The organism is Mesorhizobium mediterraneum, assembly GCF_002284565.1.
GTDB classification, from domain to species: Bacteria; Pseudomonadota; Alphaproteobacteria; order Rhizobiales; family Rhizobiaceae; genus Mesorhizobium; species Mesorhizobium mediterraneum.
Window position 1 is genome coordinate 172,156 of the sequence record NZ_NPKI01000012.1, and the last position, 56,296, is coordinate 228,451.

Annotated in this window: 56 protein-coding genes and 1 tRNA gene (2 of these 57 running past the window's edge); 17 read left to right on the forward strand and 40 right to left on the reverse strand. The window is 62.3% G+C overall.

Annotated elements, in window-relative coordinates:
• The 3 genes from CIT25_RS08735 to CIT25_RS08745 all read right to left on the reverse strand — a co-directional run.
• Positions 1–576, reverse strand: the 5' portion of a protein-coding gene (locus CIT25_RS08735) for an ABC transporter substrate-binding protein (RefSeq protein ID WP_095484250.1). Its footprint begins 669 nt before the window's first position; only the first 576 of its 1,245 coding nucleotides appear in the window; it begins with the start codon at positions 574–576; its stop codon lies off the left edge, out of view.
• Between the two features lie 78 nt (positions 577–654).
• On the reverse strand, positions 655–1,446 hold the full coding sequence (locus CIT25_RS08740; protein ID WP_095484152.1) for an SDR family NAD(P)-dependent oxidoreductase: 792 nt from the start codon (positions 1,444–1,446) through the stop codon (positions 655–657).
• Positions 1,443–2,201, reverse strand: a complete 759-nt coding sequence (locus CIT25_RS08745; protein ID WP_095484153.1) for a FadR/GntR family transcriptional regulator — start codon at positions 2,199–2,201, stop codon at positions 1,443–1,445. Before CIT25_RS08745 ends, CIT25_RS08740 begins: the two co-directional genes overlap by 4 nt.
• Positions 2,202–2,343: 142 nt before the next feature.
• Between CIT25_RS08745 and CIT25_RS08750 the strand changes: the two genes are divergently transcribed.
• The 4 genes from CIT25_RS08750 (at position 2,344) to CIT25_RS08765 (ending at position 5,577) form a co-directional block, all read left to right on the forward strand.
• Positions 2,344–3,468 carry a mandelate racemase/muconate lactonizing enzyme family protein gene (locus CIT25_RS08750; protein WP_425351739.1) on the forward strand — a complete coding sequence of 375 codons (1,125 nt, stop codon included), beginning with the start codon at positions 2,344–2,346 and terminating at the stop codon, positions 3,466–3,468.
• A 58-nt stretch (positions 3,469–3,526) separates the two neighbouring features.
• Positions 3,527–4,393 carry a DUF6772 family protein gene (locus tag CIT25_RS08755; RefSeq protein ID WP_095484252.1) on the forward strand — a complete coding sequence of 289 codons (867 nt, stop codon included), beginning with the start codon at positions 3,527–3,529 and terminating at the stop codon, positions 4,391–4,393.
• Complete coding sequence (locus tag CIT25_RS08760; RefSeq protein ID WP_095484154.1) at positions 4,393–4,728, forward strand: hypothetical protein; 336 nt, start codon at positions 4,393–4,395, stop codon at positions 4,726–4,728. The genes CIT25_RS08755 and CIT25_RS08760 overlap by 1 nt, the downstream gene beginning before the upstream one ends.
• Positions 4,729–4,869: 141 nt before the next feature.
• Positions 4,870–5,577, forward strand: a complete 708-nt coding sequence (locus tag CIT25_RS08765; protein ID WP_245329803.1) for an SDR family NAD(P)-dependent oxidoreductase — start codon at positions 4,870–4,872, stop codon at positions 5,575–5,577.
• Between the two features lie 333 nt (positions 5,578–5,910).
• On the opposite strand, the gene CIT25_RS08770 is transcribed toward CIT25_RS08765, so the two are convergent.
• A tRNA-Met gene (locus CIT25_RS08770) sits at positions 5,911–5,987 on the reverse strand.
• 342 nt (positions 5,988–6,329) lie between these two features.
• Here CIT25_RS08770 and CIT25_RS08780 point away from each other — a divergent pair.
• Complete coding sequence (locus CIT25_RS08780; RefSeq protein ID WP_095484157.1) at positions 6,330–7,337, forward strand: Gfo/Idh/MocA family protein; 1,008 nt, start codon at positions 6,330–6,332, stop codon at positions 7,335–7,337.
• A 15-nt stretch (positions 7,338–7,352) separates the two neighbouring features.
• Here CIT25_RS08780 and mnmA read toward each other — a convergent pair whose 3' ends face one another.
• Positions 7,353–8,543 (reverse strand): tRNA 2-thiouridine(34) synthase MnmA, encoded by a 1,191-nt coding sequence (gene mnmA, locus CIT25_RS08785; protein WP_095484253.1) that lies wholly within the window; start codon positions 8,541–8,543, stop codon positions 7,353–7,355.
• Positions 8,544–8,579: 36 nt separating this feature from the next.
• Here mnmA and CIT25_RS36170 point away from each other — a divergent pair, with 36 nt between their 5' ends.
• Together CIT25_RS36170 and sciP are read left to right on the forward strand one after the other, a co-directional pair.
• Positions 8,580–8,729, forward strand: a complete 150-nt coding sequence (locus CIT25_RS36170; protein ID WP_158302530.1) for a hypothetical protein — start codon at positions 8,580–8,582, stop codon at positions 8,727–8,729.
• Between the two features lie 85 nt (positions 8,730–8,814).
• Entirely contained in the window at positions 8,815–9,090 is a 276-nt protein-coding gene (gene sciP / locus CIT25_RS08790) for a CtrA inhibitor SciP (RefSeq protein WP_006203587.1), read from the forward strand.
• A gap of 71 nt (positions 9,091–9,161) precedes the next feature.
• On the opposite strand, the gene CIT25_RS08795 is transcribed toward sciP, so the two are convergent.
• Complete coding sequence (locus CIT25_RS08795) at positions 9,162–10,088, reverse strand: NADP-dependent oxidoreductase (RefSeq protein WP_095484158.1); 927 nt, start codon at positions 10,086–10,088, stop codon at positions 9,162–9,164.
• A gap of 167 nt (positions 10,089–10,255) precedes the next feature.
• Between CIT25_RS08795 and CIT25_RS08800 the strand changes: the two genes are divergently transcribed.
• Positions 10,256–10,579, forward strand: coding sequence for a winged helix-turn-helix transcriptional regulator (locus CIT25_RS08800; protein ID WP_245329796.1), 324 nt, complete (start codon positions 10,256–10,258; stop codon positions 10,577–10,579).
• Positions 10,580–10,667: 88 nt separating this feature from the next.
• Here CIT25_RS08800 and CIT25_RS08805 read toward each other — a convergent pair whose 3' ends face one another.
• Positions 10,668–11,045 carry a flagellar export protein FliJ gene (locus CIT25_RS08805; protein ID WP_029349790.1) on the reverse strand — a complete coding sequence of 126 codons (378 nt, stop codon included), beginning with the start codon at positions 11,043–11,045 and terminating at the stop codon, positions 10,668–10,670.
• A gap of 451 nt (positions 11,046–11,496) precedes the next feature.
• On the opposite strand from CIT25_RS08805, the gene ctrA reads away from it, so the two are divergent.
• Positions 11,497–12,192 (forward strand): response regulator transcription factor CtrA, encoded by a 696-nt coding sequence (gene ctrA / locus CIT25_RS08810; protein WP_006203583.1) that lies wholly within the window; start codon positions 11,497–11,499, stop codon positions 12,190–12,192.
• 120 nt (positions 12,193–12,312) lie between these two features.
• Here ctrA and CIT25_RS08815 read toward each other — a convergent pair whose 3' ends face one another.
• Together CIT25_RS08815 and chpT are read right to left on the reverse strand one after the other, a co-directional pair.
• A complete protein-coding gene (locus CIT25_RS08815; protein ID WP_095484254.1) occupies positions 12,313–12,681 on the reverse strand; it encodes a response regulator in 369 nt (122 codons plus the stop codon).
• A 246-nt stretch (positions 12,682–12,927) separates the two neighbouring features.
• A complete protein-coding gene (gene chpT / locus CIT25_RS08820) occupies positions 12,928–13,557 on the reverse strand; it encodes a histidine phosphotransferase ChpT (protein ID WP_095484160.1) in 630 nt (209 codons plus the stop codon).
• Positions 13,558–13,913: 356 nt separating this feature from the next.
• Here chpT and CIT25_RS08825 point away from each other — a divergent pair, with 356 nt between their 5' ends.
• Complete coding sequence (locus CIT25_RS08825) at positions 13,914–14,495, forward strand: DUF1134 domain-containing protein (RefSeq protein WP_095484161.1); 582 nt, start codon at positions 13,914–13,916, stop codon at positions 14,493–14,495.
• Positions 14,496–14,643: 148 nt separating this feature from the next.
• On the forward strand, positions 14,644–15,813 hold the full coding sequence (locus tag CIT25_RS08830; RefSeq protein ID WP_095484162.1) for a coiled-coil domain-containing protein: 1,170 nt from the start codon (positions 14,644–14,646) through the stop codon (positions 15,811–15,813).
• Positions 15,814–15,842: 29 nt separating this feature from the next.
• On the opposite strand, the gene CIT25_RS08835 is transcribed toward CIT25_RS08830, so the two are convergent.
• From CIT25_RS08835 to CIT25_RS08860, 6 genes are all read right to left on the reverse strand, one after another.
• A complete protein-coding gene (locus tag CIT25_RS08835) occupies positions 15,843–16,646 on the reverse strand; it encodes a TrmH family RNA methyltransferase (RefSeq protein WP_095484163.1) in 804 nt (267 codons plus the stop codon).
• Between the two features lie 56 nt (positions 16,647–16,702).
• On the reverse strand, positions 16,703–17,041 hold the full coding sequence (locus CIT25_RS08840) for an ArsR/SmtB family transcription factor (protein ID WP_065011891.1): 339 nt from the start codon (positions 17,039–17,041) through the stop codon (positions 16,703–16,705).
• Positions 17,042–17,196: 155 nt separating this feature from the next.
• On the reverse strand, positions 17,197–17,976 hold the full coding sequence (locus CIT25_RS08845; RefSeq protein WP_095484164.1) for a HugZ family pyridoxamine 5'-phosphate oxidase: 780 nt from the start codon (positions 17,974–17,976) through the stop codon (positions 17,197–17,199).
• A 39-nt stretch (positions 17,977–18,015) separates the two neighbouring features.
• Entirely contained in the window at positions 18,016–19,188 is a 1,173-nt protein-coding gene (locus tag CIT25_RS08850; protein WP_095484165.1) for a CaiB/BaiF CoA transferase family protein, read from the reverse strand.
• 20 nt (positions 19,189–19,208) lie between these two features.
• Complete coding sequence (locus CIT25_RS08855) at positions 19,209–19,970, reverse strand: 3-hydroxyacyl-CoA dehydrogenase (protein WP_095484255.1); 762 nt, start codon at positions 19,968–19,970, stop codon at positions 19,209–19,211.
• A 69-nt stretch (positions 19,971–20,039) separates the two neighbouring features.
• Entirely contained in the window at positions 20,040–20,576 is a 537-nt protein-coding gene (locus tag CIT25_RS08860) for a GNAT family N-acetyltransferase (RefSeq protein WP_095484166.1), read from the reverse strand.
• Between the two features lie 274 nt (positions 20,577–20,850).
• Here CIT25_RS08860 and CIT25_RS08865 point away from each other — a divergent pair, with 274 nt between their 5' ends.
• A complete protein-coding gene (locus tag CIT25_RS08865; protein ID WP_095484167.1) occupies positions 20,851–21,840 on the forward strand; it encodes a glutathione S-transferase family protein in 990 nt (329 codons plus the stop codon).
• Between the two features lies 1 nt (position 21,841).
• Here CIT25_RS08865 and CIT25_RS08870 read toward each other — a convergent pair whose 3' ends face one another.
• Positions 21,842–22,342, reverse strand: a complete 501-nt coding sequence (locus tag CIT25_RS08870) for an NUDIX domain-containing protein (protein WP_095484168.1) — start codon at positions 22,340–22,342, stop codon at positions 21,842–21,844.
• Positions 22,343–22,395: 53 nt separating this feature from the next.
• On the opposite strand from CIT25_RS08870, the gene CIT25_RS08875 reads away from it, so the two are divergent.
• On the forward strand, positions 22,396–23,310 hold the full coding sequence (locus CIT25_RS08875; protein ID WP_095484169.1) for a metallophosphoesterase family protein: 915 nt from the start codon (positions 22,396–22,398) through the stop codon (positions 23,308–23,310).
• Here the strand turns inward: CIT25_RS08875 and CIT25_RS08880 are convergent.
• From CIT25_RS08880 to CIT25_RS08930, 9 genes are all read right to left on the reverse strand, one after another.
• Positions 23,300–23,923, reverse strand: a complete 624-nt coding sequence (locus CIT25_RS08880) for a hypothetical protein (protein WP_095484170.1) — start codon at positions 23,921–23,923, stop codon at positions 23,300–23,302. The genes CIT25_RS08875 and CIT25_RS08880 overlap by 11 nt on opposite strands.
• A 228-nt stretch (positions 23,924–24,151) precedes the next feature.
• Positions 24,152–24,955 carry an alpha/beta fold hydrolase gene (locus CIT25_RS08885; RefSeq protein ID WP_095484171.1) on the reverse strand — a complete coding sequence of 268 codons (804 nt, stop codon included), beginning with the start codon at positions 24,953–24,955 and terminating at the stop codon, positions 24,152–24,154.
• 99 nt (positions 24,956–25,054) lie between these two features.
• Complete coding sequence (locus CIT25_RS08890) at positions 25,055–26,833, reverse strand: tetratricopeptide repeat protein (RefSeq protein WP_095484172.1); 1,779 nt, start codon at positions 26,831–26,833, stop codon at positions 25,055–25,057.
• Between the two features lie 193 nt (positions 26,834–27,026).
• Positions 27,027–28,787 (reverse strand): 2-isopropylmalate synthase, encoded by a 1,761-nt coding sequence (gene leuA, locus CIT25_RS08895; protein ID WP_095484173.1) that lies wholly within the window; start codon positions 28,785–28,787, stop codon positions 27,027–27,029.
• A gap of 553 nt (positions 28,788–29,340) precedes the next feature.
• On the reverse strand, positions 29,341–31,452 hold the full coding sequence (locus CIT25_RS08910) for a TonB-dependent siderophore receptor (RefSeq protein ID WP_095484175.1): 2,112 nt from the start codon (positions 31,450–31,452) through the stop codon (positions 29,341–29,343).
• A 176-nt stretch (positions 31,453–31,628) separates the two neighbouring features.
• A complete protein-coding gene (locus CIT25_RS08915; protein ID WP_095484176.1) occupies positions 31,629–32,717 on the reverse strand; it encodes an AbrB family transcriptional regulator in 1,089 nt (362 codons plus the stop codon).
• Between the two features lie 71 nt (positions 32,718–32,788).
• Positions 32,789–33,097 (reverse strand): putative quinol monooxygenase, encoded by a 309-nt coding sequence (locus CIT25_RS08920; protein WP_095484177.1) that lies wholly within the window; start codon positions 33,095–33,097, stop codon positions 32,789–32,791.
• A gap of 45 nt (positions 33,098–33,142) precedes the next feature.
• Positions 33,143–33,943, reverse strand: a complete 801-nt coding sequence (locus CIT25_RS08925; protein WP_095484178.1) for an SDR family NAD(P)-dependent oxidoreductase — start codon at positions 33,941–33,943, stop codon at positions 33,143–33,145.
• Between the two features lie 70 nt (positions 33,944–34,013).
• Complete coding sequence (locus CIT25_RS08930; protein WP_095484179.1) at positions 34,014–34,451, reverse strand: DsrE family protein; 438 nt, start codon at positions 34,449–34,451, stop codon at positions 34,014–34,016.
• A gap of 96 nt (positions 34,452–34,547) precedes the next feature.
• On the opposite strand from CIT25_RS08930, the gene CIT25_RS08935 reads away from it, so the two are divergent.
• Positions 34,548–35,621, forward strand: a complete 1,074-nt coding sequence (locus CIT25_RS08935) for a hypothetical protein (protein ID WP_095484180.1) — start codon at positions 34,548–34,550, stop codon at positions 35,619–35,621.
• A gap of 158 nt (positions 35,622–35,779) precedes the next feature.
• On the forward strand, positions 35,780–36,787 hold the full coding sequence (locus CIT25_RS08940; protein WP_245329797.1) for a glycosyltransferase family 10 domain-containing protein: 1,008 nt from the start codon (positions 35,780–35,782) through the stop codon (positions 36,785–36,787).
• Positions 36,788–36,914: 127 nt separating this feature from the next.
• Here CIT25_RS08940 and CIT25_RS08945 read toward each other — a convergent pair whose 3' ends face one another.
• The 6 genes from CIT25_RS08945 to CIT25_RS08970 all read right to left on the reverse strand — a co-directional run bounded on the left by CIT25_RS08945 (position 36,915) and on the right by CIT25_RS08970 (position 44,638).
• On the reverse strand, positions 36,915–37,829 hold the full coding sequence (locus CIT25_RS08945) for a cation diffusion facilitator family transporter (RefSeq protein ID WP_206072931.1): 915 nt from the start codon (positions 37,827–37,829) through the stop codon (positions 36,915–36,917).
• Between the two features lie 47 nt (positions 37,830–37,876).
• On the reverse strand, positions 37,877–40,066 hold the full coding sequence (locus CIT25_RS08950) for an anthranilate synthase (RefSeq protein WP_095484257.1): 2,190 nt from the start codon (positions 40,064–40,066) through the stop codon (positions 37,877–37,879).
• Positions 40,067–40,324: 258 nt separating this feature from the next.
• Positions 40,325–41,398 carry a M14 family metallopeptidase gene (locus CIT25_RS08955; RefSeq protein WP_095484182.1) on the reverse strand — a complete coding sequence of 358 codons (1,074 nt, stop codon included), beginning with the start codon at positions 41,396–41,398 and terminating at the stop codon, positions 40,325–40,327.
• A gap of 73 nt (positions 41,399–41,471) precedes the next feature.
• A complete protein-coding gene (locus CIT25_RS08960) occupies positions 41,472–42,653 on the reverse strand; it encodes an MFS transporter (RefSeq protein WP_095484183.1) in 1,182 nt (393 codons plus the stop codon).
• 150 nt (positions 42,654–42,803) lie between these two features.
• Positions 42,804–44,180, reverse strand: a complete 1,377-nt coding sequence (locus CIT25_RS08965; protein WP_095484184.1) for an FAD-containing oxidoreductase — start codon at positions 44,178–44,180, stop codon at positions 42,804–42,806.
• A complete protein-coding gene (locus tag CIT25_RS08970; RefSeq protein ID WP_095484185.1) occupies positions 44,177–44,638 on the reverse strand; it encodes a DUF4126 domain-containing protein in 462 nt (153 codons plus the stop codon). The genes CIT25_RS08965 and CIT25_RS08970 overlap by 4 nt, the downstream gene beginning before the upstream one ends.
• 163 nt (positions 44,639–44,801) lie before the next feature.
• Between CIT25_RS08970 and CIT25_RS08975 the strand changes: the two genes are divergently transcribed.
• The gene (locus CIT25_RS08975) at positions 44,802–45,359 is read left to right on the forward strand and encodes a sugar O-acetyltransferase (RefSeq protein ID WP_095484258.1); all 558 of its coding nucleotides are present in this window, start codon (positions 44,802–44,804) and stop codon (positions 45,357–45,359) included.
• A 13-nt stretch (positions 45,360–45,372) separates the two neighbouring features.
• Here the strand turns inward: CIT25_RS08975 and CIT25_RS08980 are convergent, their stop codons facing one another.
• From CIT25_RS08980 to CIT25_RS08990, 3 genes are all read right to left on the reverse strand, one after another.
• Positions 45,373–45,888 (reverse strand): RES family NAD+ phosphorylase, encoded by a 516-nt coding sequence (locus CIT25_RS08980; protein WP_095484186.1) that lies wholly within the window; start codon positions 45,886–45,888, stop codon positions 45,373–45,375.
• Positions 45,885–46,364: a type II RES/Xre toxin-antitoxin system antitoxin gene (gene parS, locus CIT25_RS08985; protein WP_370453306.1), complete on the reverse strand. Its 480-nt coding sequence runs from the start codon at positions 46,362–46,364 to the stop codon at positions 45,885–45,887. The genes CIT25_RS08980 and parS overlap by 4 nt, the downstream gene beginning before the upstream one ends.
• A 119-nt stretch (positions 46,365–46,483) precedes the next feature.
• Positions 46,484–47,473: a helix-turn-helix domain-containing protein gene (locus tag CIT25_RS08990; protein ID WP_095484259.1), complete on the reverse strand. Its 990-nt coding sequence runs from the start codon at positions 47,471–47,473 to the stop codon at positions 46,484–46,486.
• A gap of 129 nt (positions 47,474–47,602) precedes the next feature.
• Here CIT25_RS08990 and CIT25_RS08995 point away from each other — a divergent pair, with 129 nt between their 5' ends.
• Positions 47,603–48,247, forward strand: a complete 645-nt coding sequence (locus CIT25_RS08995; RefSeq protein WP_095484188.1) for a cysteine hydrolase family protein — start codon at positions 47,603–47,605, stop codon at positions 48,245–48,247.
• Positions 48,248–48,318: 71 nt separating this feature from the next.
• On the opposite strand, the gene CIT25_RS09000 is transcribed toward CIT25_RS08995, so the two are convergent.
• From CIT25_RS09000 to CIT25_RS09030, 6 genes are all read right to left on the reverse strand, one after another.
• Complete coding sequence (locus tag CIT25_RS09000) at positions 48,319–49,998, reverse strand: formate--tetrahydrofolate ligase (protein WP_095484189.1); 1,680 nt, start codon at positions 49,996–49,998, stop codon at positions 48,319–48,321.
• Between the two features lie 317 nt (positions 49,999–50,315).
• On the reverse strand, positions 50,316–50,711 hold the full coding sequence (locus tag CIT25_RS09005) for an ester cyclase (protein WP_095484190.1): 396 nt from the start codon (positions 50,709–50,711) through the stop codon (positions 50,316–50,318).
• Positions 50,712–50,872: 161 nt separating this feature from the next.
• Positions 50,873–52,015, reverse strand: coding sequence for a DUF2333 family protein (locus CIT25_RS09010; protein ID WP_095484191.1), 1,143 nt, complete (start codon positions 52,013–52,015; stop codon positions 50,873–50,875).
• A gap of 51 nt (positions 52,016–52,066) precedes the next feature.
• Positions 52,067–53,371, reverse strand: a complete 1,305-nt coding sequence (locus tag CIT25_RS09015; protein WP_095484192.1) for a DUF6638 family protein — start codon at positions 53,369–53,371, stop codon at positions 52,067–52,069.
• A gap of 162 nt (positions 53,372–53,533) precedes the next feature.
• The gene (locus CIT25_RS09025; RefSeq protein ID WP_095484194.1) at positions 53,534–55,444 is read right to left on the reverse strand and encodes an AAA family ATPase; all 1,911 of its coding nucleotides are present in this window, start codon (positions 55,442–55,444) and stop codon (positions 53,534–53,536) included.
• Positions 55,445–55,468: 24 nt separating this feature from the next.
• Positions 55,469–56,296: the 3' portion of a hypothetical protein gene (locus CIT25_RS09030; protein ID WP_095484195.1), read on the reverse strand. 318 nt of this gene lie beyond the right edge of the window; only the last 828 of its 1,146 coding nucleotides appear in the window; its start codon lies off the right edge, out of view; the stop codon is at positions 55,469–55,471.

Here is a 56,296-nt window from a genome sequence, read left to right on the forward strand (position 1 = left end):
GAACTCAAAGCCCCATTTTCCGGGATTGGCCTCGGTGATCTTCTTGGCGACCTCCTGAAATTTCTGCATGTTCCACTCGCCCTTTGCAGCGAGCTGATTGGGATCTTCGAGACCCGCTTTGTCGAACATGTCCTTGTTGTAGTAGATCAGGAACGGCGAGGTCGAGAACGGCACGCCGTAGACCGTGCCGTCCTTCTGCCAAAGCGCCATCGCCGGCTGGGAGAAATCGTCGAAATTGTATCCCTCGGTCGCCTTGAGCGTCGGGCCGATGTCCATCAGCAGCCCAGCGTTCTCGAATGCCGGTGCCGCATCTTCCATCATCCAGGCGACGTCCGGGGCGTTGCCGCCGGCGACCTGGAAGGTAAGCTTCTGGGTATAGTCCGCGACCGGAACCGTCTCGAACTTCACCGTGACGCCCGGATGCTTGGCGATGAAGCCCGCGGCGATGCCGTTTAACATCTTGAGATGGGCCTCGCTGCCGGTCCATACGGTTACCCGGAGTTCCTGAGCCAGCGCCAGGGTCGACATGGCGCACAGGGCCAGGGTCGAAACTGCGAGCTTCATTGCGGTCTTCATGGTCTCCTCCAAAACGCTGATGGTCCAATCAACAACTGCGAATGCGATCTGAGTGGCCTGGCAAGCAGCGGCGTCTTGTCATGCCGTCACTCCGGGCGAGACGCCGGGTGCGTCGCCAATCGTCCAGCCGCCATCGACGGGGATGTCGGCTCCAGTGATGTAGCGGGCAGCATCGCTGCACAAGAAAACGAAAGCTCCGACGAGGTCGTCGGCCTGGCCGTGGCGGCCGGCGGGAATTTTTGCCGCAACCGCCTTGCGGAAAGCGGCGTCCCGGTAGCGCTCGGCCATAGCCTCGGTCTCGATGGCGCCAGGCGATACCACATTCATTGTGACGCCATGCTGCGCTACATCCCGTGCGATGGCGCGCACTGCCGTCAGTTGCGCCGCCTTCAGTGACGCGTAGACGACTGTTTCGGCGCGTGGGCGCGTGGCCATGACGCTGCCGGTAGCAACCACGCGTCCCCATCCGCGCTTCGCCATGGCTGGAACAAGCCGCGCAGCCAAGGTGAGCAGCGCTGTGAAGTTTGCCGCGACATGCGCCTGTATATGTGCCTCGTCGACCTCGCCCCATGCACGGCGTCGTTCGATAGCACCATTCGAGATCAAGATGTTGATGGGGTCGGCACTGGAGGCGACTTCGTCCGCAAAAGCCGACATCGCTTTGCCGTCTGTAAAATCGACCTCAAAGATGGCGGTGCCATCGCCGATGGCGGCCGCCGTGTCGCGCGCGCCAGCGGCGTCGCCGAAATGATGCAGCCCGACTGACGCTCCATGCTGGGCGAGGGCAATCGCAACCGCCCGACCGATACCGGAACTGGCGCCGGTTACCGGCGCCCGCCGGCCAGCGAGGGAGAAACGGTCGTGACTCAAGCCGACTGCCCTCCGAGTTTGCCGGCCACCTCGAGCGAGGCAATGTCGGCAGCGTCAAAGTGCTCGTGAATGCGCCGGTCGGCGAGGTTGGTGTCGCCCGCTGCGATCGCATCGTAGATTGCCTGGTGCCGTTCGACGGTGGCCAGCCAATCCGCGTTTGTGCGATTGGAGCGCCGCGAGAACAGCTCCGAAACCTCCCGCTGGACCGACCGCATACCTTCCATCTGGATGCGGATCATGGCGTTGCCCGTGGCCATGGCAAGGCCGAGGTGGAACTGTATGTCGGCTTCGGTGAAATCGCCGGGCTTACCAATGCCGGCGTGCATGTCGAGCACGGCCTGGCGCATTACTTCCAATCCTCTCGGATCGCGGCGCTCGGCGGCGAGCCGGGCGATGCCCACCTCGATGACGCGGCGCATTTCGTTGGCTTCCTGAAGCCGCGTCAGGCTGGAGCGGACCGCATAGGCGTAGATACGGTCCATCGGTTCGCCGCTGAGCGCCTTGGCGCGGGCGACCTTCCCCTGCTGCGTCGATACCAGACCTGCGCTGGTTAACTGGCGCAGCGCCTCACGCGCGATCGGCTTGGAGACGCCGAATTCCCTGGCGATCTCGCCCTCCGGCGGCAGCGCCTCGCCCGGGGCAATGCGTCCGTCGAACAGGGCCGCGGCGATGGCATCCGAGACGCCGTCCGCCAGGCGGGAAGGGCTCGCGAGTTTTGCGGCGAAAATCGACTTGCGTTCGGCGTCTGCGGGCATTCGGCATCCTCTCAACGGCTGCCTAGCACAATTGCAGCCAACATAGCAACTAAGTTTGCCAGTTGCTATGTTGCGACGTTGGCGCTATGAGAAATCGTCCGAAGGAGGAAGTCTGGAGTCGATGCGCGGGAGCGATCCAATCGTGGCGGAGTCGTTGAAGATTGCCGAGGTGATTGCTCATCCCCTCAGCCAGACGCTGCCCAAGCCTACGGTCACGTCCTGGGGCGTTTATGAAAAGGTTTCGCTGGTTCTTGTTGAGGTGCGTACGACCGAGGGTATCGTCGGCGTCGGCGAAACCCTGGCGCGGTTCTCACCCAAGGCCTATGTCGAATTGATCGAAGGCTCGCTGACGCCGCGCCTTCTCGGCCAGGACGCGCGCAACATCGGCGCTCTGTGGCAGTCAATGCGCCGCGCGCTGTCGGGCAGGGCGGGGGGCATGCTGATTGAGGCCATCGCCGGCGTGGACATTGCGCTTTGGGATATCCTTGGCAAGGCGGCCGGGCAGCCGGTCGCGAAGCTTCTTGGGGGCGTTGGACGCGATCGCATTGACGTTTACGCCGCCGCTGTCAATTGGGTCGACGACAAGGCCGCCGACGCTGAACTCGATCGCTATGTTGACGAGGGCTTTACGCGCATCAAGGTGAAGATAGCGCGGCCTGTGCGTGACGCCTGCAAACGTATCGAGCGCATCCGCAAGCGGGCCGGCGACGTGATCGGGCTCTGTGTCGACGCAAACTGGGCCTACAATCTGGATGAGGCTGTCGAGGTCGGCAGTGCGCTTTCGGCATACGGCTATTTCTGGTTCGAGGAGCCGCTGCAGCCGGAGAACGAGCAGGGTTACGAAGAACTGCGCCGGCGCTGTGACGTGCCGCTGGCTGCAGGCGAAAGCAATTTCACCCTCGACCAGGCGCAACGCCTGATCGCCAATCGGACGCTGTCCGTGCTGCAACCAGACGTAGCGCGCGCGGGCGGCATCACGGAGACACGTCGCATGGCGGATTACGCCGCCGCCCATGACATCCGCTATGCGCCGCACATCGGCATGTCGGGCATCGTCTGCGAGACCGCGAGCGTCCATCTGGCTGCAGCGATGCCGAACTTCGCCGTCATGGAATGCGAATGTGACGCCAGTCCGTTCAAGACGAGTTTGGCCGATCTCGCTCCCGGGTGCCGCCGGCAGAAGAGCGGAACGCTCGACGTCCCGGATCGGCCGGGACTCGGCATCGAAATCGACTGGGATGCCGTCAAGAAACTAAAAGCCGAATGAGGCCGACGACCAGATGAAAATCCAGGCTCCGAACCCACCCGATACCTTGACAGAGGCGATGCGGCTGGCGCTGCTGCGCGCCGATCCGGCGCTCAGCCGCTTCGACCCGCTGCCGCGGATTCTGTCGTTCGACGATTTCTCGCGTGGCCACTGCGGTTGGTCGCAGCTTGTCGGCAACTACGAGGACGATCTTGACACCATGCTGCCCGGTTACGCGCAGCATACAAGCGCAATGCTGTCGACGCTCGGACACTGGGATGCCGGCTCGCACGGGGGAATGGGCTCTTCCTACGCCTTGAAGGTCGCAACACGTCCGGTGCCTGGCGCACGCAACGTCGCCATCAAACGCCACACGTTCAGGAAACGCGGGCCGATCCGTTTCGAAATGTATTTTACCTTCAAGCCTGAGGCCAGCGAGCTGAAACTGTCCGAGACCGATGTGCGCTCCGTCGGCTTCCTGTTCGACCTGCAGGGTGGAGACAAAGACAGCCATGACGACCGCGTCATGCCGCATCTGCGCTTCCTGAATGCGCTCGACGGCCAACATCTGCAAAAATGGCAATACAAGCGTGAGACCGAGAGAATCATCCCGATCGGCACCGACAACAAGACGATCAGCCACTACCATCTGGCGTCGGAGAACTGGCTCGATCTTCCCGGTGGATCGCAGCGCCTCTGCTACAACGAGGTCCCCACCAAGGTGAACTGGACCTATCTGTGCTTCGACTTCGACCTGGAATCGATGACGGCGCTCGGGCTGCGCTGCAACGATCGCAGCTTCGATCTCTCGGGGTTCGATTCGATCCGCATTCCGGCGATGAAGAACCTTTGGTGCATGCTCAACTTCGCCCTGTTCGCGGAAACCGACGTTGCCAAACGCGCCTTCCTCTACGTCGACTCCATTTGCATTTCAGGAGACTTCTGATGCTGCCCGAGAACTTCACCGCGGTCGTCTCGCGCAATGAATGCTGGCGTGGTGAAGCCGCCAGCGAGCCCTATGAGGCAGGGTGGGCGCGCGAGGCGATTTTCTTCGTGCGCGCGCTTAAAGAACCTGTCGGACCCACTACGACGGCGTGGATTGAGGTTTCGCCGGACGGAATGCGTTGGCTGCGCGAAGGCACCGAATTTCCAATGCCGGACAAACGCGACGGCGTGGCAATGGCGCGGCTCGCCCATTTCGGCAACTGGCTGCGTGTCGCGGCGCATTTCGATGATGGTGCGGAATGTACAGTGCTGGTGACGCTGCATCTGAAGGCCTGAATCCAGCGCCTCGCCAGAGGCTCTGCCTGTGGCCGGCTAATCCCGCTTGTTCTCGGAGAAACCATGACTGACGCATACGCCACATTCGCCCAAGACAGCTTTGCCGGCAGAACCGTGCTGGTGACCGGCGCCGCGAGCGGCATGGGTTTCGAGACCGCCCGTGCATTCCTTTCCAAGGGGGCCGAGGTCGTGCTCTGCGACCGCGATGCGGAGGGCCTCAGCAAGCGTCACGACGAACTGAAAGGAATAGGCGCATCGTCGCATGAGGTGGTGGCCGACATGGGCGATCCCAACAGCATTAGGCGTATGTTCGACTATTGCGACGCCAATCTGGCGCGGCTCGACAATGTCGTCACCTGCGCCGCGATCATTACCGCCAAGAGAATCCCGGAACAGGATTGGGCGCACTGGCAGCGTGTGCTCGGCGTCAATCTGCTGGGCACCTTCTTCACCGTTCAGGGGGCCGTGCAGCGCATGCAAGGCAGTCCCAACGGTGGAAACATTGTCTGCGTGGCTTCTGACGCTGGCGTGCACGGTGGCGGTGGCCTCATCGCCGACACGGCCTATGCAGCTTCAAAGGCCGGCACGCTGTCGCTGGTGAAGTCCGTTGCGCGCGAGCTGGCGGGAAAGAAAGTGCGCATCAACGCCCTCAATCCAGGGCCGACCGATTCGCCGATGCACTCGCATGTCGATCAGGCCCTCAAGGATCGCATCGCAGCCAACCTGCCGATTCGCCGCATGGGCCAGCCCGATGACATGGCTGCCGCGATCCTGTTCCTCTGTTCCGATGCCGCAAGTTTTATCTACGGCGCGGCGCTCGACGTGGATGGTGGCTCGATGTTCCGCTGAGCAGCGTGCAACGGCCAAGGCCTTCAGACGCCCTACGCGGCTCTCAGTCGCTTTGGCCAGAAGTCCGCCCAACGAGACGCAAGCTGCCGCCAAGATCGATACGGACCTTGAGGTCAGGCATCCCGGAGCGTTCCGGCCGGTCGCTTAAGTTGGGCGTGTTCACGCGGCAAGAGCAGTTCTCCGGCTCCGCCACCACTCGATGCGTGTTGCGACGGCTGCCCTTAAGGCTACTTCCGAGTCGAGTGCTCCTTTGATCTCATTATGAAATTCCGTCCGATGGCGCTACCATCGAGGGGGAGATTTATTATAGATTTCAGTGGGTTAACCAGATTTTGGTAGCGGGAGAGGGACTTGAACCCCCGACCCCAGGATTATGATTCCCGTGCTCTAACCAACTGAGCTACCCCGCCAGGGCGGCGAAAGGCCCGAAATCCGCCTTAAATCAGAAGGCATGTCGAAGCGTTCGCCAAGGTCGGGCGGATATAAGGTTGGGAGGCCAAGCCTGTCAAGCATCGATGCAGCCGGCATATTGGCATATTCTATCGCTTCGGGCCGGATATCGGAATCGATTTCGGAAAGCACGGTGCGAAGGGTCAAAGTCATGAGGTGAGAACTTTGTGCGTCCAAGCGGACGTGCGTCGCTCCAATGGGCGAAAAGCTCTACCGGGCAGGAATTTGAGCTGAAATGCCGGGGTTGAGTTCGGCGGAGTGCGCCGCTATGTCTCGGCCACGAAATTCTAGAGTTGGAATTGATGAAACCGCGCATTGCAGTCCTCGGTTGCGGATACTGGGGCAGCAACCACATCCGCACCCTCAAGGCGCTCGGCGCGCTTCACGCGGTCTCGGACGTCAACCCAGCCCGCGCTGAAGGCTTCGCCAGTGAACAGGATTGCCTGGCGATCGAGCCGGAGGCGCTGTTTGCTCGAAAAGACATCGACGCCATCGTCATGGCGCTGCCGCCGCAGTTCCACGCCGATATGGCGGTGCGCGCCGTCCAGGGCGGCAAGGACGTGCTGGTGGAAAAGCCAATCGCGCTGACGGTGACGGATGCCGAGCGTTCGGTACAGGCGGCGGCCGACAATGGCCGCGTCTTCATGGTCGGCCATGTGCTGCGCTTTCATCCAGCCTTCGAGACGTTGAAGGCGCTGATCGACAATGGCGAGCTCGGCGAGGTCCGCTATATACATTCGCACCGGCTCGGGCTCGGCAAGTTCCACACCGAGAACGACGCGCTGTGGGATCTGGCGCCGCACGATCTGTCGATGATCCTGGCCATCACGGGCACGGAGCCGATCGAGGTGCGCGGCGAAGGGGCAGCGCTCCTCGACAATCTCAGTGATTTCGCGCATCTGCATATGCGCTTTCCCAACGGCCTGCGCAGCCATCTCTTCGCGTCGCGGCTCAACCCTTACCGCGAGCGGCGGCTGACCGTGGTCGGCACCAAGGCGATGGCGGTGTTCGACGATGTCGAGCCGTGGGAGCGCAAGCTCGCCGTCTATCGCCACGCGGTGTGGCAAGACAGCGGCCAATGGGCTTTCACCACCAACGAGCCGTCCTACGTGGCGGTGGGCGAGGGCATGCCGCTGACGCGAGAGCTCGAGCATTTCATCCAGTGCATCGAGACGCGGGCAGAACCGCGCACCGGCGGCGAGGAAGCCATCAGGGTGCTGCGCATCCTGACTGCTGGCACGATTACCCACACCGGATCGTCTTCCCGAGAGAAAAGCGCCGCTGTATTAGAGCCTGATCCATCCCGATAGAATCGGGATCACCGTCTATTCGGCGGGAACCTGCGCCGGCCGGGCCGCCAGCCGCGTCAGCATCGCCTCAGCCTCGGCGCCTCGCTCGGAACGCTCGATGAAGCCGCCGCCGAACACGCGAGCCTCGTTGCCGTCGTCGGAATAGAGCACGCAGGCCTGGCCGGGCGCGATGCCGGACTCACCGTCGACCAGCTCCACCGTAGTGACGCCGGCGCTGTGATGCAGCACCGCCGGGCGCGGCGGGCGTGTCGAGCGGACCTTGGCGAAAAGCTCCAGCCCGGCCGCCGGGATGTCGGACAGCGCAGCGTCGCCCAGCCAGTTCATGTCGCGCAAATAGATCTTGTGCGTCTCCAGCGCCTCGCGCGGGCCAACGACGACGCGGGCCCGGTCGGCGTCGAGATGGACGACGTAGAGCGGCTCGCCCGAGGCGATGCCGATGCCGCGGCGCTGACCGATCGTATAGCGCAAAATGCCTTCATGGCGGCCGAGCACGCGGCCGTCGATATGGACGATATCGCCCGGATTGGCAGCAGTCGGCTTCAGCTTGGCGATGATGTCTGAATATTTGCCCTGCGGCACGAAGCAGATGTCCTGGCTGTCCTGCTTGGCGGCGACCGTCAGTCCCATTTCCTCGGCGATAGCGCGAACCTGCGGCTTCGACAGGCCGCCGAGCGGAAAGCGCAGATAATCGATCTGCGCCTGTGTGGTGGCGAACAGGAAATAGCTCTGGTCGCGGTCCGCGTCGACCGGCCGGTACAGTGCGCGATGGGCGCCATTGGCGCCGGAGCGAATGTAATGGCCGGTGGCCAGCGCGTCGGCGCCAAGCTCCTTGGCGGTCGTCAGAAGGTCGGCGAACTTCACCGTCTGGTTGCAGGAAACGCAAGGGATCGGCGTTTCGCCGGCCACATAGCTCTCGGCGAAGGGGTCGATCACCGCCTTGCGGAAGCGCTCCTCGTAATTGAGCACATAATGCGGAATGCCGAGCGTCTCGGAGACGCGACGGGCATCGTCGATGTCCTGGCCGGCGCAGCACGAGCCGGCCCGGTGCGTTGCCGCGCCATGGTCGTAGAGCTGTAGCGTTACGCCGACGACATCATAGCCTTCGCGCTTCAAAAGGCCGGCAACGACCGACGAATCGACTCCGCCCGACATGGCGACAACGATGCGGGTATCTTCGGGACGTCGGGGAAGGTCGAGGCTGTTCATGGTTCTTTCGTTCTGCATGCGCCTGGACGACGGCGCTTGAATGCCAATGGCCGGAATATAGGTCAAGCTTTCCAGGTACGCCAGCTTCGCGAACTGGCCGATTTTTTTGAACGGATGCGGCGCTTGCCGGCAGATATCTCAAATGCCGACGAAAAGACTAACGCGGCGTTCATGATCCTTACCTAGCTATTAGGGTCTGCTTAGGCAATTTTTAAAGCTGTGGCGGTAATGTGGTGGGGATTGGGTCTTTGAGTTTTTAGTAGAGAGTACGATGACCGATCTTGTTAGACCGCGAGTCAAATATGTTATCGGGCCTGACGGCAGCCCTCTTACGATTGCCGATCTGCCGCCGACGAACACACGCCGCTGGGTTATCCGACGCAAGGCGGAAGTGGTGGCGGCTGTGCGCGGCGGGCTTTTGAGCCTCGAAGAGGCGTGCCAGCGCTACAAGCTGACCACCGAGGAATTCCTGTCCTGGCAGGCGTCGATCGACGAATATGGCCTTGCCGGGCTGCGCACGACGCGCATCCAGCAATATCGGCATTAAGGCTGGTTCGAGGACGTCAAAAGGCGCGATAATCCGCGCCCTTTTTGTTTGCCGGAACGGTTTTCTCTGCTTCAGGCCGTCAGCACCACCTTGCCGATCGGCCTGGTGGCGAGAAAGGCATGGGCAGCGCCTGCTTCTTCGAGCGGAAAGGCCCTTGCCACATGGGCGGCAAGCTTTTTCGCTTCGATAAGCTTGCCAAGTTCTACAAGGCCTGCGCGGTCGGGCACGACGGACATCCGCTCGACGCGGATATCTTGCGCCTTGGCTTCTGCCTTTGTGGTGTCGCTGACATCGAGCAATGACACCAGCACGCCGCCGGCCTTGAGAACCTTCAGCGAGCGCTGCGCATGATCGCCGCCAAACATCTCCAGGACGAGGTCGATGTCATGGGCCTTGTCGACGAAATCATCCTTTGTGTAATCGATCACTTCGTCGGCTCCCAGCGAGCGTGCGAAGTCGAGTTTTTCCGGGCTCGCGGTGGCGACGACATGAGCGCCGCGCGCCTTGGCGATCTGCACCGCCAAATGCCCGACGCCACCGGCCGCCGCGTGGATCAACACGCGCTGGCCTTGTTCGAGCCGGCCATGGCGAACCAGACCTTGCCAGGCCGTCAGGCCGGCCAGCGGCAGTGCCGCGGCATGGAGGTGATCGATGCCTTTCGGCTTCGGCGCAATCTCGTTCGCCGGGACGGCCGCCAATTCGGCATAGGCCGCCGCCTGCTTGGGAAAGCGCGGCATTCCGAATACGGCGTCGCCGACCTTGAGGCCGGTTACGCCAGAACCTAGCGCCTCGACGGTTCCCGAAACGTCCCAGCCGAGGATGAAGGGCGGCTCGCCGAGCAGCGGATAGCGGCCGGCGCGAACCGCGCCATCGACTGGATTGATGCCGGAGGCGCCGACGCGGATAAGCACCTCGCCGGCGTTGGGCGACGGTGCGGGACGGTCGGCAATGACGAGGACTTCGGGTCCGCCGACGGAATTCTGGATAACGGCACGCATTGGGAGGCTCTCCTGCTTGTTGGTGTGCCACTATCATTTGGATAGTAATATCCGCTTGTCTAGTATGTACCTTTTCGATATATAGGCACCTTATGGATAGCGAAGATAAATCCCCATTTGGCTACGACGCATTCCGGCGGACGTGCCCCTCGCACACCGTGCTTGAAATGCTCGCCAGCAAATGGGTCTATCTGGTGATCTGCGCGTTGCGCCGGGGCCGGCTGCGCAACGGCGAATTGGCGCGCAAGCTCGAAGGCATTTCTCCGAAAATGCTGACGCACACGCTGCGCGTGCTTGAGCGCGATGGCCTGGTGCGGCGCGAGATCTTTCCGGTTATCCCACCGCGGGTCGAATATGAATTGACCGAGCTCGGCCAGAACCTGGCGGGGCTGCTCAATCAGATCAGGTCCTGGTCAGAGCAGCATGCTCCCGACATCAAGGATGCCCGGGCGCGGGCGGTCGCGGAACATGAAGGGGATTTGGTGGCGTAAGCCTGCTGACGGCCCGGTATGAGCGGCGACGTTCCAGATGAGCAACGCCCGGATCGCTGGGCTTTGATTGGCCCTTAAAGCCTTGTTTTCAGCCGATCATGGCGCTGCGGCCGCCGGTCTCGGCGTCGCGGATCTTGGTGTCGCGCGATTCGAGCATTTCCGCTTTGGAAAGCTCCGCTTCGGCTTCGCCGAGCAGTGATTCGGCGACGCTTCGTTGCTGGGCGAGGTCGCTTTGCGAATTTCTGAGGTTGTCGCGGCGCAGGCGCGCTGCCTTGGCGAAGGTCGGATAGGCAAAATGGTTGATGTCGGTGATGCCGGCTTTCTTTTCTTCGGCAGTGATCTGAAGCTCCAGTTCGACAGCCATGCGCTCGAATTCAGCGATCATCATGTCGAGTTGCAGCAATTGCCGCCTCTTCTCGTTCACCTGAAACTGCTTCAGCCGAACGAGGTTTTCACGTGACTTCATGATTCGGTACTCCTGGAAACGCACACCTGCACATATCGCCCAATCCACCTGGCAAACCTCAGGCTTCACCCGTTTCCACCGACTTTACCGGAACTATGGGAAACAAATTCCTAAAGTTTTTTTCCGGCGGTAACCATTCGTTTACGGGCATTGTTAATCATACGGCTCAGGACTTAAGGCGGGGTAAAAATTCCGGCTCTCGATACGGAAACGCGGCCGACGAGTCCCTGGAGTCACTTAGTCTGGCTTTTTAATGTTCTGCATTAGCGGTTTGGTTCTGTGATTCATTATTAAATTCAACAAGGTGTAGAAAGGGGTTAAAAAATCTGGTACCGTCAACGGCACGGAATTAGGTTTTGTTAACCATTCGATGGCAGCCTCTGCTCAGGCAATCACTGCTCCGGTCCTGGACGGGTCGTGAAATGGTCCGGCAGCAGAAAAGGGGAATGAAATGCGTGTTCTGCTGATAGAAGATGACAGTGCGACCGCACAAAGCATCGAGCTGATGCTGAAATCGGAAAGTTTCAATGTCTATACGACCGATCTTGGCGAAGAAGGGGTCGATCTAGGCAAGCTCTACGACTACGACATCATCCTTCTCGACCTCAATCTCCCCGATATGTCGGGATATGAGGTCTTGAGAACACTTCGCCTTTCGAAAGTGAAGACGCCTATCCTTATCCTCTCCGGCATGGCCGGCATCGAGGACAAGGTACGCGGCCTCGGCTTCGGCGCAGACGACTACATGACCAAGCCGTTCCACAAGGACGAACTGGTCGCCCGCATCCACGCTATCGTGCGGCGCTCCAAGGGCCATGCCCAGTCGGTGATCACCACTGGCGACCTGGTGGTCAATCTCGATGCCAAGACCGTTGAGGTCGGTGGCCAGCGCGTGCATCTGACCGGCAAGGAATATCAGATGCTGGAGCTGCTCTCGCTGCGCAAGGGCACCACGCTTACCAAGGAAATGTTCCTCAACCACCTTTACGGCGGCATGGACGAACCGGAGCTGAAGATCATCGACGTCTTCATCTGCAAGCTGCGCAAGAAGCTCGACGCTGCTTCCGGCGGCCAGAATTACATCGAGACGGTTTGGGGTCGCGGCTATGTGCTGCGCGAGCCGGAAGATATCCGCGTCAGCGCCTGAGCCGACAACGCCGATCCGATCGATTTTTCCGACAAAAATCCGGCTTCGGCCGGATTTTGCGTTCATGTCGCAGATATTAGAGCGCCGATTTCCCGGATCATGCGCGAGGGGTTCGGCGAATCAGGCTGCAACGGTCAAGGTGCGGAAGCGCTCGAGAAGTTGCGGCCGATTGAACGGCTTCAGCAGATAGCCTTGAGCGCCGGCGCGCTTTGCCCGCATGATCGAAGCGACGTCGACCTCAACCAGCGAAATCAGGATCTGGGGCTGAACCGGGCTTTCCATGGCGCGCACGCGGCGGATGACGTCCACCGCCTGCATGTCCGGCAAGGCGCCGTCGATGACGATGATGTCCGGCATGTCGGCAGTGCACATCTCGACCGCATCAAATCCGCTGGCGGCTTCGATGACCAGCATGTCGGACCCACCCAGGATGCGCTTTGCAACCTTCCTGATGACGCTCGAATCGTCGATGAACATGCAGCGTTTCATTTCCGGGCCCTCTTTGCCATGCGGCAATCCGGCAGCGTCGCGGTACTGAAGGGCACTGTAGGTCAATCCGGTAAAGAAGCCGAAAAGCCATTAGGTAAAATTTTTGCAAGAACGGCTTATACAGAAACTACTTGGTCGATGCTTCATCCGATCTAGGTGGGAAGACTCATTTCGTTCGACTGTGGTGGAGTAGTAAATATTGTCTAGAAAAATACTTATCTGTCCTTTTCGGCCAGCTTGGCTGCCTCAGGCAACCGAAAGCACGATTTCTTCCGCGGTCGCGTGGATCGATATCGTCATATTGGCCTCGCGCGCCAGAAGCAGTGTGTAATAGGGCTGCACCGAATGCGCGTCGATCGGCTCCTCAGGCTTGTTGCCGGAATGAAGTTCCAGGAATTTGGGCGGCACGCGCAGCATCGGACCGCTCGCGGCAAGCGCAAAGCGTGGTTCGGTGTCGAGGTTTTCAAGCGTGACCGTAAGCTTGCCACCACGCGGGATGGCGGCGTTGGCGACGAGAATGAGATTAAGCAGCAGCTTGACCTTGTTCTTGGGCAGCAGTGCGCGGGTTCCGTTCCAGACCAGTTCCGGCTTCTCGTTCTTCAGGAAGGCGATCGCTACGGCCTCGGCGTCTCCCGTGTCGATCATCATGCCGGCAGAGCCGGCCGCGCCGAAGGCGATGCGGGCGAATTGCAGGCGGGCCGAAGCGTTTCTGGCGCTCTGGCGAATCAACTTCATGGCGTCTTCGTCGGCGCCGCCTTCATCGAGCAGCTCGAGCCCGTTGTTTATGGCGCCGACTGGCGAAATGATGTCGTGGCAGACCCGGCTGCACAAAAGCGCTGCGAGATCGGGTGCGGAAAGGGTGAAAAGCTCGGCCATCGGCGAAAGTCCCTGCAAAATTTCACTAAAAAATGGCCGGGCGATCGATGATCACGCCTGCCCACACGAATCACGCTCTCTCCCAAGGCCTACTGAATACACAGCGCCTGAGCGTGCAGCAACAAATCCGGAATTGTCGTTATCGAAAATGGTGTGTTCACGCAGGGTGCGGATACTGCGCGGGCGACGCGAAACCGGCTCGAACCAGCCTTCTAACCGCCATCTTCATGTGAAAGCTTAATGGTTGAAAAAGGATTACGGCATAGTTTGCCCATAACAGCCATCCTTAACGGCCGCCAAAGAGCCGCACGGATGCGAGGCGTCGGCGAAGGTGCTCCCTGACGGAGATTGGAAGCATGTATTCCCGATACTACGACCGGAGCCTTTTCCGTGTCATCTCAATGGCGATCGCTCTCGTGGGCCTTGTCGTCTTTTCAACCTCGGCTTCGCGGGCCCAGGAATATACCTCTCAGGAGATCGTCGATTCCGGTCATAAATTCTTCGGCGCGACGTCGGGCGGGCTCGCTACCGTCGTCGAGAAGATTTTCGCCTCCTACGGCCTGCCCAATGGCTATTTGCTTGGCGAAGAGGGCTCGGGCGCGCTGATCGGTGGCCTGACCTATGGCGAAGGCACGCTCTACACCAAGAATGCCGGTGATCACAAAGTGTTCTGGCAGGGCCCGTCGCTTGGCTGGGATTTTGGCGGCGAAGGCTCGCGGGTGATGATGCTGGTCTATAATCTCGATGATGTGAACAGCCTCTACAATCGTTTCGGCGGCGTTGCCGGCTCGGCCTATATCGTGGCTGGCGTCGGCTTCAACGTGATGAAAAACAACAATGTGCTGCTGGTGCCGATCCGTACCGGCGTCGGCGCCCGGCTTGGTGTCAATCTCGGCTACCTCAAGCTTACCCAGCGCGCCACCTGGAATCCGTTCTGAGCAAGCGGTTGCCTCGCGATCTCGATTGGTTCCAGGGTTGACGATCTGGACATTGCTGCGGCAGACCCTTGCCGCAGCACTGGAATTCCGTCATGCGAACGTGGCACAGTCCATAACGGTTGTTTGCCGTCCATAACGGATAGTCACCTTGGTTCAGTCGGTCCTGTTCTTTGTCCTCGGCTTTCTCTGCGCCGGCTTTCTGGCGCTGATGATTGCCCCGGCCATCTGGCGGCGGGCCGTGATGCTGACGCGCAAGCGCGTCGAGGGCTCGATGCCGCTGACGCTGGCCGAGATCCAGGCGGAGAAGGATCGCATCCGCGCCGAGTTCGCCATGTCGACGCGCCGGCTCGAGATGAGCGTCAAATCGCTGCGCGAGAAATCGGCCGAACAGCTTGTCGAGATCGGCCGCGGCCGCGAGGCACTGAAGGAGCTGGCGGTCGAGCGGAAGGACAAGAAACAGGCCCTTTCCGAACTCGAGGCCAAGGGCAAAGAATTTCGGCAGCGCGAAGACCAGTTGCAGCTTTTGTCGGATCGGCTCGCTCAAGCCGAGCATGCCCTGGAAAAGCGTGTGCTCGAGCTGAAAAAGCTGGAGCACATGTATGACGACGCCAGCTTTTCTTCCAGCAGCCGTCAGATCGAACTTGTGGCGCGCGAATCCGAACTGCAAAAGCTGGCCGACGACATTTCGGTGCTGCGCGGCCAACGCAAGGAGGCGGACAGGCGCCAACAGGAGATCGCGGCCGAGAGCAAGGCCGTGCGAGACGCGCTGAAAGCCGAGAAGAAAAGGACCGGCGAACTGGTCAAAAAGGTCGAGCGCCTGCTCGCCACGCTTGCCGATCGCGAGGACAAGCTTGATCGCCGCGAAAAGGAAATCGCGCGGCTTCGCGAAAAGTCGAAAGGCGAAAGCGTGGAAAACGCGTCGGCGGTGCGTCTCGTCGGAGTGCAAGGCAGTCAGGTCAATGCGGCCGTCAAGGGCGACCATGACATCGAAAAAGCCATCGCCAAGCTCGACAGCGACCGGGAGCGGTTGGAGGCGAGGCTGACGGAACTGGCCCGCGAGAACAAGAAACTGAAAACGGATATTGCCGCCTTCGAGGCGTCCGAATCGGAAGGCGGCAGCGATGCGCGCCGCGCCAGCGCTGCGTTGCGCGAGCAGATGAGCGACCTGGCGGCGCAGGTCGTCGCCCTGACGGCGAGGCTCGACGGGCCGGATTCGCCGATCGCAAAGGTTCTTGCGGCACCCAAGCAATCGGGAAGCGGTGAACGCAGCCTTGCCGATCGCGTGCGGGCGCTGCAGAAGGCCGAGTCGGCGCATTGAACCCAGGCAGTGATGCTGACCTCTGCGGCTCAGGTCCTGCCTGCCGAAAAATGATGCAAGGCGATGGCTGACGCGGCGGCGACATTCAGGCTGTCGAAGCCTTCTGCCATATCGATCCGCACCGTCCGCAGGCGGGCGAGCAGGCTCTCAGGCAGGCCTTCGCCTTCGGTGCCGAGATAGAGCGCCAGCCGTTCAGTCGTTTTCGCATTACGGATCTCGGTTCGCCCGCGTGGCGACAAAGCGAACTGGCCGAAGCCCAGCCGGTCGAGCGCTGCGGTGAAGCCGCCGGTCTCAGTGAAGGAGGCGAAGGGAACTTTCAGCGCGGCGCCGACCGAGACGCGGATCGCCTTGCGGTACAGCGGATCGCAGCAGGTCGTGTCCAGAAACACCGCATCGGCGCCGAAAGCAGCGGCATTGCGAAAGATCGAGCCCATATTGTCATGGTTGGCGATGCCGACCAGCACGACGATCAACGCACGGGCGGGCAGGGTGTCCAGCAAGGCCTCGGCAGGCTGCGCCGCACCCTTGCGGCCGATCGCCAATATGCCGCGATGCATGTGAAAGCCGGCAATCCTGTCCATGACCTCGCTGGTCACCACGTAGATCGGAAGGTCCGCGGGCGCCCGGCGCAGAGTTGCATCGAGGCCGGCCAGCCGGTTTTCGAGTATGAGCACCGATTCGGCCGTGAAGCGTTCGGCGGCGAACAGCATTTCGAGCACCACCTTGCCTTCGGCAATGAAGCGGCCTTGCCGGCCGGCAAGATCGCGCTCGCGGATATCGAGATAGGCGGAGACGCGCGGGTCTTGCGGGTCGTCGATATGAATGGGACGCATGCTTGCCTCGGCAGACGAAAAAGGTCAGCGAGGGAAGGAGAACTTGGGCCGGCCGGTCAAGTCCCGGAGCGACGCGGGCGGTACGCCATCTGCGACAGCTCACCCTCGCCGAAAATCCCGTCCAGCGTGTTGAGAAGTTCGCGCACGGCATCGGATTTACAGGAATAGTAGATCATCTGCCGGTCGCGCCGGGTCTCGACGAGATCGAGCGCCCGCAGTTTGGCCAGATGCTGTGACAAGGCCGATTGGCTGAGCAGAACCTTCTCGGCGATAGCGCCGACCGACATTTCACCATCGGCCAGATAGTTCATGATCAACAGTCGTTTCTCGTTGCCCATCAGCGTCAGAAACGCAGCCGCTGATTCGGCGTTGGCGATTAGCTTTTTCGAGACCATCGATCCCCCATACCTTCCTGCTCATCCGGCGCTATGGGGGCAATAGCGTCTGATTCCATAGGCTCACTCGCGAATGTGCGCTGGCGATTCAACGCTACCGGGAAAGGGTAGAACATTTCACTCAAACCTCAAGACTTGCTTTCGACCCGACGCGATTAACTGTCGGACTGTGTTTCGTCTGCCACTCGGCCGGTCTTTGCCATGTCGACCAGAACATGCCTGAGCTCACGCGCCGTCCTCAGTGGCTCGGGGAAGAAGACCCGGCAGACATCGTCGCCCAACGCCAGGTCCATGCCGTCAGCGTCGAAGCCGGTGATGATCCAGCCGTCGCCTGCGGCCTTGGCGAAATGGCGGGCGTAGACGGCAATTGCATCGCCATGGTCGGCATTCATGTGGTCGAGGGCGGATTGTTCGCCAGCGGCAAGCTCTTCGACGATCGGCGCGGTCATGACCAGATCGGTGCGCTCGAGCAAGTAGGCCTTGCCAAAGCCGCCGTTGAGACTGGCGCGCTTCGGCTCGAGGCGGAAGACCGAGAAGTCGCCAAGTCCGGCATAGAGCTTCGCCTTGGGGTTACGGTTGAGATAACGCCGTTCGGCGCGGGCGTGCTCGTCGGATCCGCGCTCAAGCCGTGCTGCCCGACAGACGAGCGTCAACCGCGGGTGCGCCAGCGGGTCGCCCTTGCCGGGCTCGCCGACAAGCAGGGAACAGCGCGGGTCTGCAAGGATCGCGCCGGTGTGGGCGGACAGCATCGATACGAGGATCAGCGGCGTGCCGTCGATATCGGTGGCGACACCAACCCTGCTGGCCAGCGGCGAACCGGTCCCAGGCTCGATCACCGCCAGCGCGCCGAAACGGGCCCTGCGGATCAGCGTTTTCGCCAGCCTGATCGCTTCGGCGTCGGTCTCGCGAATCACGTCCTTCTTTCGGTCGCCCAAAATGCTCACCGTCTTAAGCTGATTTTTGCTCTCCAGTTATCAACCTATCACACCGGATTTGACAAGGGCCTCAGTCTCGCTTGCCGAAAGGCCGAAGCGTGCCAGCACGGTCGCCGCCTGACGATCGTGAACGGCCGGCACGGCGGCAAGCGTCGGCCGGGAGCGCGAAAAGCGCGGCGCTGGGGCGGGGCGCTCAAGCGCACCCGACGTCACAAAGGCGTTGCGAGCGCGATTGTGCGGATGATCCCTGGCTTCCCTCAGCGACAGAACCGGCGCAAAGCAAGCATCGGTCGCAGCAAAGAGCCGGTCCCAGTCGTCCCGTGTCTTCTGCCGGACCCGATCGACAATCGCGGCACGCATCTCTGGCCACAAGGTCCTGTCGTATTGGCCGCGTACAAAACGCTCGTCGAGCGGTAGCAGTCTTGCGAATTCGGCGAAGAACCGGGGTTCAAGGCAGCCGACGGCGACATGCCGTGCGTCCGCCGTCTCATAGGTGTCGTAAAAGGGCGCCCCGGAATCGAGCAGGTTCGCGCCGCGTCTGTCACTCCACAGGCCCGCCGCCATCAAGGCGTGCATAGGTGTCGTCAGCATCGAAGCGCCCTCGGTCATCGCGGCGTCGATCACCTGGCCCTTGCCGGAGCGCGAACGCTCAAACAGCGCGGCCAGCGCGCCGGCAATCAGCATCATGGCGCCGCCGCCATAGTCGGCGACGAGGTTGAGCGGTGGGACTGGCCGGCTTCCTTCCTGGCCGATAGCGTGCAGCACACCCGAATAGGCGAGATAGGTGATGTCGTGACCGGCACGACCAGATAGCGGTCCGTTCTGGCCGAACCCCGTCATGCGGCCGTAGATCAGCGCCGGGTTGCGCGCCACTGCGGCATCGGGCCCGAGACCAAGCCGCTCCATGACATCAGGACGAAACCCTTCGATCAGCATGTCGGCCTTTTCGGCGAGGCGCAGCACCAGTTCGACACCCTCCTGGCGCTTCAGGTCAATCCGCAGCATAGAGCGGCCGTGACGGTCGATGTCATATTCGTCCGGTAGCGACAGAAACGGCTGGGTTGATCCAGCCCGCTCGATGCGCAGCACCTCGGCTCCCATCTCCGACAGCATCAGGCCGGCCAGCGGCACCGGTCCAATCCCGGCCATCTCGATCACCGTCAGACCGGCGAGCGGGCCGGTCTTCGCCAGCGGGGAGACCTCGGCACTCATGGTCGGGCACTCATGGTCGGCTACTTCGGCGCCATGCGGATGGCGCCGTCGAGGCGGATGGTCTCGCCGTTGAGCATCTGGTTTTCGATGATGTGCAGCACAAGGGCTGCATATTCGGAAGGCTCGCCGAGACGGGACGGGAAGGGCACCGCGGCGCCCAGCGAATCCTGCACCTCTTGCGGCATGCCGGCCATCATCGGCGTCTTGAAGATGCCGGGCGCAATGGTGCAGACGCGAATGCCCGACCGGGCGAGGTCGCGCGCCACCGGCAGCGTCATGGCGACGACGCCGCCCTTGGAGGCCGAATACGCCGCCTGGCCGATTTGACCGTCATAGGCGGCGACCGATGCCGTGTTGACGATGACGCCGCGCTCGCCGCCCTCCAGCGGCGCAAGCTTCGCGGCCCGGTCGGCGACGAGGCGGATCATGTTGAAGGTGCCGATCAGATTGACCTCGATCACCTTGCGGTACTGGTCGAGCGGATGCGGGCCGTCCTTGCCGATTGTCTTCACGCCGATGGCGATGCCGGCGCAATTAACCAGGATACGGGGCTCGCCGAGCGTTTTTGCCACTTCCGCCACGCAAGCAGCAGCGCCGTCGGCGCTGCTCACGTCGCATTGGACGGCGATGCCGCCGATATCAGCCGCAACCTTCGCCGCACGGTCGATGCCGAGGTCGAGGATGGCAACGCCGGCGCCCTTCGCGGCCAGCGCCCGCGCCGTCGCCTCGCCGAGGCCGGAGCCACCGCCGGTGACGATCGCAATCTGGCCGTTAGGGTTCATGCCGGCGTCCTCCATCCTGCCGGCCATATGCTACGAAGCCCGACAGAACGGCGCAACAGCATCCGGATGTCACGCCATCGCGGCGACGTGCGCGGCAACCCTTGCCTGATCGGCGTGGCAAACCTCCCCCACCAGCCTTGACACCGCGCCCGGCACGATCTCGTGCGACAAAAGCCGGTCGAGATCGACCGGGCGCGGCATGGAGATTTGCCCACGCGGGATTCTCTTGAAGCCGAGCGGGCCGTAATAGGGCTCGTCGCCAACAAGCATCACGGCAGGCATGCCGGCCTTGGCGGCGGCTTCCAGCGCGATTGCCACCAGCCGGCGGCCGATACCGAGATTCTTGAAGGCCGGCCGCACGGCAAGCGGTCCGAGCATCAGCGCGCGGCCGGCGCCTGCCGCGATACGCGTCATGCGCACCGAGGCGACAACGATATCGCCATCGACGGCCACGAAGGACAGGGCGCGTTCATGCGGGCCGCCCTCGCGGATCTTGTAGGCGCCCAGCACGAAACGGCCCGGCCCGAAGGCTTCGTCGTTGATGGCTTCGATTTCGAGGTCATGCGCCGGAGTTTCCGGCAGGTATTTCACGTCGGCAAGGCTCATGGTCTTTGCGTTCCGGTATACGGGGAAAGGTTTGCTGCAAACGGCAGCGTTCGCCAGTCAGCGCTTCATCAAGCGCGGGCGCCCTTTCGTCGTCGGTCGAACCGGATCAAAGCAAAGTCGAACATGCGGATTGTCCGCTAGCATCAATTTCCAACCGCTGCAATCGGCCGTTTTCGCCTGCCGTTTCGCCCAAGTGACGGTCTGTTCAGCACATGACGACTTCGGCAACGCCGCCTTGCGCCTAAATGGTGAAGAGGACGCAAGGAGATTTAGTATGGGACTGCTGGTCCAAGGCAGGTGGCATGATCGCGGGTACGACACCGCGGACAGTGGTGGCAAGTTCGTGCGGGCACAGTCGCAATGGCGCGATTGGGTCACTCGCGATGGCGCACCAGCCGAGGGCCGCAAGCGCGGCTTCATGGCCGAGCCCGGTCGATACCATCTCTATGTCTCGCTTGCCTGTCCCTGGGCGCACCGGACGCTGATCTTTCGCGCGCTGAAGAGGCTCAAGGACGTGATTTCCGTCTCGGTCGTCCACCACTTCATGGGCGCCGATGGCTGGACGTTCCTGACCGAGGACGGCGCCACCGGCGACACGCTCTACGGGCTCGATTTCCTGCATCAGATCTACACCAAGGCCGATCCCGCTTATTCCGGTCGCGTGACGGTGCCGGTTCTATGGGACAGGCAAGAACAAACAATCGTCTCCAATGAGTCCTCCGAGATCATCCGGATGCTCAATTCAGCCTTCGACGAATGGGGTGATGCCAGCCTCGACTTCTATCCGAAAGCACTGCGCGGCGAGATCGACGCCGTCAATGCGCTGGTCTATCCCTCAGTCAATAACGGCGTCTACCGGGCCGGCTTCGCCACCACGCAAGCGGCCTATGAGGAAGCGTTTGGCGAACTGTTCTCGGCGCTCGACCAACTCGAGGACCGTCTGTCTCGCCAGCGTTATCTCGTCGGGCACCGCATTACAGAGGCCGATTGGCGGCTGTTCACCACGCTGGTCCGCTTCGATCCGGTCTATGTCGGCCATTTCAAGTGCAACCTGCGCCGCATCGCCGACTATCCGAACCTGTCGAACTATCTGCGCGACCTCTATCAGGTCCCTGAAGTGGCAGGCACGGTGAGCCTGCACCACATCAAGGCGCACTATTACGGCAGCCACGACACGATCAACCCGACCCGCATCGTGCCGGTCGGACCGGAGCTGGACTACGCGGCGCCGCATGATCGGGCGCGGTTCAGGAAAGCGGCGTGATCTACCAGTAGGGCGACGCCGCCGCGCCGCCAAAAATCTCGGCAATCCGCCGCAACGTGGACGGCGTCGTTCCTTCCGGCAGGCGGTCAAGCGGAAAGAAACCGGCCGCGGCGATCTCGCGGTCCGGCAGCTTCGGCGCCGTCTGATTGAACTGCTCGACCAAATAGAGTCCGACATGGTCGCGGCGGCTAGCCCGCCGGTTGAAGTGCATCGATTTCAGCACCGGCAGCGCGGTCAACGCAATATTGGCCTCCTCGGAGAGCTCGCGCGCCAGCGCCTCGATCATCGTCTCGCCCAGCTCGACGCCACCGCCGGGAAGCTGCCAGCCCGGTACATAGGTGTGGCGAATGAGGAAGACGGAATTGGACGTGCGGTCGTGGACCAGGCCGCGCACCCCGAGCGTCATCGGCCGCCGCAGCACGAAATACAGATGAAACAGCCTTGCCCTGAGACCCGGCCAGCCGGTCTGGCGGAAGGCCTGCTTCGGTTCGGGCCGCGTCATCACCCACGAAACCGTGGGTGGAAAGCAGCGCGCGCGTCGCTTATGAAGGGAGGATGTTCAGGCTCGCGCATATTTCCGATATCCATCTGGGACCGCTCCCCGGTGTAACCTATCGCGATCTCGCCTCCAAGCGGGTGGTCGGTTACGTCAACTGGCAGCGCAACCGCCGCCGCCACATGCGCGATGCCGTCATCGACACCATCGTCGCCGATATCAAGGCGAGCGCACCGGATCACCTTGCGGTCACCGGCGATCTGGTCAATCTGGCGCTCGACGGTGAGATCGAGATGGGCAAGCACTGGCTGGAGACGCTGGGTTCTCCCGATGATGTGTCGGTCGTTCCGGGAAACCACGACGCCTATGTGCCTGGCGCCTTCGACAAGGCCTGCCGGTCGTGGACGGCGTGGATGACCGGCGACGGCGTCAATACGCCGGTAGACCGCGACGCCTTTCCCTATCTGCGCGTGCGTGGCAACGTCGCGCTGATCGGTGTGACGACGGCGCGGGCCACGGCTCCGTTCATGGCCAACGGCTTCTTTCTGGAGGATCAGGCGGAAAGGCTGCGCGTAGTGCTCGATGCCACCGCCAAGCGCGGGCTGTTCCGGGTGATCATGATCCACCATCCGCCGGTGCGCGGCGCCGTTTCGCAGCCCAAGCGGCTGTTTGGCATTGCCCGCTTCCACAAGCTCGTTCAGCGGCACGGGGCCGAGCTTGTGCTGCACGGCCACTCGCACGAGCCGACGCTGTTCTTCATCGGCGGGCGCGGCGCCAAAATTCCGGTGGTCGGCGTCGCCGCCGCAGGGCAGGCGCCAGGCGGCAGGCACCCAGCGGCGCAATATAATCTGTTGGAGATCGATGGCGAAAAGGACAACTGGCGGATCAGGCTGACGCGACGCGGCCTGACCGGCCCGGCCATCCCGCCTTCCGACCTGGAGATTCTGGAACTTGGCGCGAACGCTATGGCCTGAAGCTCAGTCCCATCGCAACGAGGCGGTCCCAGAACAACACGATCGATACAGCCAGTCCGACCAAGGCGCCGGCGGCGATCAGGCCGAGACCGGAGAGGAAGGCCGACCAACCCTTGCCGCGGCGGACGGATTGCAGCGGCGGCTCGGCTTCAGGGACCAAGGCACGTTTCAGTCCGGCGACAGCCTGCTCGACCCCGCCTTCCATCATTCTCTGGCGTTCGACGACACGCTCCGCGACGTAGCGCGTCACCTGATCGGCAACCGGTTTCATCTCGGTCGATTCGGCGAGCACCACGCGGCCGATGCGCGTATCCCTGAGGAAGCGATAGGTGCGGCGGTCGCGTCCCATGGCGACATGGCTGACGGCGTCGATCCACAGGCGCGGCTGCAGCCCGGACGAGACGGCGAAGTCGAAATTGTCCATGTCGGCGGGCACGTCGGCAAAGATGGGCGCGAGTTCGGCGGCAAGCAAATCGAGCCGCATGCGATGCGCCTCGCGCATGTCGACCACGACGTCGTCGCGGTCGGCGAAGGCGTTCTTCACGTCGCGGATGGCATCGGACAGTTTTCGCGACTGATCGATCTGTGTGATGTTCTCGCCTGCGTCCTTCATCGGCGTTGCCTCGCGGGTTTGGTTAACATCGAATTAACACAGCCGTTGGCAAAATGCACTTGTGTGATCGATAGGCGTCTAAAGCGCGTCGCGTCTGAAAGGGTTCATGCGACGCGCATTAAAGTCCTGTTTTTATGCATGTCGTTATCCCAAAACCGCAACGCACTTTTGGGCGACATGCATTGAGCGGACAAACCAGGCTGGAAGCCGCGCTTTGGCAGGGGCGGATCAGTTCGCCGCGGCGGCGGATTTCGGACGAAACGGCCTGCTGCGGCGTTTCATATTGCGGCGGACGATCTCGGCGATCAGGCCGGGCGCTTCCTCGATCAGCATATGGCCAGCCTCCAACACGTGGTGCAGGTGGAAATGCGTCGGCATACCGTCTGCCTGGGTGAAGGGCAGCACCGCGTCATCTATCCCCCAAACCACCATCACCGGCATATCAAGCGTTTCGAGCCGTTCGCGCGGGATGACGCCCTGCCGATCGCCCCTGGTCATGGCTGCAGCGATGTCGACAAGTTTCTGCAACTGGCCGGGACGGGCACGCATTTCGCCAAGAACATCCACGATGCGCTCCGAGGGCAGGCTTTGCGGTCCGGACATGGCGGCGAGGCAGGCGCGGACTTCACTCTTGCCGGCAGCGGCGGCATAACGGCGCAACAGCGGCCCATTGATCTCAGTCCCAAAACCGCCCGGCGCCAGAAGCGTCAGCGACGCTATCCTTTCGGGTTCGGCCAATGCCATCAGCACTGCCGCCGCTCCGCCCATAGAATGGCCGACGAGATGCACCCTCTTAATTCTGCGCGCGGCGAGATCCGCAAGAACGGCCCGAGCGGCCGCCTTGGCCGGACCGCCACCCGGGAAATCGAGGGATAGCCCATGGCCCGGAAGATCGTAGGCCAGCGTCCGTGAACCAAACGCCAGTGTCGAAATCACCTCGTGCCAGTCGTCGTGGCAGCCGCCGAAGCCATGCAGGAAGACAACTGTCCTCGGGCCGGCGCCCCGTTCGGCAGTGTAAAGGGATGAAATCATGAAAATTTATGGTTTTTATGCGAATTGCGAATTGTGGCTGGATTGCGCCTTGTCTAAGACGATGGCCAGTAAAATTTTTGCGATCTGCCGTGCAATTTTCTAGCTGGCGTTGCCGAGCCCGGCGGCACGCAAGGCCTCGACCAGCCGATCGGTCAGATCGGCGGGGTATCGCCTCTCGACAAAGGTCGCGCGCGGATCGGCAGCGAATTTCGGGAATTTGACAGTCATCTGGTTCACGAGTTCGTGCGCCAGTTGATCGCGGCCGGCTGCCTTCGCGCCGATCAGCCGCGCAGCCAGATAGTGCGATTTCGTCGGCGTCGCTTGTAACGCCTCGCTGGCAAGCGCGGCCTTGTTCATATCGCCCGTCATGAACTGGCCGACGAAAAGCCCGTAGTCCCACCAGGTCGGATGGGCGCTGGAGGTTTCGGCGGCGTGCGCAAGGATCGGTGTTCCCTCCCTGTACCTACCGGCGAAAATCAGCCCATAGGCGTAAGCTGCCGCCATGCTGAGATCGTAAGGGTTGAGTTCGTAGGCCTTATGCATCCAGCGGATCGATTCCTCCGAATTGCCGAGGCGGGAATTGAGATAGCCATAGGCACGGTGCGCATAAGGGCTGGTCGGCCCCATCTGCACGGCGCGACGGGCAAGCGACAGCGCCTGTTCGATCGTTGCACCGGCTGGATAGGCGTAGTGATCTGTCGCCGTCTCGAGATGCAGGGCCGCGAGTTCCGAATAGACGAGCGACGATTTCGCATCCCGATTGACCAGGTTTTCGAGACAGCGATAGGCAGCCTCATGGGTTTTGGCGCCCTGGTCGAGATAGTACTTGTCGTTGAGCAGCAGACATTCCGTCAGGCCGGTTTGAAGGCCGCTCTGTTCGATATAGTTGTAGATCGTGCCCGAGGCGGGAATGGCCGAACTCAAAATGCCGGCGACACTGTCCTCGACGGTGGTGGGTGTGCTGTCGGCGGCAGTCAAATTGCGTGACAGCAGGACCCGTCCGGTCGCCACGCTTTGAAGCTCCAGGGTGACATCGCCTGCCGTTGGTCCCTGCAAGACATCGAATACGAAGCTGATTGCATCGGTGACCGGATCGGGCGGGCCGTCGGCGTCCCGACCGATGAAGTTGACCGTATCGAAGCCGCTGAGGCCGGCGCGCAGCGATGCCGCGACGCGGGCAGCCTCGGCGCTGTCGGCTTTCACTGCAATGTAGACGAGCGGAAGGGTTTCAATCGGAGCCCATGGCGCAATGCTGCCGGTTGCCACTGCGTTTTCGATCGTCGACGCGGTATCGCTTCCCGCCAGCAATGCGCCGCTTCCCTGACGAAGGATCAGCACTCCCAGCATGGCGATGACCAGAGCGATCGCCAACCAGAAGAACTGGAGATGGCGCAGCAGCGAGGGCGCCGGCTCGCGAACGACAGGGGACATCAACGATGCGGCACGATCGGCCATACCTGGTTCTTCGAGCGATCCCGACAAGGTGGCCGCCGCCTCGGCGTGTTCCTCCGGCGCCGGCTCGACCGGCAGGCGGATCGCGTTGAGTTCATAGGATGGAACATAGCCGCCACGCGGAATGGCGATGCGGATCGGCTCGGCAACACCCTCATTGGCGAAGTAATGCTGCAGAAGCTCGCGGAGCCTGCCCGCCTGCACCCGCACGACGGCGTCGGTCGACGGATCGAAATCGCCGTCCTTGCCGAAAACATCCATCGCGATGGAAAAGCCCTTGAGCTTGTCGGCTTCGCCTGCCTGCTCGCGCTCGACCAGATAGCGAAGCAGTTTACGCGCTCGCTCGGATCGTCCGAACGTTTCGCTGGCTAGCAATCGTTCCAACGTCTCGCGCACTGCGGGGGCGGCAGGCGTGGCATGCTGCAAGTGTCGATCCTTTCGAAGTCGGCACAGGTTAAGACGCAATCATATAGAGCCTGCACTGCCATACAAGCATGCATCCATTATGCGATCGCGTACCCCACCGGATAATTCTCCGATGGTTAATGGTGCGAAAGACCGGAGCAAGATGATACCATCTTGGTTCATCTTGCTCCAGCTGTGAGCTTTCGACGCTTGTCTAGTCGACCTTTCGGCCGATGATGCGGTTGGCGGCGGAAACCACGGCTTCCAGCGAAGCGGCCACGATGTTGGTGTTGATGCCGGCGCCGAACAGCTTGCCGTCGGGGTGCTCCATCTCGACATAGGAGATGGCCGAGGCATTCGAGCCGCGCTGCATGGAGTGCTCCGAATAGTCGAGCACCGACATCGGCACGCCGACATGGCGCGACAGCGCGTCGACGAAGCCGTCGATCGGCCCAGTCCCGGAGCCTGATATCGTCACCTCCTTGCCGCTGTCGAGGATGACCGCCTCTACCGCACGCCGGCCCTTGGTCTCGATGTCCGGATAGGTGTGGTGGTCGAGGAACTTCAGCCGCGCGCCGGGCTGGTCGACATAGGTGTCGAGAAAGCGCTCGTAGATGCGCTTGACCGGCACCTCCTTGCCTTCGGCGTCGGTGATCGCCTGGATCGCCTGGCTGAACTCGATCTGCAGGTTGCGCGGCAGGTTGAGGCCGTAGTCCGCCTGCAGCACATAGGCTATGCCGCCCTTGCCGGACTGCGAGTTGATGCGGATGATCGCCTCGTAGTTGCGCCCGACATCGGCCGGGTCGATCGGCAGATAGGGCACTTCCCAGTACGGTGTGTTGGCCTTGCGCAACGCCTTCATGCCCTTGTTGATGGCATCCTGGTGCGAGCCGGAAAACGCCGTGTAGACGAGCTCGCCGACATAGGGATGACGCTCGGGGATCTTCAACTGGTTCGAATATTCGTAGACGTCCTTCATCCGGTTGATGTCGGAGCAATCGAGCTTGGGATCGACGCCTTGCGTGTACATGTTGAGCGCCAGGGTGACGATGTCGACATTGCCGGTGCGTTCGCCATTGCCGAACAGCGTGCCTTCGACGCGGTCCGCGCCCGCCATCAGGCCGAGTTCTGTGGTGGCGATGCCGGTGCCGCGGTCGTTGTGCGGATGCAGCGAAATGAGCAGGTTCTCGCGGTTGTCGAGGTTGCGACACATCCATTCGATACGATCGGCATAGATGTTGGGTGTCGACATCTCGACCGTGGACGGCAGGTTGATGATCAGCTTGTTTTCTGCCGTCGGCTTCACGATCTCGGTGACGGCGTTGCAGATTTCCAGCGCCACTTCGAGCTCGGTGCCGGTAAAACTCTCCGGCGAATATTCGAAACGGTAGCCGCCGCCAGCCTTGGCCGCCATGTCGGTGATCATCTTGGCCGCATCAGTGGCGATCCGCCTGATGCCGGCGACATCCTTCTCGAAGACGACGCGGCGCTGCAATTCGCTGGTCGAATTGTAGAAATGCACGATCGGGTTGGTGGCGCCCTGCAGCGCCTCGAAGGTGCGGGTGATCAGTTCCGGCCGGCACTGCACCAGCACCTGCAGCGAGACGTCGGCTGATACATTGCCCTCTTCGATGCACCAGCGGGCAAAATCGAAATCGGTCTGCGAGGCCGACGGGAAGCCGATCTCGATTTCCTTGAAGCCCATGTCGAGGAGCAGGGCGAACATGCGCGCCTTGCGCTCGTGGCCCATCGGGTCGATCAGTGCCTGATTGCCGTCGCGCAGGTCGACCGAGCACCAGATCGGCGCCTTGTCGATGACCTTCGACGGCCAAATCCGGTCGGTGAGGCCGACGGTCGGGTAAGGTTGGTATTTCCGGGCTGCCTCTGGCATGCCCCGGGCTGCCTCTGGCATGGCCTCTGCGGCATGCTTGCCGACCTCCCCACTATCTGCGTGGATTTCTTCTCGTGCGTTCATTGTCGTCTCTCCCGGCGGCTCGCGGGATCCGCCTTCAGACGGATTTGGTGCCGAGCGGCGCCTTTATCAGATGTTCATTCGCTTGATGTGACTTGCCAATTTTGAGACTGGCCAAGGAGCGTGCGCGTTAGCGGCGGTTCGACCGCCGGGCGCTCCTTCAGCGAACCCGGCGATCGCCGATAAGGCCGAGAAGCAGCAGGGTGGAAGCAAGCGCGCGCACAGTCTCGCCAGCAAAGCCGGTCTGACGGGAAGCGACGGAGCTGGCGCGGTTGGTCATGGTGGTTCTCATATAGGAGCGGCCAAGGAGAGGCAAGTGGGCGGCGTCCAGTGGGCAGCGTCCTGGCGTGCTCCGCCGTCACCAAAGAGATCACGGCGTGCTGCCTGCGTGTCCAGGGCGAATGTTTCGCCGTCAACACGTGCCGAGGCATTTGTCGAAGTCGACGGTTCCGAAGACCGGAATCCGCTCGCCACGGGGGAGATCATCGACATTACCTGGCTTTATCGGCACGGGCGCGAGGCCGGCACTGCAGGACTGCGCCGGCGACGACGGACATCAAAAGCGATAGCGCAAGCTGGCGAACAGCGAGCGGCCCTCGTCGCGATAGCAATAGCCGGCCGAGCAGATGGTCCTCTGATTATCGAACAGGTTCTTGGCGTTGACCTGCAGCTTCACGCCTTCGAGGTCGGGATTGCGGTAGCCGAAATCATAGGAGAGGGAGGCGTCGACGAAGGCGCGCGCCTCGTTCTTGAAGGTGTTGGTGTCATCGCCGTAGCTGCTGCTGGCGACGCGAACGCCCGTGCCCAGCCCCAGGCCCTCCAGCGTGCCGTTCTCAAACTGGTAGTGTCCCCAGAGCGACAGGATGTGATTTGGCGTCGCCGACAGTTCCTTGCCCACGGTTCCCTCGGCGCCGCGTTCGATTTTCACGCGCAGATAGGTGTAAGAGGCGATGACGCTGAAGCCGTTGTCGAGCGAGGCATTGGCTTCCAGTTCGATGCCGCGCGAATTCAGGTCGAGCTGACGCTGCTTGTTGATACCGGTCGAGGCATCGAACACGACGCCATCCTTCTGGTCGATGTCGAACAGGGCGGCGCTGATGGTCGCGTTGTAATCCGGAATCTCGTATTTGACGCCGATTTCCTTCTGCGTCGCTTTGGTCGGGCGGGCGACGCGGGTGATGTCGCTGTTGACGTCATCATAGACGAAACCGATGTTGGGCGAGAACGACGTCGAATAGTTGACATAGGGCGTGATGCCCCATTCCGTCTGGTAGGACAGGGCAAGCCGGCCGGAGAAGGCGCTGTCATCCTGCTTGGACTTGGTGAAGTCGGCGGCGGTGGAAGTGGTGTCGACCCAGTCGTAGCGACCGCTGGCGAACAGGGTGAAATCGTTCCACTCCATCTGGTCCTGCAAATAGACGCCGACCTGGTTCATCTCCTGCCCGCCGACGTAGGGGACCGGAGCGCCCTCGATGTCGTCGATGGAAACGTAGGACAACCCGCTGCCGGCATCATAGTCCGACCAGGCGTAGTCGATGCCGGCTACCGCAGTGTGCTTGACCGGCCCGGTGTCGAACTCGAACTGCGCCATGTTGTCGACGACGAAGTTCTTCATGTCCTCGGTATAGTGGCCCCAGTAGCGCTGCAGCGGCTGATCCGGGCCGATCGAATAATTGCCGCTGTATTCGATGTCCGCGTCGACAGCGTTGTAGCGCAGGTTCTGCCGAACCGTCAGCGCGTCGTTGAAACGGTGCTCGAACTCGTAGCTGATACGGCCCTGGCTCTGCGCGAAGTCGTTCCAGGCGGGATCGCCCTCGTAGACGTCCGACAGGTTGCCATAGGTCGGATTGTAGAACGCAGCCGTGCCGCCGGTGACGGATTTCGAATGTTCACCGAGAATAGTGAGCTTGGTGTCCTCGTCCGGCTTGAAGGTGACCGCCGGCGCCAGATAGATCTTGTCGTCGGGGTAGCCGGGCAGGTCGGTATCGCTGTTGCGGCCGAGGCTGGTGAAGCGATAGAGGATGCTGCCGTCCTCGTTCACCGGACCGGATGCGTCAAGCCCGGCCTGGAAGCGGTTATGCTCGCCCATGAGCATTTCGACTTCGCGGTACTGCTCCTCCTTGGGGCGCTTGGTGACGACGTTGACGATGCCGCCCGGACCGCTGACGCCATAAAGGGAAGATGCGGGACCTTTCAGGATGGTGACGCCTTCGATGCCGTAAGGCTCAGTCTTGAACCATGCCGAGGGCCCATTGTACTGGCGCAGCCCATCGCGAAACATGCCATTGTAGAAGGCTTGGAAGCCACGCAGGAAGAAGGCGTCGTAACGGGTGTCGAAGCCGAAGCTGTTGGGGTTGGCGCTGGCTGTATAGCCGAGCGATTCGTTCAGCGTGCGCGGCTTCTGGTCCTCGATCTGCTTCTGCGTCACCACCGAAACGGCCTGCGGAATCCTGACGATCGGCGTGTCGGTCTTGGTGCCGATGCGGTCCTTCTTGGCGACATAGCCATCTTGCAGCAGAATCTCGTCGCTCTCGGCGTCCACCAATATTTTATCGAGGACGGTGATGTTTCCGCCGTCCTGAGCGCGAGCCGGCCCGAACTGGCTGAGCATCGCAGCGCTGCCCAGCAATGATATCCCCAAGCGCCATGTCGTCGGTCGCGTCCGCATCAACTCGTTTCCACTGTCCGGTACAGGATTGCGGTCCCGCGCTCTCAAATTTGAGTATTTGAGTCAAGTATTTTTTGCAGCTGCGCTCGGACTGGCCGGTGCTGTCGCCGGGTCGCAAAAACTCGTCCGGTTTCGGTGAAGCCGACTAGGAATACCGGGGAAGACGCGGCAGGTCCTTATTCCCTCAGACTTCGCGCCACCAGCCGCGCCAGGCTCGGTCCGATCAGCAGCACGACGAGGAAGCGGGCCGATTGCAGCGCCATGACGAAGGAGATGTCGACGTGCTGTGCGGCGGCGGCGATGATGGCGACGCTGTCCATGCCGCCGGGGCTGGTCGCCAGGTAGGCGGTCAGCGGATCGATGCCGAGCACATGGCTGATCATGAAGCCGAGGCCGCCACAGAAGGCGATGAGAATGATGATCGAGCCAACGATCTGCGGCAGCGCCCGCGTCGCGTGCCGCAGAATCGCCCTGGTGAAATTCAGGCCGATGGTCCAGCCGATCATCGTATAGCCGAGGGCGAGCAGCCAGGGCGGCAACTGCATCGTCACGCCTAATCCTAGATGCACCGCGGTGCCGAAAACGAAGGTGCCGAGGAAGAAGGGTGACGGCAGCCTGAGCAGCTTTCCGATGAGGCTGCCGACGAGCGCCACGCCAAGTGTCGCGGCAAAGGCCATTGGATCAATCGGCGGGAACCAGATGATGGCCGGGATCTCGATGCCCGATGTTTCGACCCACATCTTTGCGACAATCGCCGCAGTCATCGAGACGAAGATGACGCGCAGATATTGCATGAAGGCGACGAGGCGCTGGTCGGCTCCGAAGGCGCCGGCCATCAGCACCATGGCAGTGGCCGCGCCCGGCGATGAGCCCCAGACCGCGGTGGTGCCGGGCAGGATACGCCAGCGGCTGATCAGCCAGCCGAGCAGGCTGGATGCCGCGACGGTCGCCACCACGGTGCCGAGGAACAGCGGCCATTCCTTGTAGAAGACCGGGAAGATGTCGGCAGAGATCGAGCCGGCGACAAGGCAGCCGATGATCGCCTGGGCGGCGCCGAACGAAGGGCGCGGCACACGCACCGTGGCGCCGTTGGTGCCGGCCAGGATCGCCGCCAGCATCGGCCCGATCAGCAGCGCCGCCGGCAAGGCGGCGAATTCCAGCGCACCGGCAAAGAGGATCGAGAAGATCAGGAGGGCCAGCCACTGCCAGGCTTTGGGCATCCGCGCCATGCGTTCGACGGTCGGCTGGTCTGGCAGGGAATCCATTTTTCGGTCTTAGACCTGAAGCGGGGAGATGCGAACCCCGCGATGGCGAAAAATGCGTCCGCTCTCAGGCGTCAGGCGGTTTTGACGGCGGGCAGGCCGAAGCCGCCTACGGGCTGGGTTTCGACCTGGAACTCGAAGCCGGCGATGATCGGCCGCGCCTTGGCGATCGCTGCCTGGACTTCCGGCAGTTGCAGCGAAGCCTTGTGGCTTGCCTGGTCGGTCCACACCTCGGTCACCCAGATTGCGTCGGCATCGGCCGGATCGGTGGCGATGATGTAGCTCAGGCAGCCCGGCATGGAGCCGGTGCTGGCAAGCAGAACGTCCATCATTGCGTCGCGCTGGCCGCGCGTCGCCCGCATCTTGCCGATCAGACCGTACATTGCAGATTCTCCGTTGGCTTCCGCGACAAGTATGCAGGTCGCCGCTCACGGCATCAACTGGCCACCATTCACCTCGATCACCTGGCCGGTGATGTAACCGCTCAACAGAGCGGACGAGAGGAACAGATAGGCGCCGACGCAGTCCTCGGGCGTGCCGGCGCGGCCCTGTGGAATGGTGGCCACCATGCCCTTCATTTGCTCGTCGGTCGAATAGCGCTCATGGAAAGGCGTCGCGATGGTGCCCGGAGCCACCGCGTTGACGCGGACGTTGAAGCCGATCAGTTCCTTGGCCATGCCGCGAGTCACATTGGAGACGAAGGCCTTGGCCGATCCGTAAAGGCCGGCGCCGCCGCCGGCGCCATTGCGCGCGGCGATCGACGAGGTGTTGACGATGAAGCCGCCCTGGCGCTTCAGCCATGGCATCGCCTTGCGCGAGGCAGTCAGCACGGAGCGCGCGTTGAGGTCCATCACCGCGTCGTAATGCGCTTCGGTCAGCTCGGCATAAGGCACGCGGCCGAGCATGCCGCCGGCATTGTTGACGAGGCCATCGAGCCGGCCGAAGTGTTGCGCGCTGTCCTCGACGACGCGCTCGACATCGGCGGGGATCGAGAAATCGGCCTGGACGAGGAATACCTCGCCGCCGCCGTTGCGGATGGTCCCGGCCAGGTTTTCGGCAGCCGCCCGACTTGAATTGTAATGCAGCGCCACACGACATTTCTGCGCGGCATAAGCCAGTGCAAGTGCGGCCCCGATGCCTGTCGAAGCGCCGGTGATCAGCACCGCCTTGCCGGCGAGGTCGGGGATGACCAGGGCGGGGGTGACAAGGCTGGTTGTGGTGGCTGGCACGTCTATTCCTCCGGGCGAGTATCAACTCTTCGTAGGGCCTGGCCGCCCTGATGTTCAAGTCCGTAGAGGCTCACGGCCGCAAATAGGCGTAGCCTTGGCGCTGCAATTCGGCGAGCTTGACGACGCCGCCGGTCTCGGCGGCATGGAAGCCATCGAGCAGATCGGTGAGCGCAACATCCATGCCGTGCATTGTGTTGGCGCAAGCATGCGGGGTCAGCCCGTCGCGAACGAGGCCGGAAAAACGGCTGGCAATGCCAGCCGACGCGCTCTTCGACTTGAAAGCGGCGAGTGCCGGTCCATGCACGACCAGCACGATGTCGACCTTGCCGCCGGTGCCGTCATAGTGGTTCTTGATGTTGCCCAGCACAAAACCGACCTTGTCGAGATCGCTGAGGTGGTAGGCGACCTTTTGCCTTTCCTCTTCCACAGCCGCCGCTTCGACCTGGCGCAGCCCGAAAAGGCCAGCGGCTCCGGCAAAGCCTACGCGGAAAATATCGCGGCGTCGCATGGCTTCATCCTCCTGTGCCGGCCCCGCAAATTGCGTGGCTTCGGCCCCGATCCTAGCATAAGTTGAAGCCACGTCCTGTCGGGCGAGGAGGGGCACATGACCTCGAAGACCACTAAGGGCGCCGGACTTGGTGTCGCCTTGCTTGCCGCACTTGCCGGCACGGCCCTTGCCGACGACAAGCTTACCGAACTCAGCCCGGACGGCAAGGATGCCTGTTTCGGGCGCGTCTACGATGCCGCGCATCTCAAGGCGCATCCGAACCAGAAGGTGGCACGGATCTTCTTCTACTATGGCAGCTATCCGGTTAGCCATCCGAACGAGGAGCCGAGTAGCGGTCCGTCCGGCTACAACGGCTTCGTGGCCACGACGGTGCGCGGCGCCAAGAAGCCCGAGTGGGTCGGCGGTTGGTGCGGCAAGGACGATCCGCAGTCGAGCGAGATCCGTTGCGGCATGGAATGCGACCGCACCATGGCCTCGCTCAACCTCGACGAAAAAGGCCGGCTGATCATCTCCGGCGTGCAGCGCAACCTTTATCTCGATGCCGGCGCCGAAGATGAACTTGGCGAAAAGGAGTTTACCAGGCAGGCACTCGGCACAGAAGACGACGGCTTTCGGCTCGACCCCATGCCGGCGCAGACCTGCAAGGCCGAATTCGCTCGCATCGATCCGATCGATCCGGCGCTGGGAGCGCCGCTGCGTGAGCGGCTGAAGCCGGACCAGCCCTTCTGCTACGGGCGCGACTACGATGCCGCGCATCTTGGCTCGCATCCCGATCAGTCTACCCGGACTATCCGGGTTTTCCGAGGCCCGATCGAGCTGGCCTCCTTCGCTATGGATGGCGATCCGGCAAGCTGGCCTGATGGTGCCGACATTGCCGTTTCCGTCACCACGCGCCACAAGGCTGCCAAGGTCACGCAGAGCTACAGTTGTGAAGGGGAAGCGGACCAGTGGCGCTGTGTGGCGAGCGCGAAGACGAGCGACTTTTCCTGCGACATCGCGGCCAGCGAGATTTATCTGCGCCGCGGCGCCAACGGCACGATGATGCTGGCCAATCCCAACAGCAGCCTGCCGATCGTCGACCTATGCTCGAAGGCGGCCGAAGGCGAGACCGCATCCGACGACAAGGTCTACCGGCTCGAGCCGATGCCGCAATCTGCCTGCACGCCTTGATTAGGGGTCCGTTTCTCGGTTTGGGGATTGGCGGGATATGACGAGGACCTGGATGCAATCAGGATCAGACCAAAACCGCCATCGTCGCGCGGGTGGCTCAAGCAACACGCAATTGCCTTTAGCGTCGACGGCTACACAGCCCAGGCCGCAGTATTGAGATGTCCACATTGCTTGCCGTGCCTAAAAAAGAGCCGCTCGTCCTCTTCTACACGACTTTTTTCAGCAAGCCCGTCGACGTCGCGTCCATTCAATGCGATCTGCCGGGCGAATTTACCCTAGACAAGCGTAGAATTGCTGAAGCGACAGCGGTCGTCTTCCACATTCCGAACTTCCGCGAAATTGGTGACGCATGGCGATATCCGGGCCAGTACTGGATAGCCTGGTATATGGAAGCCCGCTCAAACTACAAAATCATAAAGGACCAGAAACTCATGCGGCACTTCGACTTCACGATGTCGCACGAGCGCAGCTCTGAGATTTGGTGCCCCTATTTGCCCAATTCCCGGTGGTGGGACACGGTGCGCGCAAAGCCTATAGGCGCCAAGACAGAAGCGGCTCCGGTGGTAGCCTTCCAATCGGCGCCCTTGAACTATAGCGGCCGGCTCGATCTCTTGAAGAGCCTGGCCGAACACATCAAGATAGATTCATACGGTCGGTATTTCCGCAACAGGACAGTCGAAGGCCCCGATCGCGGCCGCAAGACGAAGATCGAGACAGTCTCCCGCTACAAATTCTGCCTCGCATTGGAGAACTCGACCGAGACCGACTACGTCACCGAAAAGCTGTTCGATGCCTTCGAAGCCGGATCAGTGCCGATCTATCTGGGCACATCGAACGTGCACGAATTCGCCCCGCCCGGCTCCTACATCAACGCTGCAGACTTCAGCAGCTATGCAGAGCTGGCAGCATATCTGAAATACCTCATCGTGACGCCCGAGGCATACGAGGCATACTTTGCCTGGCGCTCGAAACCATTACCTGACGAACTCGCCCGCCTCGTGCAGGATCGCGACCCCCCGGTGTTTTATCGACTGATGCAATTCGTGCATCAGGTGACCGACGAGCGCGGTCAGGAACGGCCCGCCGGCCGGCCGACATTGCCTTTTGGTCCGCGAGCCTACATCAGCACGCGGCTGCGAAAGTGGAGGAAGAGAGTGCCTAGCTGAGCCTGAATTAGGGCGGAACGAACGCAAAGCGGAGCGCAGGCCTGGGATGAGGAAGGGATGGATGTGCGACCAATCCCTAGGATGTGCGATAGTCCCTGAAAGGGGACCATCGACGTCCGCTGCCGCTTCACGCGAATCGCACTGCCGTCGTGCCCTTGGGCAGTTTTGCCTCGTCGTCGGGCTCGACATGGATGGTGACGCGCACCGAGGGGATTTCCGCCTTCAGCGCGTCCTCGATGCGGTCGCAAATGACGTGGCTGGCGCCCACCGACATGCCGGCATCGACGACCAGGTGGAACTCGATGAAGGTGGCGCGGCCGGCGATGCGTGTCTTGAGATCGTGAACCTCCAGCGCTCCCTTGCAATTGGCCGAGATGACGTCGCGGATGTGCATGTGCTCCTGCGTGTCGACGGCGCGGTCCATCAGTCCGTTCATCGACGAGCCGATCACGTGCCAGCCTTGCCACAGGATGTTCAGCGCCACGATGACCGCAAGTGCCGGGTCGAGAATTTGCCAGCCGGTCAGCACGGCACCGACCAGGCCAATGAACACGCCGACCGAGGTCGCCACGTCGGTCATGATGTGCCTGCCGTCGGCGACCAGAGCCGGCGACTTCTCGGCACGGCCGGCACGAATCAGCGTCCAGGCCCAAAAGGCGTTGATCACCGTCGCGACGCCGTTGATTGCGAGGCCGGTCCAGGGCTGTTCGAGCGGGGCGGGATGCTGCCAGTACCACCACACTTCGTTGAGGATCAGAAGGGCTGCCAGCACGATCAGCACGCCCTCCAGAACAGCCGAGAAATATTCGGCCTTGTGGTGGCCGAACGGATGATCCTGGTCGGCCGGCTTGAAGCTGACCTGGATCGCCCAGTAGGCGGCGGCCGAGGCAATGACGTTGACGATCGATTCCAGCGCGTCCGAATATAGCGCCACGGAACCGGTGACGTGCCAGGCCGCCAGCTTCAGGCCGAGCACGACGCAAGCGACGATGATCGACCAGAAGGCGAGGCTGGCGACCCTCTTCTTCGCCGTCGACTTGATTTCAGCTGTGGTCACTGGGGAAGAAATCCCAACACGAACCCCTCGGGCTAAGCCGCCTTCTCCCTGGCCTTGCGCGGCAGATGCGCAACGATGTTCTCGATGATGCGCATGCCGGCATTGTGGCCGAGCGTCATGATCGATTCCGGGTGGAACTGCACCGCCGCGATCGGCTCCTTGGTGTGCTCGAAAGCCATGATGACGCCGTCCTCCGTCTCGGCGGTGACGATGAAGCCGTCGGGCAGGCGGACCGGATCGGCGAAGATCGAGTGGTAGCGGCCGACCGTCACTTCCTTGGGCAGGCCGGAAAAGATGATGCCCGGCTTCGACACACGGATGCGTGACGGTTTGCCATGCATCGGCACGTGCAATTGCCGCAGCTCCCCGCCATAGGCTTCAGCCAGCGCCTGCAGGCCGAGGCAGACGCCGAAGATCGGCAGGTCGCGCGCGCGGGCCCGCTTGATGGTGGCGGCGCAGTCGAAATCCTTCGGCGTGCCGGGGCCAGGCGACAGCACGACCAGGTTTGGCTTCAGCCGGTCGAAGACCTCGTCCGGCACAGGCGTGCGCACCGTCGAGACATTGGCGCCGGTCTGGCGGAAATAATTGGCCAGCGTGTGGACGAAGGAGTCCTCGTGGTCGACGAGCAGGATGTTGACGCCGTCGCCGACGCGCGCGGTGGCGCGCTCGGTGTCGGCGGCATTGCCTGACTTGGCGTCGCGGATGGCGGAGATCATGGCGGATGCCTTCAATTCGGTTTCGGCTTCTTCTTCCTCGGGAATGCTGTCGAAGAGCAGCGTGGCGCCGGCGCGCACCTCGGCGATGCCGTCCTTGATGCGAATGGTGCGAAGCGTCAGGCCGGTGTTCATATCACCGTTGAAATTGACCATGCCGATCGCCCCGCCATACCAGGCGCGCGGGCTCTTCTCGTTCTGCTCGATGAAGCGCATAGCCCATAATTTCGGCGCGCCGGTGACGGTGACCGCCCAGGCATGGGACAGGAACGCGTCGAAGGCGTCCATGCCTTCGCGCAGCCGTCCCTCGATGTGGTCGACGGTGTGGATCAGCCGCGAATACATCTCGATCTGGCGGCGGCCGATGACGCGCACCGAGCCTGGGTCGCAGACCCTCGACTTGTCGTTGCGGTCGACGTCCGAGCACATGGTCAGCTCGGATTCGTCCTTCTTCGAATTGAGCAATTTCAGGATCTGCTCCGAATCGGAAATGGCGTCGTCGCCGCGCTTGATCGTGCCGGAGATCGGACAGGTCTCGACACGGCGGCCGTTGACGCGCACGAACATTTCGGGCGAGGCGCCGATCAGATATTCGCCCTCGCCGAGATTGATGAAGAAGGAATAGGGCGAGGGGTTGATGGTCTTCAGCTTGCGGGAGATGGCGGAAGGCGGCGTCTCGCAGCGCTCATAGAACATCTGGCCGGGCACCACCTCGAACAGGTCGCCGCGCTTGAAACTCTCCATCGCCTTGCGCACCAGATTGGCATATTCGCCGGGCTCATGGTCGCCGCGCGGCGGGATGCGGTCGGCGGTCTTGAACGGCTCGACGATTTCGTCGCGCGGCAATCCCTCGGTCGAAAACCCCTCGCCCGAATAGTCGTAGCGGTCGGTCCAGGCCTTGGTCGAATAGTGGTCGACGACCAGGATCTCGTCGGGCAGGAACAGCACCAGGTCGCGCTGGCTTTGCTGGCGCTCGAGCTTGTAGTCGACCGGATCGAACTGGAAGGCGAGATCGTAGCCGAAGGCGCCATAGAGGCCGAGATTGGCGTCTTCCTCCGTTTTGAACAGAGCGGTGATGGCGCGCAGCACGGTGAAGACGGAGGGAACGCGGCTGCGTTCTTCTTCGGTGAAGACACGGCCAGGCTTGGCCACATCGAGGCGGATCAGTCTCTTCGACGTCTCGGCGATCGTCACGTCGTCAAGGCCGCCGAGCGCCTTGCCTATCACCGGCAGAAGCATCTCGCCACGGCTGTTCAGCGCCTCGATGCGCATGGCGCGGCTGCGCGCCGAGATCACCAGCGGCGGATCGATGATGGCGGTGTCCCAGCGCGTGTAGCGGCCGGGATATTCGTAATTCGAGGAAAACACGGCGCCGCGGCGCGCATTCAGTCCGTCGATATAGCCGTCGATCGCGCCTTCATAGGGCCGGTCGTGGCGCTCGCGGGTAATCGTCACGCCACCCGCCGTGACGAAGCGCTCCGCCCCGTTCTCCAGAATTTTCGTCGTCATTGCCGTCTCCATCAGCGTCTGGGTATCAGCGTCTTGGGGCAACGGACCCGGGCATGGCTTGAAAAAAACAAATGGCCGCCCGGACATTCCGTTGCGGCCACCTTCTATTTTCACGCGCACGCGTTCGAACAGGCCGCTGTCAGCGAGCCCACCACCAAACGGTCTTGATCGAGCGCATGTTCATGGCGATTCCAATAGCGGCGATTGAACGGCCGCGCAACTGGATTCAATGGAGGGCATGGAGAAGGGCATGAGCCCTCAATCCTCCAGCGTTCCCGACCTTGCATCGGCGCTCTTCCTGTCGCCGACCAGCTTCAGCAGATCTTCGCCGGCACGGATGATGCGCCGGGACCGCCGCGTCAGGATGATGCCCGCTTGCGGCGCGAACACCTGCGTGCGGCCACCGGCTTCACCCGGCGCATGGACTATGCTGGCGAGCAGTGCGCCTTTTTCCACACGGTCGCCGGGCTTCACGTCATAAAGGATCGCACCCGCCCGGGGCGCTGGCATCATGTCGATGTTCTCGAGCGGTGCGACGATACCGGTGAAAGAATTGGGGCCGGCAAGGCTGCCAGGCGCGGGCAGGGCCTGATCCACGATCACGCCGCGCGCCACCAGCAGCCGATAGAGCCCTTCGGCATCGGAAGCGGCCAGAGCGCCATCGACATCGAGCATGCCTCGATACTCGACTGTGGTGGCGACGCGCCGGTCAAACCGCGCCACATCGGCGGGGACGTTCAGATACGGCGTGATCGAGGCGCCTTCGAAGGTGCCGTCGGTGTCCTCATCCCACAGCACCACCGCGTCGACGCCCATGGCGGCCGCACAATCCGCCATTTCAGGCCACAGGCTGGTGTGGACATAGAGATAGGCGAGGCCCTCGTCGTCGCAGTGCAGGTCGAGGACGATGTCGTGGCCGATCGACAGCTGCAGCAGCCGCGTCTTCAGCCGCTGATCGGCCGTGCCAAGCGTGGTGTCCGGCAAGAGCGTCGTGTCCGGCGCCGCCAGCAGCGGAAAGCCGCGGTTGAAGTTGGTGCGCGTGCCCAAGTGGAAACGGCCCTGATGCTCGCCGAAATGATACTGGGCGCGGCCGATCGGATTGGCTTGGGGCACGACGGTGATATTGCCCTTGATGCGGCCTTCCGCTCCGGCCCTTTCGAGCATCGGCATCAGCGCGTCGATGGCGACGACGCCCGGCAGTTCGCCGGCATGCAGTGCGGCCTGCAGATAGGCTGAGGGTGCTGCCTTGTCGCTGCCGTCAAAGCGGAAGACCGGGAATTCGTAGGAAACGCCCTCGCTGTCGCCGGCGATGCGCTCGATCGATTTCTGCATGATACTCCTCCAGGAAAGAGGCCGAACACATGCCCTTTCGCCGATACGCTGTCGATTGGTCCAGTCTGCTGCGCTATGGGCGCAACTGTTGCGCGGGGTGCGTCACCAGCAACTGGCGGTCCAACGTCTGCGACATCACCGCCACGGCGACCGCCAGCAGGGCGAGCGCCGCGCCGACCAGCGGCAGATTGGCATAGGACACGCCCAGCGAAAGTGCCACGCCGCCTACCCAGGCGCCCGCGGCATTGCCGATGTTGAAGGCGCCCTGGTTCAGCGTGGCGGCGAGGTTCGGCGCTTCGGAGGCCGCTTCGACGACGCGGATCTGCAAAGGCGGCACGATGACGAAGACGAGCAGACCCCACAGGAAAACGATGAAGACGGCCACGGCTGCGATGGCGCCGAATTCGGCAAAGCCGACGAGCAGCAGCGCCAGCATCAAAAGCGTGCCGATCACCGTCGGCATCAATTTCCAGTCGGCCAGCCTGCCGCCGATGATGTTGCCGATGGTCATGCCGCCGCCGAATAGCAGCAGCACCCAGGTCACGGTCGCGGTCGACAGGCCGGATACGTCGGTGAGATAGGGCTTTATGTAGGTGAAGACGGCAAACAGGCTGGCCGACGCCAGCGCCGAGATCAGCATCGCCAGCCAAACCTGCAGCTTGCCGAGCACGCGCACCTCGCCAAGCAGGCCGCCGCCGCTCGGTTGGGTGATGCCGGCGGGCACCAGCCAGGCAATGGCTGCGACCGAGATAAGGCCGATCCCGACCACGGCCAGGAAGGTGGCGCGCCAGCCGTAGGCTTCGCCGAGTGCTGTGCCGCCGGGAACACCAAGGATGTTGGACAGGGTCAGACCGGCGAACATCAGCGCGATGGCGCTGGCCCGCTTGTTACGCGGCACCAGGCTGGCGGCGACGACCGAGCCGATGCCGAAGAAGGCGCCATGGCCGAAAGCGGTGAAGACGCGCGCCGCCATCAGCAGCCAATAATTGGGTGCGATCGCGCACAATAGATTGCCGACGACGAACAACATTGCCAGGCCGATCAGCACCGGCTTGCGCGGCATGTGTGCGGTGGCCACCGCAATCACCGGCGCGCCGAAGACGACGCCGAGCGCATAGCCGGTGACCAGCAGGCCGGCCGAGGGGATCGAGACGCCGAGGTCGGCGGCGACCTCGGGCAGCAGGCCCATGATGACGAATTCGGTGGTGCCGATGCAGAAGGACGCAATGGCAAGCGCTAGGATCGGCAGGGGCATGGGAGGTCCGGACTGAATCGGCTCAAAATTGAGACTGTCGGCAGAGCTGCCCCGTGCACAAGCGCGATTGCTGCAATGCAGCATTGCAAAAATGGACAGCGGATCGCGACTGCGTTGCGCGTTTGCCGCCTGCGGTGAATGCAGAGCGGCCTATGCCAGCGGCTTCAGCTCCTGGGCGATGGTCGGCAGAAGTTCCGAGACATTGGGGTGAATATGGGTTGCCCGCGCGAGCGTGCTGACCGGCGCCTTGGCGTACATCAGGTCAAGGACGCAATGGATCGCCTCGTCGCCACCGGGACCGAGCACCGAACAGCCGAGGATTTCCTTGGTGTCGGCGTCGACCAGGATCTTCATAAAACCTTGCGTCTCGCCTTTCTCGACGGCGCGGCCGACGCGGGTCATCGGCCGCAGGCCGACCAGCGCGCGACGGCCGGACTTTCTGACCGCTGTCTCGGTCATGCCGCAGCGGCCGAGCGGCGGGTCGGTATAAAGCGCATAGGCCTCGATGCGGTCACTCACCTTGCGCGGATCGTTGTCGAGCAGATTGGCGGCGACGATCTCGTAGTCATTGTAGGAGGTGTGGGTGAAGGCGCCCTTGCCGTTGCAGTCGCCCATCGCCCAGATGCCGGGCACGCTGGTGCGCAGCAGGTCGTCGACGACAATGAAGCCGCGTTTATCGACCTCGACGCCGGCCTTGTCGAGGCCGAGATCGTCGGTGTTGGGCGTCCGGCCCACTGCCAGCAGTACATGCGAGCCAACCGCCGGCGCCTTGCCGGCGGTGAAGGTCACGGCAATCTCATTGCCCTGCCTGGCGAAGCTGATGTCGTCGGCGCCGAGATGGACCGTGATGTCTTCGTTTTCGAGGATGGACAGGATGGCGGCCGAGACATCGTCGTCCTCGCGGGCGATCAGCCGTGGGCTCTTTTCGATCACCGTGACCTCCGAGCCGAAGCGGCGGAACATCTGTGCGAATTCGAGCGAGACGTAGCTGCCGCCGACGACGACCAGATGGCGCGGCAGCACGTCGAGGTCCATCATCGATGAGTTGGTCAGGTACGAAATGTCGTTGACGCCTGGCAGGTCAGGCACCGAGGCGCGGCCGCCGGTGTTGAGGAATATTTTTTCGGCGGTCAGAAGATCATCGCCGACGCGCACCGTGTTGGCGGTGACGAAGCGTGCATGGCCGCGATAGAGCGTGCAATGGTCCATGCCGGCAATCCAGCTTTCGAGATTGCCGCGGGCGTCGTTCGACACCTTGTCCTTGCGTGCCTTGATCGCTCTGTAGTCGACGCCGACCGAACCGGAGAGCGTCACGCCGTAGTCGGCGGCGCGGCGAGCGAGATGCGCGGCATAGGCGCTTGCCACCATGGCCTTGGTCGGCATGCAGCCGGTGTTGACGCAGGTGCCGCCGACCAGTTTTCGCTCGATCAGCGCCACGCTCATGCCGGCCGCCGTCAGCCGGCCGGCGAGCGGCGGGCCGGCCTGTCCGGCGCCGATGATGATGGTGTCGAATGTCTTTGCCGTCATGCCACTGCCGCCACGACCAGCAGGCCGCCGGTGATTGCCACCGCGTCCTCGATAAGGGCGGCTGGCAGGTCCTTGCCGAGGGTGATGGCCAGGCGCTTGCGCAGCTCGGCGCCGCCCAGCGTGCCGATCACCGCGCCGATGGCGCCGGCAATCAGGCCGCCGATGGTGGCGCCGGCGGTCGCGCCGATCACAGCGCCGGTGAAGGCGCCCGAGACGATGCGCGCGCCGAACTGCTGCGGCACCTTGCGGCTCGGCGTCGACGGCAACTGATCGGCGACAAGCTCGACGATGGCCAGGGCGGTGAAGATGCCGACGGCGACCCAGTGACCCATGAAAGCAGCCCAGGTGCCGGTGACCGGCAGCCAGCCGAGCCAAGCGCCCCAGGCGACGGCGGCGGGCGCTGTCATGGCACGAAGGCCCGCAACGACGCCAATCAGGAGTGCGAGAATATACAGCATGATTGATCCCCTCGATGGCCGGGCTCAGGACAACCCTGCCAGAGCAGGCTAGCATAGGCGCGGCATTTGACCAGAGGCCTGCGATCTGTGGCGTTACCCGATCTTTATGGACTGTGCTTTGACACCACGTTGAAACAGCATGGCAAGGCAGGAGGACATCGCCTTGAACACAAGCGAGCGCACAAAAATGGCAGCGGGCGAGTGGTATACTTGTCTCGATCCAGAGCTGGAGGCGCTGCGGGTCATGGCGCGCGACGCGGTGTTCGAGCATAATTCGCTGCCGCCCCGGCAGCGCGGCGACATCGGACCGGCCCTGAAGTCGCTGCTCGGCGTAGTAGGCCCGGGCGCCCGGATCGAGGCGCCGTTCCACTGCGCCTATGGCTTCAACATTGTTCTCGGCGACGGCGTCTTCCTCAATGCCGGGTGCACCATCCTCGATACCGCGCCAGTCCGCATCGGCAAGGGAACGCTGCTCGGCCCCAATGTGCAGATCTATTGCGCCGAGCATCACAAGGAGGCGGCGGGTCGACAGGCAGGACTGGAGATCGCGAAGCCGGTCGAGATCGGCGACAATGCCTGGATCGGCGGCAGTGCCATCATCCTCGGCGGGATCAGCATCGGCGACGGCGCCATTGTCGGCGCCGGCGCGGTAGTGACTCGCGACGTGCCGCCAAACACCACGGTCGTCGGCAACCCGGCGCAGTCGGTCAGGCGCGGCTGAGCATGAGCGGGTATTAGAGCGAGGTAAGCCCGGTCATATGCAATCGTGTGTCGAGCGCAAAGGCCTCCTGGATCTTCATGGCATATGCGCCCTTCGCGACGCTCACGTCGAAGATCAGGTTCCAGCTATTCTGGGACACCGCGCTCGGAATCACCACGAACCGATGTCGTTGGAGAAGATCATCGCCGAATGCCTGTTGCCCAGAACTCGGGATGCCCGGACGCAGCCAATTAGGGTTGGGAACGGCGCCAGGGTTGATGATATGCACTTCCGTGACATCGCTGATTATCGCCGCGGTCATCACATGCGCGATCGTGTCGAGCGCCCTGAAGCCCTTATGGACTGCGACTTCGAGAATCGCAGTCGAAGGATCGATTGAGCAGTAGACTGCGCGCACGCCCCTGCTGTTCCATCGTCCGCCGACCCTGTATGCGCCCTCGCCACTGTCCCATGTAGGCGCGAACGCAGCCTGATCGAGACGCCAGCCAACGAGGTCGGAGCCGCCAAGCGCGGCCGGGAGCGGCGTCATGCATAAACGCCATATTCAAGCCGTTCGAGGTAGTCCTCTACAAGCTCGACACCCGCCGGGGTTGCCAGAAGATCGATGGGACGGCGCTGGTCGAGCCCGATCGCCGGGCGCTCCAGCCATTGCTCCGCTTCCGCTTGCGAACCGAACACATCGGTCGCTTTCGACAGGATCTCCGCGAATTTCCAGGTTCGTCCGCTCTGGTCCTGGCTGAGAGGCTTGGAAGGAGCATCCTTACGGCGCTGGTAGGTGCGCAAGCTCATGCCGACGGCCTTCTCGAGCGAATCAGTCTTCTGGATGAAGACGAGCTGCCCAAGGAGATGGTCCAGCGCCGAACCCGGCAGGCCGTGCACAAGCAGCTCATGGGCATCCAATGCGCTCCTGAGGTGCCGCGATAGAATGCGAGTGCCGCCGAGCAACCTGGCCACCTTCTGAAGTTCATTATTTTTTGCTGCTGGTGCAGTCTTTTCCAATGCCATCGCCACGGCGTGCCTCTTAGCGTCATCTGTCACTTTAATATATGACAGATGACGCAAGCCTTTTCAAGGACGGTAGGGGCGGGAGCAGAGAAAGGCAGCGCAAACCTGAAGCGATTGCCTCACCTCGGCGCGTACGCCACGCGCTCCTCCTGAGTGCTCTTAGAGAACTCTCGCCGGTACTGCGCGGGCGAGGTTCTGAGCCGCGCCGCAAAATGCTGGCGCAGCGATGTGGCGCTGCCGAACCCGGCCTCGAAGGCAATCGTGTCCATCGATTTTTCCGTCGCTTCCAGCAGCCGCTGTGCCAGCGCGACGCGCTGGTCGATCAGCCAGTCGCCGAAGCTGGTGCCGATCGATTTTTGAAAGCGGCGCGTGAATGTCCGTCGGGTGAGGCCGGCGGCGGCGGCGACGCTGTCCAGGCTATGCGTCTCATCCAGCGTTTTGCGCACCTTGTCGAGTGCCTGTGTGAAGCGATCCGCGTTGCCGGTCCTAGCGATGGGACGTTCTATGAACTGCGCCTGCCCGCCTTGCCGATGGGGAGAAAGCACGATCTGCCGAGCAAGCCGAAGAGCCGCCTCCGCGCCGTAGCGGGCCCGCACGATATGGAGACAGCAGTCAAGCCCGGCGGCGACGCCGGCAGATGTCATGACATCACCATTGTCGATGTAAAGCACGTCCGGGTCGACGATCATGTCGGGATAAAGCGCCTGTAGCTGCTCGGTATAGGCCCAATGCGTCGCGGCTCGCCGCCCCGAAAGCAGTCCTGTCGCCGCAACAGCGAACGTGCCGAGGCACAGTCCGACAATCAATGCGCCGTTCCGGTGCGCTCGCAGCAGGGCCTCTACCAGAAACGCCGGTGGCGGATCGTCGAGGTCTCGCCAGCTTGGGACGATGACGATGTCAGCGCCATCGAGGCTGCCCAGCCCATGCGGCGCAGTCACGGTCAATCCTGCTTCGGTATGAATCGGCCCGCTTTCGATTGCACAGATGCGGAAGTCGAAGCGCGGCAAGCCGAGCGCGGCGCGATCCTCGCCGAATACAAGGCACGGTACGGAAAGGTGGAACGGACTGATGCCATCGAAGGCGATGGCTGCAACGATCGGATCGGCCATGATGAGCACCAATGAGGGTTAAAGCCGGATTGTCCCAATCCTTTCGGATAATGTCAATTGGGACACTGTTTGCAATCCGACGGCAGGCCTATCCTTGAACAATCAAAGCCGAACGGGAAAGGAAACTCCATGTCTGAACCAGCCACCTCAGCGCCACGCCGTGCCCTCATCGTCGTCGACATCCAGAACGACTATGACGGCGGCAACCTCGCCATCCAATATCCGCCGTTTCGCGACAGCGTCGTCAACGCGGCACGAGCGATGGACGCGGCCGCCGCGGCAGGCGTCAAGGTCGTGGTCATCAAGCAGCTAGCGCCAGAAACGTCGCCGATTTTCGCCAAAGGCAGCCACGGCGCCGAATTGCATCCCGAGATATCAAGGCGAAGCCGTGACCATTACGTCGAAAAGACCTTGCCGAGCGCCTTCACCGGCACGGACCTCGAGGACTGGTTGCGCGCCAACGCCATTGATACGATCACCGTCGTCGGCTATATGACGCACAATTGCGATCTCTCGACCATCATCCACGCCGTCCACATGGGCTTTGCGGTGGAGTTCCTGTCCGACGCCACCGGCTCGGTGCCCTATGCCAACAGCGCCGGCTATGCTTCGGCCGAGGACATCCACCGCGTGGTGACTGTTATCCTGCAGTCGCGCTTCGCCGCCGTTCTCAAGACAGCCGAATGGATCGACTGCCTGAAGACCGGCACGCTGCCCGAACGCGACACGATCCACGCTTCCAACCAGCGCGCGCTGGCACGGAACGCCGCTTAGAAAATTTGTCGCGGGCAAGCAAAAGGGCGCCGCAGCGACGCGGCGCCCTTGTCATTCCGGCCTTCAAAATCTCAGAACAGGCCTTCGATCTGGCCCATCTCGTTCAGGAAGATCTTTTCCGAGGACGGCGCCTTGGGAAGGCCGGGCATGGTCATGACCTCACCGCAGATGACGACGATGAAGCCGGCGCCGGCAGACAATCTGACCTCGCGCACCGGCACGGTGTGGCCGGTCGGCGCGCCGCGCAGGTTCGGGTCGGTCGAGAAGGAATATTGCGTCTTGGCCATGCAGACCGGCAGGTGGCCGTAGCCGGCGTGCTCCCAGGCATGGAGCTGGTCGCGCACCGACTTGTCGGCGATCGCTTCGGAACCGCGATAGATGCGCTGGACGATGGTGTTGATCTTCTCGAAAAGCGGCATCGCGTCGGGATAGAGCGGCGCAAACTGCGACGCGCCGGATTCGGCAAGCGCCACCACCCTGCTGGCGAGCTCCTCGATGCCCGCCGATCCGTGGGCCCAGTGCTTGCACAGGATCGCCTCTTCGCCCATCGAGGCGACGTAGTCCTTCATCGCCTGGATTTCAGCGTCGGTGTCGGAGTAGAAATGGTTGATGGCGACCACCGCTGGCACGCCGAACTGCCTGATATTCTCGACGTGACGGCCGAGATTGGCGCAGCCCTTCTTGACCGCCTCGACATTCTCCTTGCCGAGGTCTTCCTTCTTGACGCCGCCGTTCATCTTCATGGCGCGCACAGTGGCGACGATGACGGCTGCCGCCGGCTTCAGGCCGGCCTTGCGGCACTTGATGTCGAAGAATTTTTCGGCGCCGAGATCGGCGCCGAAACCGGCTTCGGTGACGACATAGTCGGCGAGCTTCAGCGCCGTCGTGGTGGCGACGACCGAGTTGCAGCCATGCGCGATGTTGGCGAACGGACCGCCGTGAACGAAGGCTGGGTTGTTCTCCAGCGTCTGCACCAGGTTGGGCTGCATGGCGTCCTTGAGCAGCACGGCCATGGCGCCGTCGGCCTTGAGGTCGCGGGCGTAGACGGCCGACTTGTCGCGGCGATAGGCGACGATGATGTCGCCGAGGCGCTTTTCCAGGTCCTTCAGGTCGGTGGCGAGGCACAGGATCGCCATGACTTCCGAGGCGACGGTGATGTCGAAGCCCCCTTCGCGCGGAAAACCGTTGGCGACGCCGCCGAGCGAGCAGATGATCTCGCGCAGCGCCCGGTCGTTCATGTCCATGACGCGGCGCCAGACGACGCGGCGGTTGTCGATGCCGAGGTCGTTGCCCCAGTAGATGTGGTTGTCGATCAGCGCCGAAAGCAGATTATGCGCCGTGGTGATGGCATGGAAATCGCCAGTGAAGTGGAGGTTCATGTCTTCCATCGGCACGACCTGCGCATAGCCGCCGCCGGCAGCACCGCCCTTGACGCCGAAATTCGGCCCGAGCGAGGCCTCGCGGATGCAGACGATCGCCTTCTTGCCGATGCGGTTGAGACCGTCGCCGAGGCCCACCGTCGTCGTCGTCTTGCCTTCGCCGGCCGGCGTCGGGTTGATGGCGGTGACGAGGATCAGCTTGCCGTCCTTGTTTGCCTTCACCGACTTGATGAACTCGGCCGAGATCTTCGCCTTGTCGTGGCCGTAAGGCAAAAGATGCTCGCTTGGAATGCCGATCTTCTGGCCAATCTCCTGGATCTGCTTCTTGTCGGCGGCGCGCGCGATCTCGATGTCGGACTTCACTTCGGCCATGGCGGCTTTCCTCTGGATTGGACGGTGGAGGGGACGGGTTTGATCAGTATGGTCGCAAGCCTGTTCGAGACAGCCCGGCACTGCAGGCGAGGGCACGTTCTAGCCCTGTCGCTGCCATGGCGTCAACTTGCATGCAACTATGTTTCCTCTAGAGAAAGGCGGTTCTGTTTCCCGGGCGATCTGTTCCCGGGTCTTCGCGCCCGGTTGTCGCGCCGTATAGAAGCCAGAGCACGCGCCGTTTTGCCGTCTCAAAACAGCCGCGGAATGCACCGAATGCGACAGGGTTCGAGCGCCGGCCTGCGCCTCGGGTAGTTGCGCTAGAATGCGCCGATCTGGTGCATCAGCCCCAAGCCGTCAAGCTGGCCGAAATGTTCGACCACGACGCCGTTCTCAAGACGATCGATGTGAATCACGCCAACCGAGACGCGATTTCCGCTCGGTTCGACGCCATGGAAGATGCCGGTGTGCGTGCCCTCAAAGCGACAGCGCGTGACGACCTTGTCGGCATCGCTGACATAATCGTCGATGACGTGATGTCCGTCCGGGAATCCAACAAAGAACTCGGTCAGGGATTTGCGCCAGTCAGCGAAGCCGATCGGATTGGCACTGGCGAGATGAACGGCGAGATCTGGAGAGACAAGACTGGACAGTTTATCCCAGTCTTGCGTGTCGATCGTGGCATAGAAATTTCGAGCAACTTCCCGGATATCCATCTCATGTCCTCGCTGGCTGCCGCCCAGCGGTTGAACGACGACGAGACGATCAGGTTCCGGTTCCACGCGATGCGCAGCCGACCTACTGCGTCAGCACGTTGCTGATCTCGACCAGGGGCAGCGGTGATTTCAAGCCAAGACGTCTTTCACTATTGGCTTCCTCACCGATCCAGAACGGACCTGACCTCGACGAGGTTCGATCGCACCCTAAGCACATAGAATCCCATCGTGGTGAGGTGGGTGGGCATGATCCAGCCATCCTCGCGGCCGTTGGAGATTATGAAAGGCCGTATGGCGAGCGCTGCCTTGAGCTGGCCTTCCACGCTGGTCCACAGCGGTGTGAGGCCGCGATTATCGAGGATCTGCTGGAAGTCGTGATGCGCCGCCGTGAGGATGCCGTAATAGCCGTAGAGCTGGCCATAGGCGAACCAGAAGCGGTCGTCAGCGCGTGTGTCGAACCAGCCGCTGTTGAAGTTCTGCGAACGGTCGCGGATCATGTCCGACGTCGAGCCTATGTCACTCGCGATCCGGTCGACGAACTGCATCAGATTGTCGGCGCGCGCGTTGAAGACAACCTCGCATTTCATCAGCCGGTCGTTGAAGGCGCGAAGGCTGCTTGCAGCCGTGCGATAGAAACTCGGGGTTGGGGTTTTCGGACCAAAGGGCCTGAGGCCGAAATACCAGGTTTCCTCGTCGAAGGTGATCGCGCCGCGCGCATCCTGCAGGTTCTGGTCGATCTGGCTGGTGCCGCGGACGCGGCCGAGTGTGTCGACAAGCTCGACCGCGGTGCGCCGGATGGCCTGATTGACCCCGCGCTGGAAGGAGGCCTTGTTGTCGAGAAACGGCGTGCGGTCCCAGTCCATCCCGAAGAACCCGAGCTTGTAGAGTATCATCGACGAGATCCAGGCGTTCTCGTTGACGTTGAAATCGATGAGATCGGCCGCGACCTGGACAATGGCCGAGTTTGTGCAGGTCTTGACCTCTCCCTCGACGCCAGCGGTTTCCCCGACGGCAGGAGGAGCGGGCTGCGCCGGGGCGGTTCCGGCCGGCTGGGTGAAATTATACGCCTCCGCATAGGCGGGATTGAAATTGCTCCAGACCTGCGTGTTCCAGATGAAGTAGCCGTAGAGGCCGACCAGCAAGAGCAGAGCGAGGCCGAGCACCGCCTTCAGGATCCAGCCGCGCTGTGTGTACCAGCGCCCAGCCCACATGAACGGCCACAGGATCACACCGATGGCGAAGCCGATACCGCGGCCGATCCACTGGAAAATCCGTGTGAAGAAATTCACGATCGGATCAAGCATGGCGATGTCACCCCCTCGTCAGTCAGCCAAGAATTCGATAAGGTTAGGCATTCAATCAGTAAGGCCGTAGAGGCGTGTGCGAAACGCCACCTTGTCTTTCAGATATGTGGTTTTCAGAACGTCCACAACATGCGATCGCCAGGCGTCGCTGAAGCCGTCATAGTCGCTGTAGAAGCCTGGTTTGTTGAAGACGTAACGCGAGACGAAATCCTGCGGCACGAAATCCGAGATCAGCTGGTTGGTCAGCCAGGCGTCGGGATGGTCGGGCTTGGCCCGGATCACCAGGAAACGCTGCTGCGGGAAGACGTCCTCAATCTTGAGCCGGCCGAGGTGAGCGATCTCGCGCTTGGCGGCGTTGAGAAAGGGAAAATTGCCGTCCCTGGTGATCAGGTCGGCATGGCCATGGATCCAGGTCTGCAGCCAGACCTTGTCGACGTCGGTCAGATTGCGATCGGGCTCGGCGTCGCGGATCAGCGCGCGCACCACCATCTCGGCGCGATGTTCGAGATAGCCCGATGTTTCGATCCATGAGGCGCGCGGCAGTTCGATGCGGCCGGTCGCGGCGAGGAACTTGAACACCTTGTCGGCATCGTTGATCGAGAGGTAGCTCACTTGCCACGGCCGCGAGCGACGGAAGCCGGGTGCTGCCGGGTCGCTGATCACCGTCGTCATGTCCGGATCGATGAACACATAGAGCCCGCCGAAATGGCTGGTCCAATAGGCGCTGTGGCGAAAGATCACCTGATCCGGCACCAGCGCGTTCTCGCGGATGTCGCCGCAGATCTTGGCAAGCTCCACCATGCGGGTGAGCATGGCATTGTCGCGCCAGGCGTCCGGCTCCTGCTTCAACTGGTCGACGAGCTTGCCGAGTTCGGCGGCCTTGCCCAGCACGTCCTCCGCCGACAACACCCTGAACTCGACCTGGTTGATCGACAGCAGATCCTCGATGTCGTCGACTTTTGGGACCGAATCCTCGATCTCGCCATAGATGACATCCTTGATGGTCAGCGCGTCGATAGCGCGCTGGTTCTTCGACATGAACTCGAACATCAGCTGCGAGGTGTTGGAAAAGGCGGTGTGCACCACCGGCAGATCGATCTGCGACGGCGTCAGGATGATGAAACGGCGGTTGATCTCGTTGGGGTCGAGGTAGTTGTAGTCGCCGCATTCCTCGGCCACCTGCGGCGAGAAGCCGGTGCGGTCGATCTCGAAGCTCTTCAGCTTCGTCGGCTTCAGGCCGAAGGCGACCAAAGCCTTGTTATAACGCTGGATGAGATGCGGCTCCTCGATGGTCAACAGCCGGCCGTAGATCAGCTCGTTCTCGCGCAAAAGGTCGGATTTCTTGGCGGGGCTCATCTATCCCTTCTCCCCTTGTGGGAGAAGGTGGATCGGCGCGCAGCGCCGAGACGGTTGAGGGGTGCTGGACGGAGCGCCATCCGCGCCAAGCTGGAGCACCCCTCATCCGTCGCCTTCGGCGACACCTTCTCCCACAAGGGGAGAAGGGGGCGTCGGAGAACCTCACGCATTCCAGTTCCCCTTGGCCTTCAGCTCCTCGATCTCGCGCACCGCGCGGTCGCGCAGGCGGGTGTCGCGGATCATCTTGGTCACCGCCGCGTCGTCGGACTTGTCGGAGTAGCGGAACTCCGAGTCGGCGTAGCGGTTGACCTCCTGCATGACCATGTCCATCGAGAACGGCCCACGCAGTTCCTCGATCATCGCCTTCTTGTCGTCGTAACCCTTGTGCATGAAGACTTCCGGCTTCTCGAACCATTCGTCCGGCAGCTCGATGTCCATGGCGCGCATCTTTATCGCGTCGGTGACGTTCTTGATGGCGCGGCCGGTGAAACGCGGCTCGGCCTCCTTGATCATGTGCAGATAGGTGCCGATGTCGGCCATCGACTTCGGCGCGCCATTCTCCTTCATGTAGCGCTCGTAGACCTTCATCAGCCCGTCTTCCCTGGGTTTCTCGTGCTCTTCATAGGCTTCCATCACCGCGCGCTTGATCTCCTGGGCGGCGTAGAGCTTGTGGTCGCCGAGCGGGATCTTGTGGTTCTTGCCGGCGAGCAGCACGAAAATGTCGATATAGTCGTCGCGGCTCTGCGGCCCGTCGACCAGCCAGCGGGCGCCGGCGCGCTGGCGCAACGCGTCGTCGACGTTTTCGGGGTAGTTGGAGAACATGCCAAAGGAGCAGTTGCCGCGCACCACGGTGCCGGCACCGGCGAACGCGTCCATCAGCACACCGGTGATTTCCTGCTGGCCGGCCGAGGCGCGATCGTCGGAGCGGCGCGCCGCCACCTGATCGATGTCGTCGATGGTGCCGAAGCCGATGACGCGCGGGTTCAGCACATTGTTGATGAACTGACGGCAGTTCTGGCCGGATTTGCCCTGGTAGGAGGAGATCTGATCGACGCCGAAATTCTCGTAGGCGAAGGGATATCCGGCGACCTGACAGTAACCGTTGACGAGACCGGCGATCATCTGGATCAGCGTCGTCTTGCCGGTGCCGGGCGCGCCATCGCCGATGAAGGTGAACAGGAAGCCGCCGAGCTCGACGAACGGGTTCAACTCGCGCTCGAAATCGTAAGCCATCAGCATCTTGGCGAGTTTGACCGACTGGTATTTGGCGATGTGATTGCCGACAACCTCCTCCGGCTTCTTGAAGGTCATCACCAGCGGCTTCGACCGCTTGCCCGGCGCGACGTCGAAGCCATCCAGGGTAAAGTCGTCGACGTCGATGCGGATATGCGCGTTCTCGAACGGGCCGATGCCGTCGAAGCGGCCCTTTCGCGCCAAAAGCCCGTCGATGGCGACACGGGCAAAGGCGCGCCCCCGTGTCATCAGATCGGCGTCGTCCTTCGCGCCTGAAATCGCCCTGTCGAGCCCGGACACGATCGACTTCACCGCGTCCTGTGGCGTGTCGAACAAAAAGTCCGGCTCGGGCGTGTCGTTCGGCGCCTCGCCGTCGCTGTCGATCAGCTGGAACAGGTAGGAGGCGAGGCTGAAGGCCGAAATATAGGCCGAGGCCGACAGCAGCTTCTTGAAGGTGGCGGCCTCGTCGCCTTCGAGCGGTGCGCGGGCGTTTTTCGCCTGCAGGCTTTCGAGGTCTGAACCTTCTGCGAAGACGTCTGATATGGCCAGGGCGATCGCCAGCCCGCGCCGGGTGCGAAACAAAAGCATGTGCTGCGCAATGCTCAGCAGCTGATCGCCGGGATGGACGGCAGCGACTGTCTTGGCCAGCTCGACCTCGCGCGTGCGCCTGACCGAGCCGATCGAGACGGTCGAGACGAAGCGGCGGTTGGTGCCGGCAAGTGGGGTGCCGGATTCACGCGACGGGTCCTCCAGCACGACGATGCGGGTGATGAAGCTCTGCGCCGTGGCGCGGTGCTTTTCGATTGCCGCTTCCGAAATCGTGGTCAGGCCGGTGTCCATGAAGGATACTCCGCGGTTTGACGGTCAGACGTCACTGATGACCTGTCCTTTGGACAGGATGTGGACCTTGTAGCCCGAAAAGATCTTCTGCGCCTCGCCGGCGGCGTAGAGCGCCTGATAGGCCTCATGCGGAATCAGCGCGTGGTTCTCGTAGCTCGACACGCCCTGCCGCGCAGCCTCCAGGTCGTCGGTGTCGATGAAGAACTCCTGCGTCGTCTTCTCGCTTGAAAACAGACCTTTGCGGCCTGGCTTCTCGGCCTTGGAATAGACCTCCTGGATGGTCCAGGTCAGCAGCCAGGCGTTTTCCGGCTTGCGCACCTTGGCCAGAACGTCGGTCACCGTCGAATTGTTCTCGGTGATCCCTGCCGAATAGAAGGGACCGAGCACGACGCGGCGCAGCTGCTTCGGGTGGAGCGGCTCGAAATCCTTGTCGAGGTTGACGGCGATCGTCGCCGGCGACAGCGTGTAGGCGGAATTCTTCTCGGTGAAGTCATCGAAGCGATGGGCAAGCTCGGGATTGAGCAGCCCTTCAACGGGAAGCGGAATGTCGACCTTCTCGTTGAGCTTGCCGTTGCGGTCGACAAGCTGCTCGATCATCTCTTCGGAGGAATCCTCGACCGTCACCATGTAGACCAGCGGCAGGTTGGCGCTGCCGTCGAAGGTGGCCCAATGGACGAGGTAGTAAGGCCGCCCCGTCTTCGGATTGACCGAGACTTTTGCCGTCTGCGCCAATGTGAAGGGTCCGAAGGTCGTCTCGCTCTTGACGCCCTCCAGATAGAGCCGCTCGGCCATCGACTTCTGCAGCGCTTCGGGGAATTGCTTGTGGCGCAGGATGAAGTCGGCCATTTCCTC

Coding starts and splice junctions, on each gene's coding strand:
- CIT25_RS08965 (WP_095484184.1), bottom strand. CDS start 44,180: ATGACGGCAAAGACATTCGACACCATCATCATCGGCGCCGGACAGGCC.
- CIT25_RS09015 (WP_095484192.1), bottom strand. CDS start 53,371: ATGAGCCCCGCCAAGAAATCCGACCTTTTGCGCGAGAACGAGCTGATC.
- CIT25_RS08755 (WP_095484252.1), top strand. CDS start 3,527: ATGCGGCTGGCGCTGCTGCGCGCCGATCCGGCGCTCAGCCGCTTCGAC.
- CIT25_RS08800 (WP_245329796.1), top strand. CDS start 10,256: ATGCTCGCCAGCAAATGGGTCTATCTGGTGATCTGCGCGTTGCGCCGG.
- CIT25_RS08885 (WP_095484171.1), bottom strand. CDS start 24,955: ATGATTTCATCCCTTTACACTGCCGAACGGGGCGCCGGCCCGAGGACA.
- CIT25_RS08850 (WP_095484165.1), bottom strand. CDS start 19,188: ATGAGTGCCGAGGTCTCCCCGCTGGCGAAGACCGGCCCGCTCGCCGGT.
- CIT25_RS08950 (WP_095484257.1), bottom strand. CDS start 40,066: ATGACGACGAAAATTCTGGAGAACGGGGCGGAGCGCTTCGTCACGGCG.
- mnmA (WP_095484253.1), bottom strand. CDS start 8,543: ATGAACAGCCTCGACCTTCCCCGACGTCCCGAAGATACCCGCATCGTT.
- CIT25_RS08815 (WP_095484254.1), bottom strand. CDS start 12,681: ATGAAACGCTGCATGTTCATCGACGATTCGAGCGTCATCAGGAAGGTT.
- CIT25_RS08990 (WP_095484259.1), bottom strand. CDS start 47,473: ATGGCCGATCCGATCGTTGCAGCCATCGCCTTCGATGGCATCAGTCCG.
- CIT25_RS09010 (WP_095484191.1), bottom strand. CDS start 52,015: ATGCTTGATCCGATCGTGAATTTCTTCACACGGATTTTCCAGTGGATC.
- CIT25_RS08955 (WP_095484182.1), bottom strand. CDS start 41,398: ATGCAGAAATCGATCGAGCGCATCGCCGGCGACAGCGAGGGCGTTTCC.
- CIT25_RS08940 (WP_245329797.1), top strand. CDS start 35,780: ATGTCCACATTGCTTGCCGTGCCTAAAAAAGAGCCGCTCGTCCTCTTC.
- CIT25_RS08935 (WP_095484180.1), top strand. CDS start 34,548: ATGACCTCGAAGACCACTAAGGGCGCCGGACTTGGTGTCGCCTTGCTT.
- CIT25_RS08840 (WP_065011891.1), bottom strand. CDS start 17,041: ATGGTCTCGAAAAAGCTAATCGCCAACGCCGAATCAGCGGCTGCGTTT.
- CIT25_RS08995 (WP_095484188.1), top strand. CDS start 47,603: ATGTCTGAACCAGCCACCTCAGCGCCACGCCGTGCCCTCATCGTCGTC.
- CIT25_RS08910 (WP_095484175.1), bottom strand. CDS start 31,452: ATGCGGACGCGACCGACGACATGGCGCTTGGGGATATCATTGCTGGGC.
- CIT25_RS09025 (WP_095484194.1), bottom strand. CDS start 55,444: ATGGACACCGGCCTGACCACGATTTCGGAAGCGGCAATCGAAAAGCAC.
- CIT25_RS08835 (WP_095484163.1), bottom strand. CDS start 16,646: ATGCGTCCCATTCATATCGACGACCCGCAAGACCCGCGCGTCTCCGCC.
- CIT25_RS09005 (WP_095484190.1), bottom strand. CDS start 50,711: ATGGATATCCGGGAAGTTGCTCGAAATTTCTATGCCACGATCGACACG.
- CIT25_RS08865 (WP_095484167.1), top strand. CDS start 20,851: ATGGGACTGCTGGTCCAAGGCAGGTGGCATGATCGCGGGTACGACACC.
- CIT25_RS08805 (WP_029349790.1), bottom strand. CDS start 11,045: ATGAAGTCACGTGAAAACCTCGTTCGGCTGAAGCAGTTTCAGGTGAAC.
- CIT25_RS08795 (WP_095484158.1), bottom strand. CDS start 10,088: ATGCGTGCCGTTATCCAGAATTCCGTCGGCGGACCCGAAGTCCTCGTC.
- CIT25_RS08920 (WP_095484177.1), bottom strand. CDS start 33,097: ATGTACGGTCTGATCGGCAAGATGCGGGCGACGCGCGGCCAGCGCGAC.
- CIT25_RS08765 (WP_245329803.1), top strand. CDS start 4,870: ATGGGTTTCGAGACCGCCCGTGCATTCCTTTCCAAGGGGGCCGAGGTC.
- CIT25_RS08980 (WP_095484186.1), bottom strand. CDS start 45,888: ATGACGCCGCTCCCGGCCGCGCTTGGCGGCTCCGACCTCGTTGGCTGG.
- CIT25_RS08760 (WP_095484154.1), top strand. CDS start 4,393: ATGCTGCCCGAGAACTTCACCGCGGTCGTCTCGCGCAATGAATGCTGG.
- CIT25_RS08860 (WP_095484166.1), bottom strand. CDS start 20,576: ATGAGCCTTGCCGACGTGAAATACCTGCCGGAAACTCCGGCGCATGAC.
- CIT25_RS08780 (WP_095484157.1), top strand. CDS start 6,330: ATGAAACCGCGCATTGCAGTCCTCGGTTGCGGATACTGGGGCAGCAAC.
- CIT25_RS08915 (WP_095484176.1), bottom strand. CDS start 32,717: ATGGATTCCCTGCCAGACCAGCCGACCGTCGAACGCATGGCGCGGATG.
- ctrA (WP_006203583.1), top strand. CDS start 11,497: ATGCGTGTTCTGCTGATAGAAGATGACAGTGCGACCGCACAAAGCATC.
- chpT (WP_095484160.1), bottom strand. CDS start 13,557: ATGGCCGAGCTTTTCACCCTTTCCGCACCCGATCTCGCAGCGCTTTTG.
- CIT25_RS08875 (WP_095484169.1), top strand. CDS start 22,396: ATGTTCAGGCTCGCGCATATTTCCGATATCCATCTGGGACCGCTCCCC.
- CIT25_RS09000 (WP_095484189.1), bottom strand. CDS start 49,998: ATGGCCGAAGTGAAGTCCGACATCGAGATCGCGCGCGCCGCCGACAAG.
- CIT25_RS08825 (WP_095484161.1), top strand. CDS start 13,914: ATGTATTCCCGATACTACGACCGGAGCCTTTTCCGTGTCATCTCAATG.
- CIT25_RS08880 (WP_095484170.1), bottom strand. CDS start 23,923: ATGAAGGACGCAGGCGAGAACATCACACAGATCGATCAGTCGCGAAAA.
- CIT25_RS08930 (WP_095484179.1), bottom strand. CDS start 34,451: ATGCGACGCCGCGATATTTTCCGCGTAGGCTTTGCCGGAGCCGCTGGC.
- CIT25_RS08960 (WP_095484183.1), bottom strand. CDS start 42,653: ATGCCCCTGCCGATCCTAGCGCTTGCCATTGCGTCCTTCTGCATCGGC.
- CIT25_RS08870 (WP_095484168.1), bottom strand. CDS start 22,342: ATGACGCGGCCCGAACCGAAGCAGGCCTTCCGCCAGACCGGCTGGCCG.
- CIT25_RS08970 (WP_095484185.1), bottom strand. CDS start 44,638: ATGCTGTATATTCTCGCACTCCTGATTGGCGTCGTTGCGGGCCTTCGT.
- parS (WP_370453306.1), bottom strand. CDS start 46,364: ATGGCATTGGAAAAGACTGCACCAGCAGCAAAAAATAATGAACTTCAG.
- sciP (WP_006203587.1), top strand. CDS start 8,815: ATGACCGATCTTGTTAGACCGCGAGTCAAATATGTTATCGGGCCTGAC.
- CIT25_RS08855 (WP_095484255.1), bottom strand. CDS start 19,970: ATGAACCCTAACGGCCAGATTGCGATCGTCACCGGCGGTGGCTCCGGC.
- leuA (WP_095484173.1), bottom strand. CDS start 28,787: ATGAACGCACGAGAAGAAATCCACGCAGATAGTGGGGAGGTCGGCAAG.
- CIT25_RS08745 (WP_095484153.1), bottom strand. CDS start 2,201: ATGCCCGCAGACGCCGAACGCAAGTCGATTTTCGCCGCAAAACTCGCG.